The sequence below is a fragment of the Nonomuraea recticatena genome, assembly GCF_039533245.1.
Lineage (GTDB): Bacteria > Actinomycetota > Actinomycetes > Streptosporangiales > Streptosporangiaceae > Nonomuraea > Nonomuraea roseola.
Genome location: NZ_BAAATE010000043.1, coordinates 1 through 57204, shown reverse-complemented (window position 1 = coordinate 57204; position 57204 = coordinate 1). Strand labels below are relative to the sequence as shown.

General features: G+C 72.2%; 46 protein-coding genes and 2 pseudogenes (1 of these 48 only partly in view). 22 read left to right on the top strand and 26 right to left on the bottom strand.

The window, feature by feature from the left end:
- Nucleotides 1–59, top strand: partial view of a hypothetical protein gene (locus tag ABFX50_RS44845; protein WP_346155842.1) — the 3' end only. The gene continues 568 nt to the left of window position 1, outside the view; the window shows 59 of its 627 coding nt (coding positions 569–627); its start codon lies off the left edge, out of view; the stop codon is at nt 57–59.
- Nucleotides 60–404: 345 nt separating this feature from the next.
- On the opposite strand, the gene ABFX50_RS44840 is transcribed toward ABFX50_RS44845, so the two are convergent.
- On the bottom strand, nt 405–983 hold the full coding sequence (locus ABFX50_RS44840; RefSeq protein WP_346155839.1) for an RICIN domain-containing protein: 579 nt from the start codon (nt 981–983) through the stop codon (nt 405–407).
- 863 nt (nt 984–1846) lie between these two features.
- Between ABFX50_RS44840 and ABFX50_RS44835 the strand changes: the two genes are divergently transcribed.
- The 4 genes from ABFX50_RS44835 (at nt 1847) to ABFX50_RS44820 (ending at nt 5187) form a co-directional block, all read left to right on the top strand.
- Entirely contained in the window at nt 1847–2194 is a 348-nt protein-coding gene (locus tag ABFX50_RS44835; protein ID WP_346155837.1) for an ArsR/SmtB family transcription factor, read from the top strand.
- Complete coding sequence (locus tag ABFX50_RS44830; protein WP_346155834.1) at nt 2191–2826, top strand: SRPBCC family protein; 636 nt, start codon at nt 2191–2193, stop codon at nt 2824–2826. The genes ABFX50_RS44835 and ABFX50_RS44830 overlap by 4 nt, the downstream gene beginning before the upstream one ends.
- 19 nt (nt 2827–2845) lie before the next feature.
- Nucleotides 2846–4420 (top strand): RING finger protein, encoded by a 1575-nt coding sequence (locus tag ABFX50_RS44825; protein ID WP_346155831.1) that lies wholly within the window; start codon nt 2846–2848, stop codon nt 4418–4420.
- Nucleotides 4421–4914: 494 nt separating this feature from the next.
- Nucleotides 4915–5187: a hypothetical protein gene (locus tag ABFX50_RS44820; protein WP_346155829.1), complete on the top strand. Its 273-nt coding sequence runs from the start codon at nt 4915–4917 to the stop codon at nt 5185–5187.
- A gap of 7 nt (nt 5188–5194) precedes the next feature.
- On the opposite strand, the pseudogene ABFX50_RS44815 reads toward ABFX50_RS44820, so the two are convergent.
- Nucleotides 5195–5401, bottom strand: a pseudogene (locus ABFX50_RS44815) (transposase family protein); the annotation flags it as partial.
- Nucleotides 5402–5472: 71 nt separating this feature from the next.
- Nucleotides 5473–8682: an AfsR/SARP family transcriptional regulator gene (locus ABFX50_RS44810; RefSeq protein ID WP_346155827.1), complete on the bottom strand. Its 3210-nt coding sequence runs from the start codon at nt 8680–8682 to the stop codon at nt 5473–5475.
- Between the two features lie 51 nt (nt 8683–8733).
- Here ABFX50_RS44810 and ABFX50_RS44805 point away from each other — a divergent pair, with 51 nt between their 5' ends.
- Nucleotides 8734–9510, top strand: coding sequence for an acyl-CoA thioesterase domain-containing protein (locus ABFX50_RS44805; RefSeq protein WP_346117489.1), 777 nt, complete (start codon nt 8734–8736; stop codon nt 9508–9510).
- On the opposite strand, the gene ABFX50_RS44800 is transcribed toward ABFX50_RS44805, so the two are convergent.
- The 4 genes from ABFX50_RS44800 to ABFX50_RS44785 form a co-directional block, all read right to left on the bottom strand.
- Nucleotides 9491–11428, bottom strand: a complete 1938-nt coding sequence (locus ABFX50_RS44800; protein ID WP_346155822.1) for a sialidase family protein — start codon at nt 11426–11428, stop codon at nt 9491–9493. The two genes, ABFX50_RS44805 and ABFX50_RS44800, sit on opposite strands and share 20 nt — an antisense overlap.
- 385 nt (nt 11429–11813) lie before the next feature.
- A complete protein-coding gene (gene gndA / locus ABFX50_RS44795) occupies nt 11814–13238 on the bottom strand; it encodes an NADP-dependent phosphogluconate dehydrogenase (RefSeq protein WP_346155819.1) in 1425 nt (474 codons plus the stop codon).
- Nucleotides 13239–13320: 82 nt separating this feature from the next.
- Nucleotides 13321–14010: an HAD family hydrolase gene (locus tag ABFX50_RS44790; protein WP_346155816.1), complete on the bottom strand. Its 690-nt coding sequence runs from the start codon at nt 14008–14010 to the stop codon at nt 13321–13323.
- 18 nt (nt 14011–14028) lie between these two features.
- Nucleotides 14029–14463, bottom strand: coding sequence for a hypothetical protein (locus tag ABFX50_RS44785; RefSeq protein ID WP_346155813.1), 435 nt, complete (start codon nt 14461–14463; stop codon nt 14029–14031).
- Nucleotides 14464–14562: 99 nt separating this feature from the next.
- Between ABFX50_RS44785 and ABFX50_RS44780 the strand changes: the two genes are divergently transcribed.
- Entirely contained in the window at nt 14563–15216 is a 654-nt protein-coding gene (locus tag ABFX50_RS44780) for an SDR family oxidoreductase (RefSeq protein ID WP_346155809.1), read from the top strand.
- A gap of 5 nt (nt 15217–15221) precedes the next feature.
- Nucleotides 15222–16253 carry an aldo/keto reductase gene (locus tag ABFX50_RS44775; protein ID WP_346155806.1) on the top strand — a complete coding sequence of 344 codons (1032 nt, stop codon included), beginning with the start codon at nt 15222–15224 and terminating at the stop codon, nt 16251–16253.
- On the opposite strand, the gene ABFX50_RS44770 is transcribed toward ABFX50_RS44775, so the two are convergent.
- The gene (locus ABFX50_RS44770; RefSeq protein WP_346155803.1) at nt 16250–18727 is read right to left on the bottom strand and encodes an ATP-dependent Clp protease ATP-binding subunit; all 2478 of its coding nucleotides are present in this window, start codon (nt 18725–18727) and stop codon (nt 16250–16252) included. The two genes, ABFX50_RS44775 and ABFX50_RS44770, sit on opposite strands and share 4 nt — an antisense overlap.
- An 83-nt stretch (nt 18728–18810) precedes the next feature.
- On the opposite strand from ABFX50_RS44770, the gene ABFX50_RS44765 reads away from it, so the two are divergent.
- The gene (locus ABFX50_RS44765) at nt 18811–19746 is read left to right on the top strand and encodes a serine hydrolase (protein ID WP_346155800.1); all 936 of its coding nucleotides are present in this window, start codon (nt 18811–18813) and stop codon (nt 19744–19746) included.
- Here ABFX50_RS44765 and ABFX50_RS44760 read toward each other — a convergent pair.
- Nucleotides 19725–20072 (bottom strand): MmcQ/YjbR family DNA-binding protein, encoded by a 348-nt coding sequence (locus tag ABFX50_RS44760; RefSeq protein WP_346155797.1) that lies wholly within the window; start codon nt 20070–20072, stop codon nt 19725–19727. The two genes, ABFX50_RS44765 and ABFX50_RS44760, sit on opposite strands and share 22 nt — an antisense overlap.
- A gap of 81 nt (nt 20073–20153) precedes the next feature.
- On the opposite strand from ABFX50_RS44760, the gene ABFX50_RS44755 reads away from it, so the two are divergent.
- Nucleotides 20154–21188, top strand: a complete 1035-nt coding sequence (locus ABFX50_RS44755; RefSeq protein ID WP_346155795.1) for an NAD-dependent epimerase/dehydratase family protein — start codon at nt 20154–20156, stop codon at nt 21186–21188.
- Between the two features lie 100 nt (nt 21189–21288).
- On the opposite strand, the gene ABFX50_RS44750 is transcribed toward ABFX50_RS44755, so the two are convergent.
- The 5 genes from ABFX50_RS44750 to ABFX50_RS44730 are packed head-to-tail and all read right to left on the bottom strand — an operon-like array spanning nt 21289 to nt 29140.
- A complete protein-coding gene (locus tag ABFX50_RS44750) occupies nt 21289–22467 on the bottom strand; it encodes a zinc-dependent alcohol dehydrogenase (RefSeq protein WP_346155791.1) in 1179 nt (392 codons plus the stop codon).
- A gap of 56 nt (nt 22468–22523) precedes the next feature.
- Nucleotides 22524–23606, bottom strand: a complete 1083-nt coding sequence (locus ABFX50_RS44745) for a cation diffusion facilitator family transporter (RefSeq protein ID WP_346155788.1) — start codon at nt 23604–23606, stop codon at nt 22524–22526.
- Nucleotides 23607–23627: 21 nt separating this feature from the next.
- Nucleotides 23628–24062 (bottom strand): DUF6789 family protein, encoded by a 435-nt coding sequence (locus ABFX50_RS44740; RefSeq protein WP_346155785.1) that lies wholly within the window; start codon nt 24060–24062, stop codon nt 23628–23630.
- A 24-nt stretch (nt 24063–24086) separates the two neighbouring features.
- Nucleotides 24087–25340, bottom strand: coding sequence for a M1 family metallopeptidase (locus ABFX50_RS44735; RefSeq protein WP_346155783.1), 1254 nt, complete (start codon nt 25338–25340; stop codon nt 24087–24089).
- Complete coding sequence (locus ABFX50_RS44730) at nt 25331–29140, bottom strand: Pls/PosA family non-ribosomal peptide synthetase (RefSeq protein WP_346155781.1); 3810 nt, start codon at nt 29138–29140, stop codon at nt 25331–25333. The genes ABFX50_RS44735 and ABFX50_RS44730 overlap by 10 nt, the downstream gene beginning before the upstream one ends.
- Nucleotides 29141–29298: 158 nt before the next feature.
- On the opposite strand from ABFX50_RS44730, the gene ABFX50_RS44725 reads away from it, so the two are divergent.
- Nucleotides 29299–30093: a class I SAM-dependent methyltransferase gene (locus ABFX50_RS44725; RefSeq protein ID WP_346155778.1), complete on the top strand. Its 795-nt coding sequence runs from the start codon at nt 29299–29301 to the stop codon at nt 30091–30093.
- 18 nt (nt 30094–30111) lie between these two features.
- Here ABFX50_RS44725 and ABFX50_RS44720 read toward each other — a convergent pair whose 3' ends face one another.
- The 3 genes from ABFX50_RS44720 to ABFX50_RS44710 form a co-directional block, all read right to left on the bottom strand.
- A complete protein-coding gene (locus ABFX50_RS44720) occupies nt 30112–30735 on the bottom strand; it encodes a hypothetical protein (RefSeq protein WP_346155777.1) in 624 nt (207 codons plus the stop codon).
- A 195-nt stretch (nt 30736–30930) separates the two neighbouring features.
- Nucleotides 30931–32229, bottom strand: coding sequence for an MFS transporter (locus ABFX50_RS44715; RefSeq protein ID WP_346155773.1), 1299 nt, complete (start codon nt 32227–32229; stop codon nt 30931–30933).
- A 91-nt stretch (nt 32230–32320) separates the two neighbouring features.
- Nucleotides 32321–32770: a hypothetical protein gene (locus ABFX50_RS44710; RefSeq protein WP_346117528.1), complete on the bottom strand. Its 450-nt coding sequence runs from the start codon at nt 32768–32770 to the stop codon at nt 32321–32323.
- A gap of 74 nt (nt 32771–32844) precedes the next feature.
- Here ABFX50_RS44710 and ABFX50_RS44705 point away from each other — a divergent pair, with 74 nt between their 5' ends.
- The gene (locus ABFX50_RS44705; protein WP_346155768.1) at nt 32845–34053 is read left to right on the top strand and encodes a lanthionine synthetase LanC family protein; all 1209 of its coding nucleotides are present in this window, start codon (nt 32845–32847) and stop codon (nt 34051–34053) included.
- Here ABFX50_RS44705 and ABFX50_RS44700 read toward each other — a convergent pair.
- A complete protein-coding gene (locus tag ABFX50_RS44700; protein ID WP_346155765.1) occupies nt 34039–35451 on the bottom strand; it encodes an AAA family ATPase in 1413 nt (470 codons plus the stop codon). The genes ABFX50_RS44705 and ABFX50_RS44700 overlap by 15 nt on opposite strands.
- A gap of 129 nt (nt 35452–35580) precedes the next feature.
- On the opposite strand from ABFX50_RS44700, the gene ABFX50_RS44695 reads away from it, so the two are divergent.
- Genes ABFX50_RS44695 through ABFX50_RS44685 form a run of 3 tightly spaced genes read left to right on the top strand, consistent with a single transcriptional unit; the run spans nt 35581 to nt 42677 of the window.
- Entirely contained in the window at nt 35581–37527 is a 1947-nt protein-coding gene (locus ABFX50_RS44695; protein WP_346155763.1) for a CHAT domain-containing protein, read from the top strand.
- Nucleotides 37524–42137 carry a hypothetical protein gene (locus ABFX50_RS44690; protein WP_346155762.1) on the top strand — a complete coding sequence of 1538 codons (4614 nt, stop codon included), beginning with the start codon at nt 37524–37526 and terminating at the stop codon, nt 42135–42137. Before ABFX50_RS44695 ends, ABFX50_RS44690 begins: the two co-directional genes overlap by 4 nt.
- Before the next feature lie 45 nt (nt 42138–42182).
- Complete coding sequence (locus tag ABFX50_RS44685; RefSeq protein ID WP_346155761.1) at nt 42183–42677, top strand: hypothetical protein; 495 nt, start codon at nt 42183–42185, stop codon at nt 42675–42677.
- On the opposite strand, the gene ABFX50_RS44680 is transcribed toward ABFX50_RS44685, so the two are convergent.
- From ABFX50_RS44680 to ABFX50_RS44670, 3 genes are read right to left on the bottom strand one after another with little or no spacing between them, the layout of a single operon-like run.
- A complete protein-coding gene (locus tag ABFX50_RS44680; RefSeq protein ID WP_346155758.1) occupies nt 42670–43410 on the bottom strand; it encodes a nucleotidyltransferase domain-containing protein in 741 nt (246 codons plus the stop codon). The genes ABFX50_RS44685 and ABFX50_RS44680 overlap by 8 nt on opposite strands.
- The gene (locus tag ABFX50_RS44675; protein ID WP_346155754.1) at nt 43407–44051 is read right to left on the bottom strand and encodes a nucleotidyltransferase domain-containing protein; all 645 of its coding nucleotides are present in this window, start codon (nt 44049–44051) and stop codon (nt 43407–43409) included. The genes ABFX50_RS44680 and ABFX50_RS44675 overlap by 4 nt, the downstream gene beginning before the upstream one ends.
- Complete coding sequence (locus tag ABFX50_RS44670) at nt 44048–46618, bottom strand: MXAN_6230/SCO0854 family RING domain-containing protein (protein WP_346155751.1); 2571 nt, start codon at nt 46616–46618, stop codon at nt 44048–44050. The genes ABFX50_RS44675 and ABFX50_RS44670 overlap by 4 nt, the downstream gene beginning before the upstream one ends.
- A gap of 140 nt (nt 46619–46758) precedes the next feature.
- Here ABFX50_RS44670 and ABFX50_RS44665 point away from each other — a divergent pair.
- From ABFX50_RS44665 to ABFX50_RS44650, 4 genes and pseudogenes are all read left to right on the top strand, one after another.
- Nucleotides 46759–46866, top strand: a pseudogene (locus ABFX50_RS44665) (VOC family protein); the annotation flags it as partial.
- Between the two features lie 39 nt (nt 46867–46905).
- Nucleotides 46906–48711 (top strand): propionyl-CoA synthetase, encoded by a 1806-nt coding sequence (locus ABFX50_RS44660; RefSeq protein ID WP_346155749.1) that lies wholly within the window; start codon nt 46906–46908, stop codon nt 48709–48711.
- 41 nt (nt 48712–48752) lie between these two features.
- Entirely contained in the window at nt 48753–49358 is a 606-nt protein-coding gene (locus ABFX50_RS44655) for a LysE family translocator (protein ID WP_183643860.1), read from the top strand.
- 9 nt (nt 49359–49367) lie between these two features.
- Complete coding sequence (locus tag ABFX50_RS44650) at nt 49368–49601, top strand: hypothetical protein (protein ID WP_183643857.1); 234 nt, start codon at nt 49368–49370, stop codon at nt 49599–49601.
- Here the strand turns inward: ABFX50_RS44650 and ABFX50_RS44645 are convergent.
- Together ABFX50_RS44645 and ABFX50_RS44640 are read right to left on the bottom strand one after the other, a co-directional pair.
- Nucleotides 49585–50007 (bottom strand): SRPBCC domain-containing protein, encoded by a 423-nt coding sequence (locus ABFX50_RS44645; RefSeq protein WP_346155746.1) that lies wholly within the window; start codon nt 50005–50007, stop codon nt 49585–49587. The genes ABFX50_RS44650 and ABFX50_RS44645 overlap by 17 nt on opposite strands.
- A 72-nt stretch (nt 50008–50079) precedes the next feature.
- Entirely contained in the window at nt 50080–50436 is a 357-nt protein-coding gene (locus ABFX50_RS44640) for an ArsR/SmtB family transcription factor (RefSeq protein ID WP_346155741.1), read from the bottom strand.
- A gap of 40 nt (nt 50437–50476) precedes the next feature.
- On the opposite strand from ABFX50_RS44640, the gene ABFX50_RS44635 reads away from it, so the two are divergent.
- Entirely contained in the window at nt 50477–50809 is a 333-nt protein-coding gene (locus ABFX50_RS44635) for a VOC family protein (protein WP_346155739.1), read from the top strand.
- A gap of 23 nt (nt 50810–50832) precedes the next feature.
- On the opposite strand, the gene ABFX50_RS44630 is transcribed toward ABFX50_RS44635, so the two are convergent.
- The 3 genes from ABFX50_RS44630 to ABFX50_RS44620 all read right to left on the bottom strand — a co-directional run bounded on the left by ABFX50_RS44630 (nt 50833) and on the right by ABFX50_RS44620 (nt 54288).
- Entirely contained in the window at nt 50833–52038 is a 1206-nt protein-coding gene (locus tag ABFX50_RS44630) for an MFS transporter (protein ID WP_346155737.1), read from the bottom strand.
- 2 nt (nt 52039–52040) lie between these two features.
- A complete protein-coding gene (gene blaOXA / locus ABFX50_RS44625; protein WP_346155733.1) occupies nt 52041–52931 on the bottom strand; it encodes a class D beta-lactamase in 891 nt (296 codons plus the stop codon).
- A 211-nt stretch (nt 52932–53142) separates the two neighbouring features.
- Nucleotides 53143–54288: an MFS transporter gene (locus ABFX50_RS44620; protein ID WP_346155731.1), complete on the bottom strand. Its 1146-nt coding sequence runs from the start codon at nt 54286–54288 to the stop codon at nt 53143–53145.
- A gap of 246 nt (nt 54289–54534) precedes the next feature.
- Between ABFX50_RS44620 and ABFX50_RS44615 the strand changes: the two genes are divergently transcribed.
- Nucleotides 54535–55005, top strand: coding sequence for a pyridoxamine 5'-phosphate oxidase family protein (locus tag ABFX50_RS44615; protein WP_346155729.1), 471 nt, complete (start codon nt 54535–54537; stop codon nt 55003–55005).
- 457 nt (nt 55006–55462) lie between these two features.
- Entirely contained in the window at nt 55463–57109 is a 1647-nt protein-coding gene (locus ABFX50_RS44610; protein ID WP_346155726.1) for a DUF4158 domain-containing protein, read from the top strand.
- Nucleotides 57110–57204 lie beyond the last annotated feature (95 nt).

Genomic DNA, 57204 nt, shown 5'->3' with positions numbered 1-57204 from the left:
GGGAGTCCAGGATCGACAAGCGGGACGACAGCCCCGGCACCAGCGAGAAGGACGGCTGACGCCCGCCGGTCGGCGGACCCCGCGACGGGCCGCCGACCGGCGCCGGCGCCCCCCGCCCGCCCCCGCCGCGCTCGACATCGAGACGCGGCGGACGTAAGTCCCTGGACGGTGTTCGTGCAGATGAGTCTCGCGTCCCGCAACGTGGACGTTTCTGGACGCCAGGCGTCCGGATGCATAGAGCCGCAGGTCAGATAGGTAGGCGGCCCGAATTTGCCGTATTCCGATGGCGCACCGACAAGGGACGGAGCCTTCCGGGACGGGGGCGGGCTCGCCTGGCACGCGGCGGGCATGGCGGCCGCGCGGTCGCGGCGACGGCCGCGCGGCAGTGTGCTGGAGGTCGGTGGTTACACGGCGTCCAGAGCCCAGTAGGTTGCCCTGACGCCGGGGTTGGTCAGGAAGATCCACTGGTCGACGTTGACGTCGGTCCAGGGCCGGAAGGCCTCGCCGGAGGAGTGGTTGACGAACTGCACCTCATTGCGGTTGTAGGGGGAGCGCTCTACCCGCCAGTACTGGGAGGAGTCGCTGGTGTTACAGGCGACCTGGATGACGAGGGTGCGATTGAGCCCGCCCAAGGGGCCGGGCTTGATGCACCGGTTGGTGTGGATGTTTTTGATCTGGTGGTATGCCCAGCCGTCGGCGTGGCGGCGTTGCTGGAACTTCCAGCCGTTGCCCGCGTCGGAGACCGCCGAGTAGATGGGCAGGCCCTCGGTGGAGTTGAGGCCCCAGCCCTCAGGCACCAGGTGGCCGCCAGTGACGATGTTGTCGATCTTGTAGGTGCGGCTCTCATCGACCCAGCCCCACATCGCGGGATGGGGGTCGGCCTTGAGCATGGTCGTGGCCTGCGCGGAAGAGGCGAGGCCGAGGGACAGGCCTGCCGCGGCGATGAGACAGGTCAGACGACGGAGCAGGGATACGGGGGGCATGACAGCCTTTCCAGGAAGGAGCGACCGTGAGGAGATCGCGGACGGGGGATGTGTGGTGTGCCGGTGTTGTGGGCGGGAACTGGCCGCCGAACGCGAGCCGGGCGCCGGGCCCGGGTCAGCGCCAGCCGCCGCCGTTGCCGTCGTGCGGTGGGCAGGGGGTTGGGGGCCGGGCGCAGACGGCGATCTCATCGGTGGCGATTGCAGCGGCGGCGATGGCAGGCGCATGCCGCAGGGGGAGATGCATGATCCTCCAACCCTTCAGTTCTCACCTTGTGTGATTGAAGTCATGCTCTAAGTAATCAGAGCTGGTGGCGCTAGGGGACTACCGTCACAGTGAGAGCCCTATGCATCATCCGCCGTCGCGCCGTCACCCACCGGAGCTGCGGTCATATCCCGCCGCGATGCCCCGAAGTCGGCCGTTGCCAGCACCGCCATGACCCTTGTGCGCACGGGTGAGCCGGAGTCGTGCCCGGGTGGCGCCGACGACGCCGGCCTGTTCCACGGAGACCGAGGTGGCCGACGCAATCGAGCTCAAGCTCACCGCCGTAGACGTCAAGACCGCGACCGCGTGAAGGGGCTGACCCCGTTCGGTAGCGGCGAGACCGCTCGAACCCTGGACGTTCCGGACTCCGGTCATCTCCGACTGCGTGATCAATCTGTCCAGCGACAAGGCCGCCGTGGTGGCCTCGTCGATCGGGTTCTTCCTGCCTTCTCGCCGTCGTCCCGAGTGCGCCGAGCTGCTGCTGACCCAAGGCGAGGTCTGCGGTGCCGGGCATCCAGGTGATGCGTTACATGCCTTGACGGGACCCGCTGCGCGTTGCCATAGTCAACCCACTCGTTGATAAAGCGATGGGTTGATAAAGATGGCGGTTGACAAGAAGGACGACGGCTCGCTCGACCGGGCGTTCACCGCGCTGGGCGACCCGGTGCGTCGGGCCATGGTCGCGCGGCTCTCGCGCGGCGAGGCGACGGTCAACGAGCTCGCCGAGCTGTTCCCGATCACCAAGCAGGCGGTGTCACGGCACATCCAGGTGCTGGAGGCGGCCGGGCTGATCACCAGAAGCCGGGACGGCCAGCGGCGGCCGTGCCACCTCGACCCCGCGGCGCTCGAGGCGCTGACGAGCTGGATCGACACCTACAGATTGGCGGTCGAGGCGCAGTACCGGCGCCTCGACGACATCCTCGACACGTTGAAGGAGCAGCAGAGATGAACCCGACGACGATCAACGCCCAGCCCGGCACCCCCTACATCGACGTCGTGCGGGAGTTCGACGCCCCGCCGCAGCTGGTGTTCCGCGCCCACACCGACCCGGAGCTGCTGGTGGGCTGGCTCGGCCCGCGCGGTATGGAGATGGAGGTGCTCGAGCACGACGCGCGGCCCGGCGGCAGCTACCGCTACGTACACCGCAGCAGAGAGGGCGAGTTCCGGTTCCGCGGCGTGTTCCACACGGTCGTGCCGGACAAGCTGATCGTGCAGACCTTCGAGTACGAGGGCACGCCGGAGCGGGTCAGCCTGGACACGATGCGCTTCGAGGACATCGACGGCCGGACCCGGCTGCGCATGCACAGCGTGTTCGCCTCAGTGGAGCAGCGCGATGAGATGGTCGCGACCGGTATGGAGAACGGCGTACGCGACTCGATGGAACGGCTGGCCGAGGTGTTGCGCCCGGGGCGGGTGGTTGTGGACATCACGATGTCGCTCGACGGGTACGTGACCGCGCCCGGCGTGGACCTCGGCACGGCCTCGGCGTCGGCGGCGACGCGCTGCACGCGTGGGCGTTCAGCCAGACGCCGCGCGAGGAGGCGATCCTGGCCACGACGTTCAAGCGGACCGGCGCGGTGATGCTGGACGGCCCACCGCCGTGGAGATCATCGATGTCTACTGCCAGCACGTGGGCTTCGGTGACGGGCCGCAGCTCTCCAGTACGGCGGAGACGGCCGTCGTGTGCTACCCCATGGAGTGCGAACCGCCGGAGATAGTGGAGTACCTGGCCGCAGCGGGGCACGACAGGACGGTCGTGCGGATCTTCGCCGGATGGACCGCCTGGCTGCCGGAGTGCACGCAGCTGTACCGCGTCGGCTCCGTCCCGGCGCTCAGGCGCATCGAGGAGCTGTGCACCCGGGTCCTCGGCGAGCCGGGGCGGCCCGGGTCCCTGTGGCAGGCCTTCCACGACCTTCCCGGCGAGAACGTCCTGCCCGCTGGAACAGAGGCGGATGTCCAGGGTGAGGCGTGGCCGATCGCCCTGGACATCCCCCGCGCGATCGCGCTGACCTTCGTCGGGCAGCTGGTAATTGCGCTGGTGGCGCTGGTCGAGGCGACCGGGGCCGAGGCCGATGTCGTACGCCTGCGTGAGGTGACCGAAGCGTGGGAGGCCGTCGGCGAGTTCGCGAAGGAGTCCGACACCGCGATCCTCGCGCAGGCGTGGCTGAGCCTCGACGACCCCGGACGCGCGCTGCCGTACGTACGCCACTCCTACGCCGTCGACCCCGACAATCCGTCGGCGCGGGCGGCGATGCGCATGTTCTACGTCATCAGCGGCGACGACGAGCTGGCTGCGCAGGTCGCGTTGCAGACCGACACCGAGGACGTGGGCATGAGCCTCCGCTGGCTCGTCCTGGCTGCGGTGGACCTCGTCGAAGCGGACGACTCCGATCTCCTCGACCAGATCCTGGATCTGCTCTCCCAGGCGGGCATGGACATGGGCGACCTGCTCCGATGCGTGGTCGAGGGACGGCGCGGGCCGGTCCGTCCCGACGCGGCGTGGGCGAGGCTGCGCGAGCACTTGGCCACCGTGGACAGCACGACCACCGTGCGGAAGCTCAGGTACCTGATCGAGGCCGCTTACCAGCGCGGTGAGACCGACTACGCGATGCGGCGAGCCCACGTCATCCGCGCGAAACAGGTGATCCGCAGGCCGGTGCACCATCGGGATCGGGCCGCGGTCGAAGCCGTCACCCTCGGCAGGGACCCGGCGGAGCGCGGTCTGACGGCGCGGCTGAACAACCGGGCGCAGTTGTGGTCAGCCGACGGGCGGCCCGACGATCCGCTGCTCGGGCTTTGCCTCGTCGCGGCCGAGCGCTGGGCGGGCTCCGCTCCCGCCGGCATCTCGGCGGAGGCGCTGGAGCTGATCGAGTGCAGCCGCGCACTGGCCGGCCGTGCCGCCGCCGTGCTGCTGCGCGGCACCCGGCACTGTGCCGTGTGCCGTGACTCCTTCATGGTCGAGAGGCTGTCGGTCTGCGGCGCGTGCCATCGGCTGTTCTGCGAGGACTGCGCCCGCCATCCCACGTTCCGGCTGCGCTGCCGCTGTGGCGGCGACCTCGCCCACCCTTCCCTCCGCAAGAGGGAATGGACGCAGGTCCTCACCAGCTCACCCGACCGGCCGGGAATCGCCGCCGCGTTCTCCGGTGGCGCAGCACGCCTCCGTAACGATTTCTGAACCCGCGGTCCGGCTGGTACCAGCCCGGCGGGTCGGGCGCCGCAGCGGCGGGGCTGGCGAGCTGGGTGTACACGGCCGCCAGCGCCGTCATCAACGGCGCGCAGACCTCACCGGCGCCGGCACCCTCGGGGTCGAGGAGCGAGAGGACAGCCATTGAGCGGTGAGATGGATCATGGTGCAGATAGTCGCCACGGCCTGCGGAAACACTCAAGGTCGCGCTATTCCGCCAGACTCTCCCACCATGTTCGGGCCGAAGCGGACTCAACGCCGTTGGTGGTGCACACTCGTCTGACCTGCTCGAACAGCCTGTACCGCTCCCATCGTTCCTCGACTCCGGAGATGGCCGATGAGGGCAAGTCCCCGCCCGATCACCGAGGTCGGCAGGTGGCTGGTCCCCGTCCCGCGCGGCTGGACCTCTCGCAGTGATGCGCACGCTGAGACGTACGTGGTGGCGGCGAACCGGCCGACCGAGTGCGGGCGGGTGGGATCACGGCATGCTCACCGAAATCGGGGAAGCCGACGAAGCGCTGCTGGCCGGCCGGTACACGACCGACGAGCTGGCGAACCTATACGAGCTGGCGTCCCGCGGTCCGAGCAAGCCCCGCCGAACCCCGCCCCGGGCCGGGGCCGGCCGAGCGAGTGGAGCCTGTCGTCGTCGCGAGTCGGAGGCCGAGCAGGTCGAGCTGGTGGAGCGGCTGACCGAAGAAGGCCACTCTGTCCGAGCCCTCGAAAGGGGGCCGCCCGTGCGCGCGGCGGGCTCCGACTGAGCCCTTTTCATCCTCGGGCGAGTTCGTAGTTCTGCAGGACAGCGATCGCTTTGCATTGGTGGCCGGCCTTGGGCGGGCAGCAGCGTAGCTTGCGGAGGATGCGCCAGCTTTTAAGCTGGGCGTTGGCCCGCTCGCCGGGACCGCGCAAGTGGGCGTGGGCGCGGTTGGCTTGTTTCTGCGAGGCGGGCTTGTTCTTGCCCTTGTACGGCGTGACTCTTCGCCAGGCCGCCCCGGTGACGGCCTTTTACCGGTCTCGCGCCGCGGGCGTGACAGGCGAAGAGGGAATCAGAAGGGCAGCAGGTCGGTGACCTGGTCGCGAGGTGTCGAGCAGCCACGCTGGTAGGACCGCTCGAACGCCGCGTCACCCAGCACCCGCCTGGCCTCGCCCGCCGTACGGACCACATCGGGCCCGTCGGTCAGAGCGGCGCCGCGCAGCGACACCGCCGCCCCCAGCAGGAAGGCCGCGCGAGCGGCAGGCCCTTCGCGAAGCACCAGCTCGGCCATGGCTTGCACCGCGCCGGAGGCGCCCGGCAGATCGAGGACGTCGACCAGGAGGTCGTAGGCCTCGCGCAGCCGCGCTCCGTCGCCCTCCACCCTGCCGAGCCCGATCAGGACGCGACCCCGCGTCTCGTGCGCCCCGAGCCAGTGCGCCTCGCAGCCCGCCAGGGCAGCCATGTAGAGCTCGGTCGCCCGCGCGGGGTCGCCGCCCAGCCGCGCCAGCTCGGCCAGGCCGTAGGTCGCGATCGCCTCCGCCTCCGAGCCCGGCAGGCGGCGCGCCATGGAGGCGGCCCGCTCCAGCTCCACCTCGGCGGCGGCGAGGTCGCCCGCGCGGGCCAGCTCGGCTCCGCGGCGCGACATCAGCAGCGCGGTGTCCTCGGTGGCGCCGAAGGGCGCGATCACCTCCAGCGCCTCCTCCGCCATCGCTATCGCCTCCTTGTGCTCGCCGCGCCATCCCGACAGCTCCGACAGCTGGAGCATCGCCTGACCCACGCCCCACCTGTCGCCGGCCATGCGGAAGGTGTCGAGCGCCAGCCGCAGCTCGCGCTCGCCTGCCTCGACCTCGCCGGCGCCCAGCCGCAGGTAGCCGAGCAGCAGCCTGGCGAAGGCCCTCGACCAGGGATCGGAGGCGGTGGTGGCGGCCAGCAGCGCGGGCAGCAGCAGGGTGTAGTCGCCTGAGGCGATCGCCGGATAGGGCCTGACCATGGCGATCAGCGGGTGGCGCGGCGGATCGGTCATACCGCGCGCGAGGCGCTCGGCGTTGTCCAGACGCTCCCGCGCCTCCTCCAGCGGCCGCCCCGTCGTCACCATCTGCAGCGCGCACATGATGTGGTGCTCCGCCAGGCCCTCGGGAGGTTCGGGCCCCACCAGGTCGAGTACCTCGGCCGACAGCCGCGCCCCCTCGTGGCGCAGGCCGCGCAGCCACCAGTACATCCACAGGTCGGCGGTCAGGCGCAGCGCCATCTCGGCCCGCCCCGTGTCGATGGCCCAGCGCAGCGCCGCGCGCAGGTTGTCGTGCTCGGCCGCCAGCTCGGCCAGCCGGCGCAGCTGGTCGGGTCCGCGAAGCTGGGACTCGGCGGAGGCGGCCATGCGGGCGTAGTGCTCGGCGTGCGCCTGCCTGACACGCTGCTCCTCACCCGACTCGGCCAGCCGTTCGGCGCAGAAGGCCCTGACGGTCTCGAGCATGCCGAAGCGCCCGCCGTCGGCCTGCACGATCGACTTGTCGACCAGCGCGGAGAGCAGGTCGAGGTCGCCGCCGCAGACCCGCTCGGCCGCCTCGGCCGTCGTGCCGGAGACGAACACCGACAGCCTGGCGGCCAGGATGCGCTCCGCGGGGTCGAGCAGGTCCCAGCTCCACGCGACGACCGCGCGCAGCGTGCGATGGCGGGGCAGCGCCGTACGGCTGCCGCCGGTCAGCAACCTGAAGCGGTCGTCGAGCCTGGCGGCGACCTCGGCGGGGGTGAGCGCCCGCAGCCTGGCGGCGGCCAGCTCGATCGCCAGCGGCAGCCCGTCGAGCGCCCTGCAGATGCGCAGGACGGGCTCGAGGTTGTCGCCGGTGACGGTGAAACCGTGTCGGACGGCCGCCGCCCTGTCGGCCAGCAGCCGCACCGCGGGGTGCTCGCGCGCCTGCTCGAGGTCGAGACCGTGCGGCGGCTGGGGGAGCGGGGCGATGGGCAGGACCTGCTCGCCGTCGATGTTCAGCGGCTCGCGGCTGGTGGCCAGCACGCGCACGCGCGGGCACTCGGCGAGGATCCGGTCGACGAGCAGCGCGGCCGCCTCGACGAGGTGCTCGCAGTTGTCGAGGACGATCGTGACGCGATGGTCGCCGAGCGCCGTCACCAGCGCGTCGACAGGCGGCACTCCACGCGGGAGGGAGATCGACGCCGAAGGGTCCTGGCGCGCGGCCGACAGCGGGCCCGGTGGTTCGGAGTGGCCGTACGGCAGGCCGAGCGCGGTGAGCACCGCCAGCGCGACGTCGCTGCCTGGGCCGAGCGGGGCCAGCTCGACGAAGCAGACCTCCCCGAGGCCGTGGGCCGCCTCGGCCGCCTCGACGGCCAGCCTCGTCTTGCCCGCGCCGCCGGGCCCCGCGAGCGTCAGCAGGCGGCCTCGGCCGAGCAGCCGGCCGACCAGGCGAAGCTCGTGGTCGCGCCCGACGAAGCTGGTCAGCCGCGGTCTGGGCGCCCGGGGCCGCAGCGCCGACACCGCGCCGAGGGCCTCAGCGGAGACGGACGCCGCCGGCAGGCGCCCCACGGTGAGCGGGTCGGCTGAGGCGGCGGGCGAGGCCACGGCGGAGGGTGGTTCGTCGCGCAGCAGGCTCAGGTGGAGGGCGGCCAGCTCGGGCGAGGGGTCGGCGCCCAGCTCCTCGGCCAGCGTCTTGCGCGCCTCCTCGAACACCTCCAACGCCTCCGCCCTGCGCCCCGACCTGGCCAGGGCGAGCATGAGCTGACCTCGCAGCCGCTCCCTCAGCGGCTGCCGCCGCACCAGCTCGCCCAGCTCGGAGACCAGCTCGGCGAGTGGGGCGCAGCCCGTGAGCAGGTCGGCCTCGACCCGGTCCTCCACGGCCGAGAGGCGCAGCTCCTCCAGCGTGGCGGCCTCCGCCTCGGCGAAGGGCAGCGTCAGGACGTCGGCCAGCGCGGGACCGCGCCACAGGCCGAGCGCCTCACGCAGCAGCCGCGCCCGCTCACCCGGTGACGACACCCTGCGCGCCGCGGCCACCGCGTGCGTGAACAGGTGGGCGTCGACCTCGAGCGGATCGACCACCAGCCGGTAACCGGCGGGCCCGAGCTCCAGCGGCACCCCCACCAGCCCCCGCAACCGCGACACCTGCGACTGCAGCGCGTTGACCGTGCCCGAGGGCCCGTAAAGCGCCTCGACCAGCCGGTCGACGGAGACGACCCGGCCCGCCTCCAGCGCCAGCAGCACGAGCAGGCCGCTGAGCCCCGCGCCTCTCACAGGGACGCCGGAGACCTCTGTCGGGCCGAGCACGCCGAATCTCATACCTCGATTGTCGCCACCTCTGGCCCCGCCGACGTTTTAGAATCACATTCTGTGGATAATCTCGGGGCGTTCTTCGCCCTCACCAAAGGCGAGTACGTCCCCGCGCCGCACGCGCACAGCCCCTGGGCCGTCGACATGCTGCACGGCCGCCTGCTCGGCGGCCTGGCCGCCAGGGCCATCGAGGCCGAGCACGGCGAGGAGGGGCTGCACTTCGCGAGGCTGACCGTCGACCTGTTCCGCAACAGCCCGCTGCTCCCGCTGACGGTGGAGACCGTCAGGGTCAGGGACGGCCGCAGGATCAGGGTCGCCGACGCCGTCCTCTCGACCGAGCAGGGCCAGGTCGCCAGGGCCAGCGCCGTCCTGCTGCGCAACGGCGAGCAGCCCCCCGGGGCGCTGACCCACACCAGGGCGTGGGAGGAGCCGCTGCCGCAGGGCCCGCCGCCGCCAGGAGGGCCGCCGCTGCCGTTCGAGCTCTGGCAGCTCACCGGCTGGGGCGAGCGGCCGGGCCCGCACAGGGCGTGGGTCAGGGAGGTCCGCCCGCTGGTGGAGGGCGAGGAGGTCTCGCCGTTCACGCTGGCCGCGCTGGCCGCCGACTTCGCCAGCCCGCTCAGCAACGTCGGCACTGAGGGCCTGCACTACATCAACGCCGACTACACCCTCACCCTCAGCCGCCTGCCGCGCAGTCCCGAACTCGGGCTGGAGACCATCGGCCACCTCGGCAACGAAGGGGTGGCGCTCGGGCAGTGCGTCATGCACGACGCGCAGGGACCGATCGGGTACGTGACGGTGACGGCGGTGGCCAACCCTCCTAGCCGAGCGTTGCGGTGACCAGGGTCCAGTCGAGGAGGGCGGCGGCGGTGTTGCCGCCTGCCGTCGCGCTCACCCAGTGGGTGGCCTGCGGGCGCTCGCGGCTGTCCTGAACCACCCACCTCGCGCCGGTGTCGGCGCCGTCGGCGAACAGCCTGGCCACCCCCGCGCTGTCGACGCTGACCCGCCAGAGCCCCGCGCGGCCCCTGTGCACGCGTTCCCATCGGGAGGAGCCCTTGGGCATCGCCCAGACCTCTCCCTTCTGGACGGTCATCATGAGCCTGCGGGCGCCGTTGGCGACCTTGGTGCCGAGGCTGACGCCGAGGCCGGTGACCGGGTCGAGGGCGCTGTCGTCGACGACCCTGCCGCTGAACTCCACCGTGAAGTCGCACGACTCGGTGATCTCCAGCGGGACGGTGGCCGAGCCGCGCAGGTCGAGCCTGCCGTCGGTGACGCGGCTGCCCGACAGCGTCCAGCCCGCCCACGGCAGCCCTGCGAGGTTGTCGGTGACTTCGGCCGTGGCCCGTCCCGTCAGGGTCACCTCGCCGAGGCCAGGCCCGGGCGGGAGGCGCCAGCGCAGGCCGGTGTCGGTGAGGTCGCGCCACAGAGCGGCCTCGCCGCGCCGGTCGGCCACCACCCGCCAGCGCGTCCCTCCTGGCTCCAGGACGGCGCGCCCGTCCAGCGACACGCCGCCCGCTCCCACCGCGAGGGTCATCCGGCCGGCGATGGTGAGCTCGAAGTCGTCGCCCTCCACAGTGGCCACGAAACCGGCGGGCGGGGTCTGGGGCGCCGAGCCGGGGCCGGACAGCCGGACACCGGTGAAGGCGCGGGTCAGGTCGAGCCTGGCGACCCTGATCGCGATCTGGTTGTGCTCCCACACGACGAAGAACCGGCCCGGCGCGTACTCCTGCGCGCTGGCGTAGACGTCCCAGCCCCGCGCCGCGCCCCTGGTCAGCCTGGTCCCGTCGGCGAACAGCCGTCCTGGCCCCCACGGGCAGCCCTGCGGCTTGACCTTGTAGTGCAGCACCTCCCGGTACTGCTCGGGCCTCTCACCCCTGAAAGGGCCCGCCAAGGTGTTGTAGATCGTGAGATACCGCCCCTCGGCATCCGTGGTGAAGAACCCCTTGACGTAATAATTCGGGAGCTGGGGGTCCAGGGACATCGGTTCCCAGGTGAGTCCCCCGTCCGCGCTCCTCGACACCGCCGCGTGCGCCGCGTGGGCGCGGTACCTCGCGTCCCTGGCCTCCGGCGACGAGCCGCCCCGCAGGTCGAGCGCCCTGGCCACCATCACCAGGCCACCCTCCTGAGCGGGCGCCACCTGAGGCTCCTCCACCCCGATTCCCCGCGGGGGCTCGGCCAGCCGGCCCGAGCGCCACGTCCGCAGGTCCGTCGATCGCAGCACCCCTGCCTTGGTGCCGCTCCCCGTCTGCCGCCAGTACGGCAGCAGCCACACACCCTCGTGCCTGATCGGCTTGCCGGCCACGACGACACCCCTGCCGTTGTCCGGCACCTCGACCGTGAGGGGAAAGTCCTCCCATGTCACACCCGCGTCGGCGCTGCACCTGGCGACCATCCTGACAGGAAAGCCGTCGACGTTGCCCGCGCTGTCGCGATCCTCGCTGATCGTGATACGTCCCAGCAGGGCGTAAAGCACACCGGAGTCGTTGAGGAAGATCACGTAGTGGTAGCGGTGCGTGTCCGTCGCCGCCGCCAGCGTCCCCGTGGTCCAGGTGCGCCCGCCGTCGGCCGAGCGGGCGAAGCCGATCGATCCCTGGTCGGCCGGTGTGGCGTCCATGGGGTCGGCCACCCCCGACCTCCAGCCGACCACCAGCGTGTCCTGATCGAGCACCGCGATGTCCGGAACCCTGTTGCCCTCGTGCGCCAGCTCTCCGTCCGCACGTCTGTCCGCCGTGGCGAAGACCGTCACCGGCTCGCTCACGCACGGCCCCACCACATCCGCTTCGGGCCACTTCACCCACCCATCTTCCGTCGCAGCCGTGCCCGCGGGTGAGCGTGCTCACCCGACGTTCACCTGCCCGCCGCTGTACGGCAAGCCTCCGACAGCCCACCGTAGTCACCGGTGACCCTCTGTCCATGCACGCCACTCCAGCAGGACTTCGGTCCGGCCGTCACATCAGGCCCGTACCCCGTCACGGGCCTCTTGACGTCAGATGGGGCGGCGCGGTTGTCCTTTCGGCCGAGACGGTGAGAAACCAGGACCTAGCAGGTCAGCTGTCCACGGTTAGACGCATGGGAAGACGCGGGAGCGCCGGGGATTGGGTAAAATCCCCGGCGCTCCAGAAAAATCTACAATGTAAAGGCGCTCACGCGGTGTGCTCGGCCCTGTCGCCCGACCAGTCGACGTGGAAGGCGCCCTCCTTGTCCACCCGCTGGTAGGTGTGCGCCCCGAAGTAGTCGCGCAGCCCCTGCACCAGCGCCGCCGGCAGCCTGTCCCTGCGCAGCCCGTCGTAGTAGGCCAGCGCCGAGGAGAAGCCGGGGGTCGGCACCCCGATCTTCACCGCCGTGGTCACCACCCGCCGCCACGCCTCCTGCGCGGCCGCGAGCGCCCCCGCGAAGCCCTCGTCGGCCAGCAGCGTGGCCAGCGTGGGGTCGGCGTCGTAGGCGGCGCGGATCCTGTCGAGGAAACGCGCCCTGATGATGCAGCCGCCCCGCCAGATCGTGGCCATCGCGCCGAGGTCGACGTCCCAGCCGTACTCCTTGGAGGCGGCGGCGATCTGGTCGAAGCCCTGGGCGTAGGCCACGATCTTGGAGGCGTACAGCGCCTGCCGCACGTCCTCGACCAGCTCCTTGCCCGCGACGCCCGACAGCGAGGGGCCTTCGAGCCCGCGAGCGGCCTCGCGCTGGGCGGGATGGCCTGACAGGGCGCGGGCGAAGACCGCCTCGGCGATGCCGGTGACGGGGACGCCCAGTTCGAGCGCGCTCTGGACGGTCCAGCGGCCGGTGCCCTTCTGCTCGGCACGGTCGACCACGACGTCCACGAACGGGCGGCCCGTCTCGGCGTCGACCTGGTCGAGCACCTCGGCGGTGATCTCGATCAGGTACGACTCCAGGTCGCCCTGGTTCCACTCCCTGAAGATTTGGGCCAGCTCGGCCGGCGTGGCGCCGAGGGCCTGGCGCAGCAGGTCGTAGGACTCGGCGATGAGCTGCATGTCGGAGTACTCGATGCCGTTGTGCACCATCTTGACGAAGTGGCCCGCGCCGTCAGGCCCGACGTAGGTCGCGCAGGGGACACCGTCGACCTGGGCCGCGATGCTTTCCAGCATGGGGCCGAGCGCCTCGTAGGACTCACGGGAGCCGCCCGGCATGATGCTCGGGCCGAGCAGCGCGCCCTCCTCGCCGCCCGAGATGCCGGTGCCGACGAAGTGGATGCCGCGCTCGCGCAGCGCCGCCTCCCTGCGCCTGGTGTCCTCGAAGTGGGCGTTGCCGCCGTCGACGATCATGTCGCCCGGCTCCATCAGGTCGGCCAACTGGTCGATGACCGCGTCGGTGCCCGCGCCGGCCTTCACCATGATGATCGCTCGGCGTGGCCGTTTGAGCGAGGCGACGAAGTCGGCCACGTCCTCCGACGGCAGGAAGGTGCCCTCGCCGCCGAACTCCTTGACCAGCGCCTCCGTACGGCTGTGCGAGCGGTTGTGCACCGCGACCGCGTAGCCGTTGCGGGCGAAGTTGCGGGCAAGGTTGCGGCCCATCGTGGCCAGCCCCGTCACGCCGATGTCTGCCAGATCCATGTCAGCTCCTGTTTCGCACAAAAGCGCGAGGTGTTCGCGGGAAGATACGCGTCCCTCACCAGATCGGTTCGGCGCCCCGCGGTTATTCCCCCAGACGCACGCCGAGCTCGTCGAGCCTGTTGAGCATGTCGGCCGGATCGGCGTAGACGCGGAAGGCGCCCGAGCGTTCGAGTTCGTCCCTGCCGTACCCGCCGGACTGCAGGCCGATGCCGAGCGCGCCCGCCCTTCTGGCGGCCAGCAGGTCCCAGACGCTGTCGCCGACGACCATGGCGTGGCGGGGGTCGACGTCGAGCAGGGCGGCTCCGGCCAGGAACAGGTCGGGGTCCGGCTTGGCGCGCCGTACCAGGTCGCGGGTGACCATCGGGGTGTCGTCAGGGAGCTTCAGCATGCCCAGCGCCCTGCGGGCGGTCTTGGCGTATCCGCTGGTGGCGATGGCCCAGGGGACCTGGCGCCGGGTCAGCTCGCGCAGCAGCTCGATGGCGCCCGGCAGCGGCCGCACCGTGTCGATCTGCTCCAGGTAGGCGGCGGCGTGCGCCTGCTGCAGGTCGTCGATCTGCTGCTGGGTGAGGCTGAGGCCGGTCTCCCTGAGCAGGGCGGTGACGAACAGGCCGCCGCTCATGCCGATCCTGCGGTGGATCCGCCACACCGACAGGTCGACCCCCATGCCGGACAGGGCGCTGCGCCAGGCGATGACGTGCTGGTAGACGCTGTCGATCAGGGTGCCGTCGAGGTCGAACAGGAAGGCGGGCCCCGGTGGTGCGGTGTAGTCCATTGCTCCATTGTGGTCAGGTCAGCTCGGGCGGCCGACGGCGGGCGGGCCCGCGTGGTCCTTGTGGCCGCGCGTGTACTCGTCCCTGCGCCACAGCATCGCGGCCAGCATGGCGGGCAGCATCAGGACGTGCCCGGCGATCATCACGACCTCTCCCGACAGCGCGCCGAGCCAGTGGGGCGGAAGGAGCAGCAGGAACGGCACGAACATCGCCGCGCCCATCTCGGCGACAGGGGCCCAGGAGTGGCCCCGGTAGCGCATCCAGATCGTCATGGCGACGGTCATGTCGGCGGCCATGACCATGACCGCGACGTCGGTCCTGGCGAACAGGGCCGTGAGGCCGAGCCAGGAGGTGAGCGCGTCCCACACGGGGCCGAGCAGCACCATGCCGAGGATCATCGCGACGAGCATCTCGCCGAAGTGCCAGGCGAAGCGGAGTGTGGCTGTCTTTGTCATGGCTTCAGCGTGCGGGAGGTCGCTCGCGGCTCCCAGATGCGCACTGTCATGAGGTGACCGGGTGAAACGCATGCCTTCCCCGTGTGAAACGCTGGAGCCATGCGTGTGCTGATCGCTGGTGGACACGGGAAGATCGCGCTTTTGCTGGAGCGCAGGCTGGCCGAGCGGGGGGACCAGGCCGTGGGGCTGGTCCGCAACCCCGATCATCGGGCCGACGTGGAGTCGGCGGGCGGCCAGGCCGTCGTCTGCGACCTGGAGAGCGCCTCGGCCGAGCAGGTGGCCGAGCTCCTCGACGGTGCCGACGCGGTCGTCTTCGCGGCGGGAGCGGGTCGGGGCAGCGGGGCGGCCCGCAAGGACACCGTCGACAGGGGGGCCTCTGTGCTGCTGGCCGAGGCCGCCGAGCGCGCGGGCGTGCGCAGGTTCGTGCAGATCTCCTCGATGGGCGCGGGCGCGCCGCCGCGTCCCGGCACCGACGAGGTGTGGGCGGCCTACATCGCGGCCAAGACCGCGGCGGAGGACGACCTGCGCGGCCGCGACCTCGACTGGACGATCCTGCGGCCCGGCGGTCTGACCGACGAGCCGGGCGCCGCCGGTGTCCTGCTCGCGCCGCCGCCGGTGCCCAGGGGCAAGGTGGCGCGCGACGACGTGGCCGCGGTGGTGGTGGCGCTGCTCGACGAGCCCCGCACCGCCAGCATGACGCTGGAGCTGGTGGAGGGCGACGTGCCCCTCGACAGGGCTGTTCAGGCACTCTGAAAGATGTGACTGAATACCGCGCACTCGGAAGAACCGGTCTCAAGGTCAGCCCGCTCTGCCTCGGCGCCATGATGTTCGGCGGATGGGGCGAGCATTCCGTGGAGGAGTCCACCAGGATCATCGAGCGCGCCCTCGACTCGGGCGTCAACTTCATCGACACCGCCGACGTCTACTCCCAGGGGGAGTCGGAGGAGATCGTCGGCCGGGCCCTGGCCAAGTCGGGCAGGCGCGAGGAGGTGGTGCTGGCCACCAAGGTGCACGGCGTGATGGGGGAGGGGCCCAACCAGCGCGGCAACTCCAGGCGCTGGATCTTCCAGGCCGTCGAGGACAGCCTGCGCCGCCTGGGCACCGACTGGATCGACCTCTACCAGATCCACAGGCCCGACCCCGGCACCGACATCGAGGAGACGCTCGGCGCGCTGACCGACCTCGTACGGCAGGGCAAGGTCCGCTACGTCGGCAGCTCCACCTTCCCCGCCCACCAGCTGGTCGAGGCGCACTGGGCGGCCGAGCGGCGCGGCCTCGAGCGGTTCGTGTGCGAGCAGCCGCCGTACTCCCTGCTGGTGCGCGGCATCGAGGCCGACGTGCTGCCCGTGGTCCAGAAGTACGGCATGGGCGCCATCGTGTGGAGCCCGCTGGCGGGCGGCTGGCTGTCGGGACGCTACCGCCAGGGCGCCGAGACGCCGCAGTCGCGCAGGGCCGCGCGCATCCCCGAGCGCTACGACCTGTCGCTGCCGGCCAACCAGCGCAAGCTGGAGGTCGTGGAACAGCTCGCGGTGCTGGCGGAGGAGGCGGGGCTGACGTTGATCCACCTGGCCCTGGCCTTCACCCTGCGGCATCCAGGGGTGACCTCGGCCATCATCGGACCGAGGACCATGGAGCACCTGGAGGGTCAGCTCGGCGCCGACGAGGTGAGGCTGAGCGACGACGTGCTCGACAGGATCGACGAGATCGTCCCGCCCGGCGTCACGCTGAACGCGGGCGACAGCGGCTGGCGGCCGCCCGCGCTGACCGACGCGAGCCTGCGCCGTCGCTAGGCCACCTGGGCGGCGGCGACCTTCACCTCGAGGCCGCCGCCGCTCACGTCCACCTCCACGGTGTCGCCCTCCTTCACCTGGCCGCCCAGCAGCAGCGACGACAGCCGGTTGTCCAGCTCCCGCTGCACGGTACGACGCAGCGGCCGCGCCCCGAACTCGGGCTGGTAGCCGTGCTCAACCAGCCAGTCCTTGGCCTGGTCGCTGACGCTCAGCTCGATGCCCTGGCCGCGCAGCCGCTGCCTGGTCTTCTCCAGCAGCAGGTCCACGATCTGGCGCAGCTGCTCGCCGGCCAGGCGCGTGAAGATGATCGTCTCGTCGATGCGGTTGAGCAGCTCGGGCTTGAGCGTCGACTTCAGCAGGTTTATGAGCTGCTCCTCGACGTCGTCGCCGCCATGCAGGATGAGCTGGGCGCCGAGGTTGCTCGTCATGATCACGATGGCGTTGGTGAAGTCGACCGTGCGGCCCTGCCCGTCGGTGAGGCGGCCGTCGTCGAGCATCTGCAGCAGCAGGTTCATGACGTCGGGGTGCGCCTTCTCGATCTCGTCGAGCAGCACCACGGTGTGCGGTCGGCGGCGGACGGCCTCGGTCAGCTGCCCCGCCTCCTCGTAGCCGACGTATCCGGGCGGCGCGCCCACCAGCCTGGCCGTGGTGTGCCGCTCGCCGAACTCGCTCATGTCGATGCGGACCATGTGGTCCTCGCCGCCGAACAGCGCTCCGGCCAGAGCCCTGGCCAGCTCGGTCTTGCCCACGCCCGTCGGGCCGAGGAAGAGGAAGCTGCCGATCGGCCTGTTGGGGTCCGACAGGCCCGCCCTCGCCCGCCGTACGGCCTCGGCGACCGCGGTGACCGCCTCGTCCTGGCCGATGACGCGCTCGTGCAGGTGCTGCTCCAGGCGCAGCAGCCGGTCGCGCTCCTGCTCGGTGAGTTGCGAGACGGGGATACCGGTGCGCCGCGAGACCACCTCGGCGATGTCGGCCATGGTCACCTCCGGCACGGTGTCGTGGCCGTGACGGGCGTTCTCGAGCTCGGGCCTGAGCCTGTCGATCTCCGAGGTCAGCTCCTTCGCCCTGTCGAACTCGTCGCCCGCGACCGCCTGGTCCTTCTCCCTGCGCAGCGACGCCAGCCGCTCCTCCAGCTCGCGCACGTCGGCGGCGGGCGTGCGGGCACGCAGCCGCACCCTGGCGGCGGCCTGGTCCATCAGGTCGATGGCCTTGTCGGGCAGGAAGCGGTCGGCGATGTAGCGGGCCGACAGGCTCGCGGCCGCGTCGAGGGCGTCGTCGGTGATGCGGACCTGGTGGTGGGCCTCGTAGGCGTCACGCAGCCCCGCGAGGATGCCGACGGTGTCCTCGACGCTCGGCTCGGGCACCAGCACGGGCTGGAAGCGGCGTTCCAGGGCGGCGTCCTTCTCGATGTGCTTGCGGTACTCGTCGATGGTGGTGGCCGCGACGACGTGCAGCTCGCCCCTGGACAGGGCAGGCTTGAGAATGTTGGCCGCGTCCATGCCGCCCTCGGCCGAGCCCGCGCCGACCAGGGTGTGCACCTCGTCGATGAACACCACGATCTCGTCGGAGTGCCGGCGCACCTCGTCGATGACCTTCTTGATCCGTTCCTCGAACTCGCCCCTGTACTTCGAGCCCGCCACCATGCCGGTCAGATCGAGCGCGACCACCCTGCGGTCCTTGAGCGTGTCGGGCACGCTGCCGTTGACGATGCGCTGGGCGATGCCCTCGACGATGGCGGTCTTGCCGACGCCTGGCTCGCCGATGAGGACCGGGTTGTTCTTGGTGCGGCGCGAGAGGACCTCGATGGCCTGCTCGATCTCCTCCTCCCTGCCGACGACGGGGTCGAGGCCGCCCTTCCTCGCCTCCTCCGTCAGGTCTCTGCCGTACTCGTCGAGCGCGGGGGTCTCGCCCTTCGGCGTGAGGCCGCGCTCGGGCTCGGCGAGGGTGGCGGTCTGCAGCTCGCCGGCGGAGACGCCCTGCTCGGCCAGCAGGCGGGCGGCGGTGGAGTCGGGGTTGGCGGCGAGGGCGAGCAGCAGGTGTTCGGGGCCGATGTAGGAGGCGCCGAGAGCGCGCGAGACGCGCTGGGCGTCGAGCACCGCGCGCTTGGCGGCGGGGGAGAAGGTGGTGGGCGCCTCGCCCGGCGCCCCGCCATGGGACACGCTTTCCGCGCGCTCGCGCAGCTTGCCGGGGTCGGCGCCGGACGACAGCAGCAGAGCCCGGCCCGGCTCCTCCTCGGTGGCCGCGGCCAGCAGGTCCAGGACGTCGACGTCGGGGGCGCCCCTGTCGGCGGCGATCTGGACGGCTCTCGCCAGCAGCTGCCTGGCAGGCTCGCTCAGCAGCCTGCCCACGTCGACGCGCTGCACGCTGGGCCGGGTGGGAGGCCAGGACTCCATGCCGCCGAACACCCGGCCGCTGAGCTGCTCGAACCCTCTGAATGGGTCGCCGAAGAAGGACCCGAATGGCGTATCCGACATAAGGAGCCCGTTGCCGGACATTTCCCCACACAAGCCCAGCCTGCGGCAAAGCTGTTGTGGTCCGCCTCTGATAAACATGGCGGATGCGAATCAAGCCATGGCTGGCCGTGGCCGCCGCCGTCCCCCTCCTGGCGGGCACGCCCGCGCTGGCCGCCGCTCCGCCCAAGGTGCCGCCGGGGACGACGGCCGGCTACGTGGTCTTCGACAGGGTGGCGGGGAAGATCGTCGCGCACCGGCTCGCGCACAGGGCGTTCAGGTCCGCCTCGGTGATCAAGATTCTCATCGCGATCGACTTCCTCGAGCGGACCGCCAAGCCGTCCGCCCGCGACCTCGCGCAACTCAAGATCATGCTGCGCTCCAGCGACGACGACGCGGCCTCGGCCTTCTGGGACCGCGGCGGCAAGGGCGCCATCGTGACCCGTACGGCCAGGCGGCTCGGCCTGGCCGACACCGCCCCGCCGCCCGCCGACAAGCCCGGCTTCTGGGGCTACACCTCGCTGAGCGCCTACGACGTGGCCAGGACCTACCGCTACCTGATGGACAGGGCGGCGCCGAGGGTGCGCGACCTGATCGTCGGGCACCTGAGGCAGGCGACCCCCTGCGGCAGCGACGGCTTCGACCAGACCTTCGGCATCCCGGACGGCGTGCCCCGCCCCTGGGCGGTCAAGCAGGGCTGGTCCGGTTTCGGGACCGTGCCGCCGGTGAAGTGCTCGGGGCGCCCCGCGGGCGGCGCCCTCGCGGCCCCGGCCACTCCCGCGCTCTCCTCGACCGCTCCCGTGGCCGCCGCCCCCATGGCCCTCGCCGCCCCGGCCCCCGCGCGCCCTGCGGCGCGGTCGGGCTCGCGATCAGGGGTTCCCGACCTGGGCAGGCCCGTCCTGCACACGACCGGGCTGGTCGGCAAGGACGACAGGCTGATCCTGGTGCTGCTCACCGCGCATCCGGCGGGCGGCGGCTGGAGCGACTCGGTGAAGCGCACCACCGCGCTGGCGCGCGAGCTCTACCTGAGCGTCTCCAGATAGGCGGCGTAGACCTTCTTCGGCACCGCCATCCGCCACGCCTCGGTCACCAGCTCGCGCATCTCGGGCTCGTCGAGCGCGGCCATGCGCGCCTGCACCCAGTGGAAGCGCAGGTCGCTCTCGGACGGCATGAGGAACTTGTCGGGCTCGGCCGCCACGAGCGCGGCCCGCTCCTCCTTGGGGAAGCCGAACCCCATGATCGTCTCGTCTCTGGAGAAGGCGACGTAGACGATGGAGCCCACGCGGAACTTCACGCGATCGCGGATCAGGTGCTCGGAGGAGCGGGGAAACTTCGACGTCAGGCGGCGTACGTCCTCGACCGTGACCATGCCGCCAATCTAGTGGTCGGCCAGGCCTCCAGGTTCGCCCATGTCCGGTTTGATCGGTATTCGTCCGGGCAGTCGCGCTTCATGAGAGTCATCGTGGTCGGCGCGTCAGGAAACGTCGGAACCAGCGTGCTGGAGTCGCTCGAATCCGAACACCGCGTCACCTCCGTCGTCGGCGTCGCCCGCCGCAGGCCCCGATGGAGTCCGGGGCCCAAGACCAGCTGGCACACCGCCGACGTCGCCGAGGACGATCTGACAGGGGTGTTCGAGGGCGCCGACGCCGTGATCCACCTGGCCTGGCTGTTCCAGCCGACGAGGGACCCGCTGGTCACCTGGCGCGCCAACGTGCTCGGCAGCATGGCCGTCTTCCGCTCCGTCGCCCAGGCACGGGTCCCCGCACTGATCCACGCCTCGTCCGTGGGCGCCTACTCCCCGGGCCTCAAGGACCACGCGGTCGACGAGAGTTGGCCCACGCACGGCTGGCCACGCGCGGCCTACAGCAGGGAGAAGGCCTACGTCGAACGCGTCCTCGACCTGTTCGAGCGCGATCACCCGGCCATCAGGGTGGTCAGGATGCGTCCCGCGTTCATCTTCAAGCGGGAGGCGGCCAGCGAGCAGCGGCGGCTGTTCGGCGGGCCGTTCCTGCCCGGCAGGCTGGTACACCGCATGCCGCTCATCCCCGACATCCCGGGACTGCGCGTGCAGGCGCTGCACACCTCCGACGCCGCCCAGGCCTACCGGCTGGCCGTCGTCTCCGAGGTGTCGGGCGCCTTCAACCTGGCCGCCGAGCCGGTCCTCGGCGCGGCCGAGCTGGCCGACCTGTTCGGCGCGCGCCTGGTTCCCCTCTCGCCGTGGCTGGCCAGGACCGCCGTCGCGGCCGGCTGGCACGCGCGCCTCATCCCGGCCTCACCCGGCCTGCTCGAGATGGCGCTCAGCCTGCCCGTCCTCGACACCACCAGAGCCCGCACCGAGCTGGGCTGGCAGCCCCAGTACGGCGCCGCGCAGGCGATGCGCGAGATGATCGAGGGGATGTCGGGAGGAGCGGGCATGGACACCCCGCCCCTGGCGCCCGGCCACCTGAAGGAGGAGTTCACCACGGGGGTCGGCGCCAGACCCTGACCCGCCGGCGACCAGGTGACGAGAGTCGATTCGCAGCAGACCACGCAGGAGCGTGAGCCCCGGAAGCCATGGCCGGGGCTCACGCGTGACAGGCGGCGGCTCAGGGCTTGAGCAGCACCTTGATGGCGCCGTCCCGCTTCTTCTGGAAGATCTCGTAGCCGTGCGGCGCCTCGGCGAGCGGGAGGCGGTGCGTGGCCAGGTCCATGACGCCCAGGGGGTCGCTGTCGTCCAGCACGAGCGGCATCAGGTGCGGGATCCAGCGCCGGACGTGGGCCTGCCCCATGCGGAGCGTGATGCCCTTGTCGAACATCTTCAGCATGGGCATCGGGTCGGCCATCCCGCCGTAGACGCCGACGACGGAGATGGTGCCGCAGCGCCGTACGGTGTCGATGGCCTGGTTGAGCGCGGCCAGCCTGTCCACGCCCGCGGTGCGCATCAGCGGCGCGGCCACCATGTCGGGCAGCAGCCCGGTGACCGCGTGGCCGAACTTGGCGACCGGCGAGCCGTGCGCCTCCATGCCGACCGCGTCGATGACCGAGTCGGTGCCCCTGCCGCCGGTGAGGTCGCGGATCTTGTCGGGCACGTCGAGGTCGCGGGCGTCCAGCACCTCGACGCCGTGCCGCCTGGCCATCTCCAGGCGCTCGGGCACGCCGTCCACGCCGATGACGCGGTGGCCGCGGTGCTTGGCGATGCGGGCGCTCATCTGGCCGATCGGGCCGAGCCCGAAGACCGTGAGGCTGCCGCCCTCGGGCAGGTCGGCGTACTGCACGGCCTGCCAGGAGGTCGGCAGCACATCGGACAGGTAGAGGAAGCGCTCGTCGGGCGGGCCCTCCGGCACGGTGACAGGGCCGAACTGCGCCTGCGGCACCCTGAGGAACTCCGCCTGGCCGCCGGGCACCTGCCCGTACAGCTTGGTGTAGCCGAACAGGGCCGCTCCCGTGCCGTGCTCGCGCACCTGTGTGGTCTCGCACTGCGCGTAGAGCTCCATGCGGCACAGGTGGCAGTGCCCGCAGGAGATGTTGAACGGGATGACCACCCGCTCGCCGGGTCTGATCTGGGTGACCTCGGCGCCTACCTCCTCCACCACGCCCATCGTCTCGTGGCCGAGGATGTCGCCCTCGCCCATGAACGGGCCGAGCACCTCGTACAGGTGCAGGTCCGAGCCGCAGATGGCGGCCGTGGTGACCTTGATGATCGCGTCGGTCGGTTCCTTGATCGAAGGATCGGGGACGTCCTCGACCCGGACGTCACGCTTGCCGTGCCAGGTGAGTGCTTTCATGGCAACCGCCTACCCGTGAGACACCGCCGAAACGGCCGCGCCCGTGACGGCCGCTCCTACCGGTGCTCGACCAGGACGGCGTGCTGGTCGGCGCCGGTGGGGCCGTCGGGATCGGCGTGCACCGTGGCGGCGCGCAGGCCCCGCAGGTCGTGGATGAGCCGGTGCTCGGCCTCCACCGCGACGGCGTGCGCCTGCACCAGCGTCAGTTCGTGGCTCACCACGATGTCCACCTCGGCGCGCAACGCGTGACCGATCCAGCGCAGCCGCACCGAGCCTGCCCGCCGCACGCCCGGCACCGACGCCAGCACGGCCTCGGCCCTCTCGACCAGCGCGGGATCGACCGCGTCCATCAGCCGGTGGTAGATCTCGCGCGTCGCGTCGCGCAGCACGAACAGGATGGCGACCGTGATCAGCAGGCCGACGACAGGGTCGGCGAGGGGGAGGCCGAGCGCCGCGCCGCCCGCGCCGAGGAGCACGGCGAGCGAGGTGAAGCCGTCGGTGCGCGCGTGCAGGCCGTCGGCCACCAGGGCGGCCGAGCCGATCTCACGCCCGACCCTGATGCGGTAGCGGGCGACCCACTCGTTGCCGAGGAAGCCGATCGCGCCCGCGGCGGCCACCCAGCCCAGCGCCCGCACCTCCTGCGGGTCCAGGAGGCGCCTGACGGCCTCGTAGCCGGCCAGCCCCGCCGAGGCGGCGATCAGCAGCACGATGACGATCCCCGCGAGGTCCTCGGCCCTGCCGTAGCCGTAGGTGAAGCGGCGCGTGGCGGCGCGCTTGCCCAGCGTGAACGCGATGGCCAGCGGGATCGCCGTCAGCGCGTCGGCGAAGTTGTGCAGGGTGTCGCCCAGCAGCGCCACCGAGCCCGAACGGGCCACGATGACGGCCTGGACGGTCGCGGTGACCATGAGGACGGCGAAGGAGACGCCCAGCACCCGCATGCCTCTGTCGCTGGACTCCAGGGCCTGGTCGGACCTGTCGGCGCTGTCGTGGCTGTGCGCGGTGAACGCGTGACCCACCAGGGACAGCAGCCGCCTGACCCCACCACCGGAACGCCCATGCCCGTGTCCATGCCCGTGTCCACGGTCGTGCCCGTGCCCATGGGCGGGTGTGTGGCCGTCGGCGGGCGTGTGATCGGACATGCCTTCACCTCTTCGGCCGTCTCAGGCGTTCTTGCGCAGCGACCCTGCCAGCACCGAGCCGAACACCACGTGCCCCGCCGCCATCACCAGCGGACGCCCCGGCTGGTCACGGTGGACGGGCGGCATGGCCGCCACCGCGGGGACCCAGCCCTCATAGCTGGCCAGCCAGATCGCCAGGCCGTACGCGGCCCCGACCGGCCAGGACGCGCCGCGCCCCCTGGTGACCAGCGCCAGCAGCGCGCCCGCGCCCGCGCCGAACGCGTAGTGCATCAGCACGGCCAGCGGTTTCTCCCCCTGCTTCGGCGTGCGGGGATGGCCGGGGAGCAGCGCCCTGACGATGCGCTTGGGCGGCTGGTCGCGCATCAGACCCAGCCTGTCCCCCGCGAGCATGACCCCGCTCATCGCCGTCGTCGCCTTCGCGCCCGCGAGCGCTCCCCTGAAGATGTGGTCCATCATGGGGGTGCGACTGCCCCGAGGAGGTCAGGGAAAACGGGGCAGCGCCCTGCCGTACAGCCAGGAGGACAGCATCGGCTCCAGCTCCGAGGGCGCGTGCGCGAGGAAGGCGGCGGTGCTGACGCTGCCGTGCCTGTGTGCGGCCGTCCACGCCCTGACCATCGAGAAGAACGCCGCGTCGCCCATCGTCGTGCGCAGATGGTGCAGCGTGAGCGCCCCCCTCTTGTAGACGCGGTCGTCGAAGAGCAGGGCAGGGCCGGGGTCGGCGAGCGTGAAGTCCTGCGGCATGGCCGACAGCCGCTGGTGCCAGCGTGCGGCCAGCTCGGCCGCGCTCTCCCCGCCCGAGGCCTCCGACCAGATCCACTCGGCGTAGGCGGCGAAGCCCTCGTGCAGCCAGATGTTGTTCCACCTGGCCAACGTCAGGCTGTTGCCGAACCACTGGTGCGCGAGCTCGTGCGCGACCAGCCGTTCGAAGCCGCGCCGCCCGTCGACGTGGTTGCGCCCGAAGATCGACAGGCCCTGCGCCTCGACCGGGATCTCCAGGTCGTCGTCGGTGACGACCGCGGTGTACCCGGCGAAGGGGTAGGGGCCGAAGCGCTCGGTGAACAGCGCCATCATCTGACTCTGCCGTCCGAAGTCGTGGCGCGCCTTACCGGCCAGCCTGGCCGGGCAGGCCAGCCCCTCGCTCGTCTGGTAGCGGCCGATCTGCACGCTCGCCAGGTAGGTCGCCATCGGCTCCGTGGGCGAGAAGACCCACGTCGTCGCCCCCGCCGAGCGCCTCCTGGCCACCGGAGCCCCGTTGGTGAGCACCTGGTAGGCCGAGGCCGTCGACACCGTGAACGAGTAGGTCGCCTTGTCGTCGGGACGGTCGTTGCAGGGGAACCAGGAGGGCGCGCCGGTCGGCTGGCTGGCCACCATCGCCCCGTCGGTCAGCTCCTCCCAGCCCACGCCGCCGAACGGGCTGGCGACCGGGTGCGGCCGCCCGGCATAGGCGATCTCGATCGAGAGCGGCGCGTCGGCCGGCCTGGGCCTGTCGAGCAGCACCCTGAGCCTGCCCGCGCGGTGGGTGTGCCTGACGCCCACGCCGTCGACCTTGGCCGAGTTGACCCTGAACGGGCCGAGATCGAGCTCCAGGTCGACCAGCGGCTCCACGGTGCGCGCCGACAGCGTGGCCGTGCCGCTCAGCCAGTTGGTGGACAGGCGGTAGCGAAGGTCGAGGTCGTAGTGGGCGACGCCGTAGCGCGGATCCCCGTGGCCGGGGAAGTAGGGGCTCAGCGCCATGGGGAGATCGGGTTGCCGAACCACCGGGTGCCCTCCGGGACGTCCTCGCCTCGCATCACCAGTGACGCGGGCCCGACCGTGGTGTGCGCGCCGATCCTGGCGGCGGGCAGGACGACCCCGTGCGGGCCGAGCGTCGCGCCCGCGCCGAGGTCGACTGTGTCGATGCTCATGACCCGATCATGGAACAGATGCGTCTGCAACACACAACCGCGGTTGACGCAGGCGCCGTCGCCGAGGCTCACCAGATCCGCCTCGGGCAGCCAGTAGGTGTGGCAGGAGACCCCATGCCCGATGCTTGCCCCGAGTGAGCGCAGCCACACGTTCAGCGGGGCGCTGCCCAGCCACGGCTCGGCGAACCAGGGCGCGGCCAGCACCTCGACGAAGTTGTCGGCCAGCTCATTACGCCATACGAACGAGCTCCACAGCGGCCTGTCGCCGCGCGCGATCCTGCCCAGGAGCGCCCACTTGGCCAGGCTGGCGGTCGCGGCGGCGAGCGCGCCCGCGGCCAGCAGCACCGGGCCTCCGGCCAGGGCGGCGACGGCGACGCCGTACGCCTGGGCCAGCTGGGCGATGGCGCCCGCGCTCAGCACCGCGAGCGCGACCGTGCAGGTCGCGGGCAGCAGGCGGAGGCTCTCGACCAGCGCGCGGGCGGCCTTCAGCCGCCACGGCGGATCGTAGGTGCGGCTGCGGTCGCCCGTCTCGTTGGTACGGCGCAGCTCGACCGGCGGCATGCCCAGGTACGACGAGCCGGACTTGGCCTTCTTCGGCGTCGCCGACAGCACGCCGACCAGGCCGTCCTTCGGCACCTTGCGCCCTGCCGCGGTCATCCCCGAGTTGCCGAGGAAGGCGCGCTTGCCGATGCGCGCCTCTGCGATGCGCATCCAGCCGCCGTCGAGCTCGTACGGCGCCACCATCGTGTCGTCGGCCAGGAACGCGCCGTCGCCGACGGAGGTCATGCTGGGCAGCGCGAGCACCGTGGACAGCTCGACGTCGCGGCCCACCCGCATGCCCAGCGCCCGCAGCCACGCGGGGGTGAGGATGCTCGCGTACAACGGGAAGAGCCACACCCGCGCCGAGGCCATCAGCCTGCCCGTCGCCCACGCCTGCCAGGCGGGACGGCTGTGCACCGGGTACTGGCCCGGATGCAGGCAGATCGACAGTAGCCGCACGCTGACGAGAGTCACCAGCGCGAACACCGCCATGCCCGCGACCGTGGCGACCGGCAGCGCCCACCAGGAGCCCATGGCCAGCAGCACCGCGAGCCCCGTCGCCGCGGCCGCCACGGGCAGCAGGCTGAGACCCACGGCTGACAGGGCGTACACGCCCACCCAGAGGCGCGAGCGGGCAGCGCGCTCCTCCGTCCTGCGCGCCTTGCCGAGCCTGGCCGCGGGAGCTCCGGCCCACCGCGTACCGGCGGGGATCGCCCCCTCGACCGCCGAGCCCGGAGCGACCTGCGCGTTCTTACCGATCTTGGTGCCGGGCAGCAGCGTCGAGCGCGAGCCGACGGTCGCGCCGGCGCCGATCCTGATCTCACCGACGCGCACGAGATCGCCGTCGTACCACACGCCGCTGAGGTCGACCTCGGGCTCGACCGAGGCGCCCCTGCCGAGCCTGAGCAGGCCGGTGATCGGGGGAGGGGAGTGCAGGTCGGCGTCCTCGCCCACCTGCGCGCCGAGCAGCCTGGCATACCAGGACATCCACGGCGCGCTGCCCAGGTCGGGCAGGCCCAGCCTGGCCGCGAACTGCTCGGCGAACCACAGCTTCAGATGGACGGCGCCGCCGCGTGGGTAGGCGCCCGGCCGCAGGCCGCCGAGCAGCAGCCGCGCGCACCCGGCCGACAGGGCGAGCCGTCCAGGAGGGGAGAGCAGGAGCAGCGCGCCCGCCGCGATCCACCACCAGCTCGTCACCGGCGTCCAGAGCAGGTTCGCCAGCGCCGCGACCACGACCGTCAGCCGCAGCCCCGACACGGTCATCAACGGCACCATCAGCGCGACCTGCGCGATCGAGGCGCTCTTCGGCATGGGCCTGACCCGCCGGGCCTCGCCCGTGGCGGCGCGCGGGCTCGACCGCTCCAGCAGCGCGGTCAGCCCGCCCAGCGTCGAATGCTCGTACAGGTCGGCGACCGTCACCTCCGGGTAGCGTGCCCGCAGGGCCGACACCAGCCGCGCGGCCGAGAGGCTGCCGCCGCCCTCGGTGAAGAAGTCGCTGTCGGGCCCTTCGGGAGCGACGCCGAGCACCGCGGCCCACTGCTCGGCGGGCCACCCGCCCGCCCCGGGCTGCGAGCCTGGCAGCGGCCAGGGGAGCGCGTCCCTGTCGATCTTGCCGGAGGTGCGGGTGGGCAGCTCCTCCACGACGGCCAGGCGCGGCACCAGCGCGGCCGGCAGCGAGTCGTGCAGCAGCTCCCTCGCCTCGGCGAGGTCGAAGTCGTCGCCCGTCACGAGGTAGCCGACCAGCAGCTGACCCCTGACGGCGGCCGCCGCTCCCGCCACGCCGGGCAGCGCGCTGAGCGCCGCGTCGACCTCGCCCAGCTCGATCCGCCGCCCGCCGAGCTTGATCTGCTCGTCGGCGCGACCGGCGAAGACGAGTCCTTCGGGCTCGGCGCGGACCAGGTCACCGCTGCGGTAGGCGCGCTCCCAGCCGAGGCTGGGCAGGGGGGCGTACTTCTCGGCGTCCTTGGCCGGGTCGAGGTAGCGGGCCAGGCCGACCCCGCCGATGATCAGCTCGCCGGTGCCGCCCATCTCGACGGGCTCGCCCTGGGCGTCCACGACGGCCAGGTCCCAGCCGTCCAGCGGCAGGCCGATCCGCACGGGCCCCTCACCGGTCATCAGGGCGGCGCTGGCCACGACCGTCGCCTCGGTGGGGCCGTAGGTGTTCCAGACCTCTCTGCCTTCGACGGCCAGGCGGGCGGCCAGCTCGGGAGGGCAGGCCTCGCCTCCGAAGATCAGCAGCCGGACGTCGTCGAGCGTCTCCGCGGGCCAGAGCGCGGCCAGGGTGGGCACCGTCGAGACGGCCGTGATGCCGTGGGCGACCAGCCAGGGGCCGAGGTCCATGCCGGTGCGCACCAGCGATCGGGGGGCGGCGACCAGGCAGGCGCCGTGCCGCCACGCCAGCCACATCTCCTCGCAGGAGGCGTCGAAGGCGACCGAGAGCCCGGCCAGCACGCGGTCACCTGGGCCGAGGGGACGGCCGGACAGGAACAGGCCCCCCTCGGCGTCGACGAAGGCGGCGGCGCTGCGATGGGTGACGGCCACGCCCTTGGGCCTGCCGGTCGAACCCGAGGTGAAGATGATCCAGGCGTCGTCCGCAGGGGAGGGCGGGCCTGCGAGAGCTTCGGCCGGCCGTTCGCCGGACACGATGAGCCGGTCGGCGGGCGTCGTCGAGTCGGCCGGCGTGCCGTTGTCGGCCAGGGTGATCTTGTCGGTCACCACCGCCTTGACACCCGCCTCGGCGAAGACCAGTTCGGCCCGCTCCTCGGGGTCGTCGGCGTCGACGGGCACGTAGGCGGCGCCCGCTGTCAGGACGGCCAGGATCGTGACGTAGAGCTCGGTGGTGCCCGAGGGCACCCGCACGCCGACCCTGTCGCCGCGCCGTACCCCCGCCTCCACCAGCTCGGCGGCGACCCTCGCCACCTCGGCGGACAGCTCTGCGTAGGTGAAGGACGCCGCGCCGTCGTCGAGGGCGGGCGCGCCCGGATGGCGGGCCACCGTGGCCTGGAAGATGTCGAGCAGGGTACGCGGGGGCGCCGCCGCCGGCCCTGAGGTGTAGACGGCGCGGATGGCGAGCTCCTGCGGATCGGCCACGGACGGACGCAAGGCGCGGCTCCAGGGGTGAGGGGACAGCGACGCCAACGTGGCATTGTCCTCCGGTATTCCCCGCATTCATAGGACATGCGCGCACACTGTCTCCTCATATGAGACAGATCTTCTTGAAATGTGAGAATCAGCTAGGGTTCGTGGCTATGAACGCTGTTTACACCCATGGTCATCACGAGTCCGTTCTGCGCTCCCATCGGTGGCGCACCGCCGAGAACTCGGCCGCCTACCTGCTGCCCCACCTGCTCCCGCACATGAAGGTCCTGGACGTCGGCGCGGGGCCCGGCACCATCAGCGCCGACCTGGCCGCGCGGGTGGGCCACCTGACCGTCACCGAGGTCAGCGAGCAGGCGCTGGAGCTGTCGAGGGCGGAGCTGGCCAGGCGCGGCGTGACCAACGCCACCTTCGCCGTCGCCGACGTCCACGCGCTGGACCACCCCGACGACACCTTCTGCGTGGTCCACGCCCACCAGGTCCTGCAGCACGTCGGCGACCCGGTGCGGGCGCTGCGCGAGATGCGCAGGGTGACCAGGCCGGGCGGCGTGGTCGCCGTCCGCGACAGCGACTACCGGGCCTTCGCCTGGTATCCCCTGGTGCCCGCGCTGGATGAGTGGATGGAGCTGTACCAGAAAGTGGCCCGCGCCAACGGCGGCGAGCCAGAGGCCGGGCGCCGCCTGCTGTCGTGGGCCCGCGAGGCGGGGTTCACCGACGTCACCGCCACCTCCTCCACCTGGTGTTTTGCCACCGAGGCGGACAGAGCGTGGTGGGGCGGCATGTGGGCCGAGCGGATCCTGAGCTCCGACATGGCCGCACAGGCGCTGGCCTCGGGCGCGGCCACGGAGGCCGGCCTGCGGCGGATCTCGGACGGCTGGCGCGAGTGGGCCGCCTCGGGCGACGGCTGGATGTCCGTCCTGCACGGCGAGATCCTCTGCCGTGTCTGACGCCCTGCCGGTGTCGAGCTATCTCTGTGTCGAGACGGTGAGCAGGCCGAACCCCAGGCCCAGGCCGAGCACCGTGAGCACGCCCTCGGGCCAGTAGATGTGGCTGCCCAGCCACAGGACGGAAGCGGCGATCAGGACCGTTCCGCCGAGCGCCACGCGCCGCCCGCCGTGACGCGAGGCCAGGGCCGCGGTCGTCGCGACCGAGGCCAGCAGGAAGCCCGCCGAGCCGATCAGCCCCAGCGTCCCGCCGACGACGTCGACGGCGGGGCCGATCCTGGCCAGGGAGGCTAGATCGTCGGCGTTGGCCACCATCGTGCCGTAGGCGACCCCGGCGATCGCGTCGAGGCTGGTGTAGAAGATCGCGTAGATGTAGGAGCCGACCCGCACGGTCGTCACCCACGCTCCTCGCAGCCCGCGCACAAGCAGCAGGAGTGTCCCCGTTAGCAGGGGGAACACCGGCAGGAGCAGCAGGTGCAGGGTGACCCACCTTTCGGCGGTCTCCTGTGTCAGGTGGTGGGGGTGCAGCAGACCGGCGACGGCGAGCACCACGGGGACGAACGTCAAGGCCGCGGTGCGCAGAACGATCTGACGGGTGGGAGCCGCTTCCCCGTGGACGGGGCCGGCGTGCGGGCGGGTGGTCATGCGCTGCTCCTGGAAGGGACGGAAGATACGAAGGATCTTCGCGCTCGTCCAGCGGCGGGCGCTTCGGCCGAACAGACGACCGGCGCCAGCGACTTTCGTAGGAGGAGGCCTACGACCAGGGTCGGCCCCCGGTGTCCTTCCGTCGCACGGCGCCGGGGTCTCGGCGGCCAGGTCGCACACGGTCCGCGGTCCTGATCAGACGGCGCCCCCTTCAGGCTCATGGCACGGAACCGGGTGGAGATCCTGTGACTCGGATGGCGGGGTGCGGTACTCGCGCAGGGGGCGGTTGGCCAGCGCGACGGCGGCGACGGTGAGCGCGGCCGTCACGCCGCCCGCCGCCAGCGCCACGGGCGCCGACGTGAGAGAGGCGAGCAGTCCGCCCCTGAAGTTGCCCACCTCGGGCCCCGCGACACCGATGACGTGCTCGACGGAGGACACCCGCCCCCTGTACTGGTCCGGCGCCTCCAGTTGGACCAGCGCGCCCCTGGTCACCACCGCCACGGTGTCGGCGGCACCGGCGAGCACCAAACAGCCCAGAGCCGTCCAGAGGGGGCCCGCCAGGCCGAAGCCCGCCAGGGCCAGACCCCAGATCGTGGCCGCGAGGAGCTGGACGAGGCCGGCGCGACGCAGCCGCGTGACGGTTCCCGAGAGCAGGCCCGCGCCGATGCCGCCGACCGCGATGGCGGACAGGAACAGCCCGAGCGTCTGGGGGTCACCGCCGAAGCGGACCTCGTTGATCAGCGGGAAGATCGCGATCGGCATGGCCAGAACGGTCGCGGCCACGTCGGTGGCGAAGGAGCCCCACAGCGTGGGACGCCGCAGGATGACCCGCCATCCCCCGCGAGCAGGACGCCTCCGCTTCGCCGTCTCCTGGCGGGCGCCGGTGCGCTGCGGCGGCAGTGCGGGCAGCCCGGCCGTGGTGACCAGCGAGGCCAGGCAGGCGACGGCCTGGAGCGCGTACGCGGCGGGCGGTCCCCACTGCGCGAGCACGACGCCTGCGAGGGCGGGACCGGCCAGCATGGAGGCCTGGAAGGCGACGTTCTGCAGGGCGAGCCCGGCGGCGACCTGGCCGGCGGGCAGCAGCAGGACGGGCAGGGTGCGCCGCGAGGGGGCGCCGAGGGCCGCGCAGCCGGACTGCGCGGCGACGAGGGTGAGCAGCAGCAGGACCGAGGTGTTGCCGGCGACCGCCTGCGCCGTCAGGCCGACGGCCGTCACGACCTGGCCCGCGGTGGTGAGGCGGACGAGCGTCCTGCGGTCGGCGGCGTCGGCAAGCCAACCGCCGACCAGCCCGAGCAGCAGCAGGGGCGCGGCGGTCGCGAGGCCGATGGCGCCGGTCCAGAGCGGGCTGTGCGTGAGTTGCCAGACCTGGAACAGGACGGCGACGGCGGCGATCTGCTGACCGAGCGAGGCGAGGGAGGATCCGGCCCACAGGTCGCGGAAGGGCCGGCTGGAGCGGAGGGGGCGAAGATCGATCAGCCTGTCCCTGAATGGCATGGGCCAAATATAACAGCGCTAATACATTTCTGGGGCAGGCGCATGGAAGCGCACGGCGTCATCGCTGCCGGGCGCGGAGGAAAGCGGGGCGTCAGGCGCCGAGGGTGCGGACCCGTTCCCATGCGGGGTCGCGGTGCAGGACGACCTCGGTGCCCTCCAGCAGTTCGTCGGGCGCGGAGACCATCACGATCTCGTCGGCCGCCTGCATGTCCAGCAGCAGGTCGCGCACACGAGGCCCGACGGGCAGTCGTCCCACGGGCAGGTTGAGCGCGGCCCGCACCGCGTCGGCGATCTCCGACAGCCGGAACGGGCCCCTGGTCTGCTTCACGAGGTCGCGCACCACGGGCAGGGTGATCAGCTGTGCGGCCTCGTCGTGGGCCAGCTGCCAGATCAGCTGCTCACGGCGGCGGCCGGTGCCCGCGCACGCGCGGCAGGGCCGGTTGTAGCCGGGCACGATCTCCTCCTCGGCGGTGCCGAGGCAGGCGGTGCACTGGTCTCGCTCCATCGCGCGCAGTTCTTCGGAAACACTGTGATCTGTCATCACCGCACACCCTACTAAAACATGCTTAACCTACAGTGTTTGCGGGTTTTTGGCGGTGGTGCGAGACTGGCGTCATGAGCCCGATCGAGGCCGCGGTGCAAGCAGCCGGGTGGATCCGCGCGTGCGGGATCGACGACGACAGAGGCCGCCACTGGCGGGCAGGAGAGCGGCCCGCGCTGCCTCACAGGCCCGCCTCGCTCTACTCGGGCGCGGCCGGCATCGTGCTGTTCTTCCTAGAGCTCGCCGCCGCCACCGGCGACGACTCCTACCTCGAGGACGCCGAGCGGGGCGCCCGCCACCTGTCGGCCGTCTGGGCCGAACAGAGCGACCCGACCTTCCACGACGGCTTGGCCGGCGTGGTGTTCGCGCTGGCCGAGGCGGGCTGGGCCATCGACGACTCCTTCACCCGCGCGGCGGCCGCCGCCGCCGACCTGCTGGCCGCAGCGGGCCCCACCTGGACGGGCGATCCCAGCCAGCGCGGCGACGGCGGCATCATCCTCACGCTGCTGCACGCCTCGGCCATGCTCGGCGAGCCCGCCTACGAGCGGGTCGCCGTCGAGGCGGGCCTGCGCATCGCCGCCCTGCCCGTCCCCGGCCATCGCTTCGGCGCCGAGCCACCCGCCGACCTGCCCGTCGACGCCGTCACCCCCGGCTTCCTCTCGGGTACGGCCGGCACCGCGTTCCTGCTGGCCCGCCTGCACGCCGTGACGGGCGACCCGCGCTTCCTCGAGGCGGCCAACAGCGGGGCGGGCTTCGTCAGGGCGGTCAGCGAGGTCACCGGCGCGTGCGCGCTGGTGCCCCACCACGTGCCCCAGGGCCGTCACCTGCACTACCTGGGCTTCTGCTCGGGCTCGGCCGGGGTGGCCAGGATGTTCCACGAGCTGGGCGACTCCGACTGGGTCGACAGGCTGGTCCACGGCATCCTCACCAGCGGCGTGCCGCACCGGCGCACGCCAGGCTTCTGGGACGTCATGTGCCAGTGCTGCGGCGCGGCGGGCCTGCTGGAGCTGTTCGTCGGGCTGTGGGAGCGCGACGACTGCAGGGCCTTCGCCAGGGTGCTGGGCGAGCACCTGGTGAACGCCTCGAGCCAGGGGCGCTGGTGGCAGGCCTACCGCAGGCTGCGACCCCACGAGATCACCGCCGACACCGGCTACATGGTCGGCGCCGCGGGCATCGGCGCGGCGCTGCTGCACCTGGACGCGGCCGAGCGCGGCGACTCCCGCAGGCTCGTCCTGCTGCCGGACAACCCCTTCCCGCTGGCGGTGCGCTCAGCACAGGCGTGAGGGCGTCCGCTCCTGCCGCTCCGCGCCCGCGCCGAGCAGCGCCCTCGTCAGCGCCTGCGCGTCGCCTGACATCGCCTGGAAGGCGGTGTCGAAGTGCTCGTCGGTCAGCGCGTGGTCGCCTGCCCTGATCGCCAGCAGGATCACCCGCCGCAGCAGCTCCTTGACGAAGGCGCCCGTGACGCCCTCGGTCGCCGCCACCACCTTGGCCACGTCCGCCTCGATCGGCCTGTTGCGGGCGTAGAGGCGGATCAGGCGGTCCCTGTCGGGCGCGGAAGGCGGGGCCACCTCCACGGCCAGGTCCACCCGGCCGGGCCGCTGCACCAGGGCCCGCTCCAGCGCGTCGACCCTGTTGGTGGTGAGCACGAACGACACGTCCGCCTCACCCGTGATGCCGTCCATGGCCTCCAGCAGCGAGAACAGCAGCGGCGAGGTCTCGAACTGGCTGCGGTCCTCGGCGATGAGGTCGACGTCCTCGATCACCACGATCGACGGCTGCAGCTTGCGGGCCAGCGCGATCGCGTGGTCGAGGTGGCGCATGCCTGGACCCGTCATCAGGATCGCGGTGTGCTCGCGTAACCTGCCCACCAGGTAGCGCACCGTGTGGGTCTTGCCGGTGCCCGGCGGGCCGTACAGCAGCAGGCCCCTGCGCAGATGCTGTCCGGCCTCGACGAGCTGCTCGCGCGCCTCGGCGATGCCGACGATGTGGTCCTCGACCGCCGCGAGGCGGCCCTCGGGAAGCACCACCTCCTCGGCGGTGAGCTCGGGCCTGGGCAGGAAGCTGACCAGTTCATTGTCCCTGTGCTCACTGAAACCGAAGCTGAGCACCCGCCCCCTGAACGGGTCGTGCAGGCGCTTGAGCCGTTCGACCTCGTCACGCACGGCCGTGGCGGCGGCCATGGAGGGCGACAGCAGGGTCAGCATCGCGTGGCCGTCGTACTCGTCGACGTTGCTGACCACCATGACGACGGGCGCTCCGTCGGGCGCCACCGTCTCGACCAGGCCGAGCTGCATCACCTCCATGCTCTCGGCGGGCCCGATCGGCGTGGTGCCGTAGTCGGGCCTGCCGAGCAGACGGCTGCCGTCGCGCATGGCGTACAGCAGCATGTTGACGACGCTCTCCCAGCGGCGCTCGCCGCCCACCACGCCGAACCACCGCGCCTCGGGGGAGTGGGCGGCCAGGTAGCGGTCCGCCCCCGTCTGCAGCCCCGCGTGCTCCCACAGCCGGTACTTCTCCTCGACCACCACCACCTCGCCGAGCGGGCAGCCGAGATGGCCCGTCACCCTGGCCACCAGCGGCGAGGAGGCGCTGTCCTCGGCGATCTTCGTCGAGACGGCGTCGTAGACCTTGGCCAGGCTCACGGCCAGCGCGTGGGCGGTGGCGTGGTCGATGTTCGTCACCCGATCACTGTGCCAAACCGCGCGCCCGTCGGGAATGAGTAGCCTCTACTCAGGAATGCGACACCGATCCCGGCAACGATCTGATGACTCCGCTACCGTCGCGAGGGGCCGGAGGGCAACGATGGGAGCGTGAGCCTGCCCCGCGTCCGCGTCGTCGTCGAAGGCCGGTGGGTGCGGGTGCTCCACCAGGAGTGCGTGGTCGCCGGGCCGTACGAGCTTGGGCCGATCGAGGCGCGGGAGGACAGCGCCTGCGCCGCCGACGTGGCGGCCTACGGCAGAGCCCTGTTCGACGCGCTGCTGGCCCCCGCCTGGCCCGCCGTGACGGCGCTGGCCGAGGTCCGCGCGGCGGCAGGGGCGGAGCTGGCGCTGGTGTGGCCGGCGGACAGCGACCTGCACCGCTGGCTCTGGGAGGCCATGCACGACGGCGAGCACCACCTGGCCGCCAGACCCGACCTGCTGCTGGCCATCACCAGGCTGGTGCCAGGAGGAGCCCGCGCGCCCGAGAGCCAGGGACGGGCGCCGCGCGTGCTGTTCGCCGCGGGCGCCGCCCTCACCGACGAGGTGATCAGGCCCGGCGCCATGTTCATGGGCCTGTTGCGCGCCCTCGACGCCGACGGCGTGGCCGTCACGCGCGTCGCCCAGGTCTCTGCGGAGGATCTCGCCGAGGTCTGCGCCGGTTTCAGGCCCGACATCGTCCACCTGGTGGCGCACGGCTCGGTCGACGAGGACGGCGCGTCGGTGCTGATGCTGCGCGGCTCGTGGGTGGGGGCCGCCGATCTGGCCGCCGCGCTCACCGCCGGAGGCCCGGTGAAGGCGGTCGTGCTCGGCGCCTGCCACAGCGGCGCCGGCTTCGCCGCCGAACTGGTCGCGGCGGGCGTCCCGCTGGTGTCGGCCATGGCCGGTGAGATCAGCGAGCGGGCCTGCAGGCTGTTCGCCCGCAGGCTGGCGGGCGCGCTCTCGGGCGGCGAACTCGTGGTGGAGGCCTCGGCCAAGGGCCGTAGGGCAGCGCTGATCGGCACCTCCCGCGACCACCTCGACTGGGCCAGGCCCGCGCTGTTCATGGCCGAGGGGCTCGACGTCACCAGGCCGCTGGTCGACCCCTCGGCCGGAAGGCGGCTGGTGCGCTGGGCCGATGAGCTGAGGCTGCGCCACAGGCCGCTGCACATCGGCCGCGAACGCATCCTCGACCAGGTCGACAGGCTCTTCACCGACGGTCTCGGCCTCCTGGTCGCCTGCCGCGACGGCACCATCCGCAGGACGGGCGGCACCAGGCTGCTGCGCGAGGCGGGCTTCAGGCTGCTGCGCGACGGCCACGTCCCGCTGTTCGTCGGCCCCTTCAGCGGCACGCCCCCGCGGAGCTTCCGCGAACTGCTGCGCGAGCTGTACTTCCTCGCTGCGGAGGCCGCCGAGACCCTGGGCGCGCCCCCGCCCCGCGTGTACGGCAGGCAGCCCGGCGGCTTCGACGAGGCCTTCGAGTGGATCGACGCCCTCGGCGACCCCGACCCTCGCGCCGCCCGCCGCGTGCTGGCCGCCGACCTGGCCGCGCTCGGCGCCCGCGTGGCAGGGCTCGGCGAGCCGTTCGGCCCGCACACCCGCGTCGTGGTGCTCATGGACGGCCTGCACGCCTTCGGCGACGCGCTCGCCGCGCTGCTGACCATGGTCCGCGCGACCGGTCTCGGCACCGCCGAGCGGCCGGTCCCCGTCGTGGCCACCGCCTCCCTCACCGAGGACCACGGCCGCCTGCTGAAGTCCTTCAGCGAGAGGGAGGCGGGCGCGCCCGGCTTCGCCTTCCCCGAACTGGCCGCGCTCGGCGAGGAGGAGGCGGTGCTCGGCTTCCAGTGGGTGCTGCTGCACCCGTGGCGGCGCGACAGGGAGCCCGAGTACCAGCGGGTGTACGTGACGCCCAGGAACGTGCCGCCCGGCAAGATCCGCGAAGGGCTGCGGCTGCTGAAGGGCGACCCGACGGTCGTGGAGGACAAGCTCTACCTCGCCGCCCAGCTGATGACCCTGCACGAGCTGTTCGTCACCGACGACGACGAGGCCGCCTACGCCGACTACCTGGAGCGGTTCGGATGAGCTCGCTGGAGCAGGAGCTGGAACGGCGCGGCGCCGAGCTCCTCGAACGCCGCCTGTCCGGCTTCGAGCCGCGCCTGCTGGCCGGGCTCGCGCTGCTGCCCGAGTGGACGGAGGACTTGGCCAGGGCCGTCTCCCTCACCGGTGAGCCACTGGCCGAGCTGCTCGAACGGCTGGAGAGCCTCGGCCTGATCGAAAGGCGGCGGGTGCTGGGCGCCAGAGGACGCCGCCAGGAGGCGTTCTGGGTGCGCTCGGGCCTGCGCTCCGACCTGGCCGGACAGGTGCGCGGCGTGCTGCCTGAGGAGTGCGCCAGGCTGGAGGCCGCGATCGGGGCGATCTCGCCGCTGTCCCCCTCGGCGCAGGCGTGGCTGCGGGCCGTACGGCTGCGCGAGGAACCCACGGGGCTGGAGCTGGTGGCGACCGTCGACCGCCTCATCCAGGACGGTGCCCTGGCCGCGGCCTCCCGCCTGGTCACCGCCGCCGAGGTGCTCGGACGGACGCTCGGAGGGCCGCTCGCCGACGCCGCCCGCCGCGCCGCCTGGCGGGTCGACAGGCTGGCCCGCGCCACCGACGACCTCGAGCACCTGCGCCACTACCTGCACCGTCAGGAGGCCGAGCAGGCGCTCACCGAGCTGATCCTCGGCGACGGGGAGCAGTGGGCGCTGCACCTGCTGGGCGGCGGCGGCACCGGCAAGACGATGCTCGTGCGCTACCTGGCCTCAGGCCGCTTCGCCGCCGACCGGCAGGTGCCGCCCTTCCCTGTCGCCAGGGCCGACTTCGACCACCTCGACCCCCGCTACCCCGAGCAGCGGCCAGGCCTGCTGCTGCACGCCCTGGCCGACGAGCTGCTCGGCTACGGCACGCACCGCCGAACCGCGAACGCCTTCCGCCATTTCGAGGACGCCTCGCTGGCCCTCGACGAGGAGCTGGGCAGGACCATCCCCGACCGCTCGCGCGTCGAGGCGCTCCTGCGCGCCCTCGCGACGGCCTTCGCCCTGTTCGTCGCCTCACTGCCCGAGCCCGTCGTGCTGGTGCTCGACACCTGCGAGGAACTGGCCAAGCTCTATCCGCCGGGCTCGCCCGCGCCGGGCATCGAGCACACCTTCATGCTGCTCGAACTGCTCAGGGCCGAGCTGCCGCAGCTGAAGGTCGTGCTGGCAGGCCGCCGCTGGCTGGTGCCCCCTCCCGAGCCGCTCGCGGCGGGCCCGCTGCTGAGCGAGCGCCCCTACGTGCGGGTGCTGCGCCTCGGCGGGTTCGCCCAGCAGGAGGCCGACAGCTACCTGTCCCGGCGGGCGCCGGGGCTCCGCGCCGACCTGCGCGCCGCCGTGCTCGACAGAGCCAGGCAGCGGGGCGACGGCCGCTACAACCCCTTCGAGCTGGCCGCCTACGCCCACTGGGCCGCCGTCGAACCCGACCTCGACGCGCGCGAGCTGCTGGAGGCCCCCGGCGACCCCTACGTGGAGCGCCGCATCGTCGGGCGGGTCCTCTCCTCGGACCTGCGCGTCGCGCTGGCGGTGGCGGCCGAGCTGGGCCGCTTCGACCTGAACCTGCTCTCGCCCGCCCTGCGCCGCCACGGCATCGACCCCGGTCCCGCCTTCGACGCGCTGGCCATGTACGACTGGGTGAACGTCGTCGCGCTCGGGGCCGACGGCAGGGCCGGGGTGATCGAGGTGGACGAGCACCTGCGTGACAGGCTGCGCGCGGTCCTGCCGCCCGCGGGCCCCGCGCTGCTGGGCCGCGACGCCGCCGCGGTCGTCGACGCCACCCCGCTGCCGGAGCTGCCGGTGGAGAGCGTCGAGGCCGCCGTCCGGCTCCTGTCGCCCGCGGAGGCCGGCGAGCTGTGGGAGCGGCTGGAACGGCGCGTCGTCGAAGGCGGGCACTGGGGCTGGGCCGCCCAGGTGTGCGCGCGGGTGGCCGCGGTGGAGCAGGGCCGCGAGGGAGAGACGATCATCGCGGCGATCTTGGCCACCCAGGCGGCCGCCGACTCCAGAGCGGGCAGGCCGGGGCCGAGGGTGTGGTCGATGGTGGAGCTGCACGCCGCCCGCCACCCCTCGCCGCGCCATCGTGAGGAACTACGCACGCGGGCCCTTCTCGGCATGACGGCCACCGGCCGGGACCTGGCGGAGGCGTCCGAAGCGGCCGAGGAGCCCGAGGAGTGGGAGGCCGAGGAGGAGGACTGGCTCGACGTGCCGCCCGTCATCGAGCCGCCCGTCACCGTGCCGCCCGTCACCGAGCCGCCCGACCGCGACGGACTCCTCGTCGGATCGACGGTCGCCGCGCTGGAAGCCGCGCCCGCAAGGGCCGCGTGGGCGGACGACACCCTCGCCACGCTGTGGGAGTCGCGCCACGATCCCGGCGCGGTCAACGCGGCGGCCGCCGCGCTGGCCGTCACGCAGGCGCGGGCGGCCGAGGCGGCGCAGGAGGCCGCCCGCCTGGCCGAGCTGGCCGTCGCCTTCGCCGCGCTTCCTCCAGGGCCGCCGCTGCTCGACTGGGACCCTCCCGCCAACCTGCTCTTCCACTGCAGGAAGGCGAGGCTCGAGGTGGCCGTCAGGTGGGCGGAGCCGCTCGAGGCCGTCCCGTGGGAGCTCTGGCGCGCCGAGGCCCTCGCCGCGCCGGACGGCGACGAGGTCGCGGCGCTGACCGTCGCCTTCGAGCTCGGCCACCGCAGGCTCGCCCGCCAGACGCTCGAGGAGCTCGACCCCGGCACCCCCGGCCTCCTGGCCGTGGAGCTGGCCTGGGCGTGGGCGGTGGCGGGCGATCCCGAGCGCGGCAGGCGGCTGCTTGACGGGTGCGTGGAGCACGCGGTCCACGAGGGCGACGCCGACCTGGTGGAGCGGGCCAGACTCGCGCTGCTCGGCCTGGCGCTGCGCTGCCGTACGACGGCGTGGGTGCCCGAGCTGGAGGCCATCGCCACCACCGGAGCCCCGGCCGAACGGAGCGCCGCCCGCTCCCTGGCGGCGCTGATGGAGGGCGGCCAGGCCGACCCGCCCGAGCACCTGGCCTCCGGCGCCCCCGGCCGGAGGGGAAGGGCGCTGCTGGCCGAGGCCCAGCACCTCGTCAAGGGCGACCCATGGCGGGCGGTGGCCCTGCTGGTCGAGGCCGAGCGACTGCTCAGGCAGGCGCAGGACGACGACGGCGCCACCCAGGCGCTGGTCCTGCGGGTGCTGACCGAGACGTTCTCCGGCGCGCGGACCCGCCCCACGGCCACGCGGAGCCAGGGGACGCTCTTCCTCGTCGTGCCCGAGTCCGTCGAGGGCTCGCAGTGGCCCCAGCTGGCGAGGGCCGCCGAGGGGGTGCGGCGAGGGGAGACCCGAGGTCCCGTGCTCGACAGGGCCAGGCGCATGCTGTTCGGCCCCGAGCCCGCGGTCGCCCCTGCGCGGCCCGCGGGAGACAGGCGCACGGCCTGGCGGGTGGCCGCGGGGGCGCTGTACGCGGGCTCGGCCGTGGCGCTCACCCTCGGCGTCATGCTCTGGGTCGCACCGGCCGAGGGGGTGGGAGTGGTCTCCTCCCTGCTCCTCGCGAGCGTGGTAGGAGTGGCCGCCGTGGGCCTGGTGATCAGCGGCAGGGCCAACGAGAACGTCGTCGCCCTGCTGCTCGGCGCGTGGGCGGCGGGCGGCGCCCTGGCCATCGCGGGGGCGACCCTGCCGTACGGGTGGCCCCGAGCGGCGGCCGTCGCCGTCTCGCTGGTGCCCGCCGCGCTGACCGGCGGCGGGTACGCGTACCTGTGGTCGATCGTCATGCGCCACCCGCCGGTCTACCGGTTCAGCGTGGACGCGGAGGGAAGCACGGTCAGCGAACTCGGCTCGCTCACCTGGCTCGACGGCGGCCTCGTCGGGCGAGGCGGACGCTACGTGCGCGCGCCCTCCACCCTCAGGCGCGCCGTCACCCACGAGGACGGCTCCATCACGCTGGAGATGAGGCAGCCGCCCGGCACCGGCCCCGTCCCCATGGCGATGCGGCTGTCGCCGGAGGTGCGCGACCAGCACTGGGAGCGCCGCCTGGCCGAGGCCGTGCCCGCCGTCGTGCGCGACAGGCTGGTCGTCTTCCGCGAAGGCTACGGAGAGAAGGTGGCACGGCGGGTCTGGGTGGCCGCGCGCAGGGACGCCTACCTCGGCCCCCCGCACCTGGCCCAGGGCAGGAAGGCGCCGAGCGCGCGCGGAGGGATGCTCGGCTACCGTCTGCTCCACCTGGTCGGCCAGGTCGTCGACACCGCGGCGGGCCCACGCCTTCGCACCGCCGACGACGGCGCCACCGCCGTCACCAGGCGCGTCAGGGCGGGCGAGCGCCTGATCGGCCCTGAACTGGAGGACGCGATCGGCCTCGTCGTGCTGCAACCCGAGCCCGACGAGCGGCCCAGGGGCCTGGGGGAGAGCAGGGCCGCCTTCCTCTCCGTGGCCGCCAGGGCGTTCGCCCGCAACGCGCAGGCCGTGCTCGTGCTGCCCACCCTGACCGACGCCCTCGCCGCCGAGGTGACCTCGACGATCCGGGCCGGCTACCCCAGCGGGCTGCGGCAGCCGTACCCGACGGAGATGCTCGAGCTGGCGCTGAAGGTGAAGCGGATCCTCGGACCCGAACTGGCCGACGAGATGGTGCTGCTGCTCAAGACCCGCTGACCCGATACGATCTTCGTGGCCACCCCCGAGGACCACGGAGACCCGATGACCCGTACCACTGTCATGAAGACCGCCGCGAGCCTGGCCGCGGGGCTGCTGCTCGTGAGCGCCTCTCCGGCCGTCGCGCAGGCCAAGGAGGCGCTCGGGCCCTTCGGGTACGGCGGCGTCAAACTCGGGATGAGCGCCAAGACGGCCAGGGCGACCGGCAAGATCGTGCCCAAGACGAACGACGGCGGCTGCTCCGGCTGGGACCTGAAGGCGCACCCCACCGGCGAGAACGCCGTGGGCATGTTCATCTCCAAGAAGCGCGGCGTGGCGGTGATCTTCGCGGCCAAGGGGATGAAGACCCCGCAGGGCATCGGGCTCGGCTCCACCACCAAGCAGCTGAAGCGGGCCTACCCCCGGCTCAGGACCAGCGCCAGCGGCTATCCCTACGTCAGCGTCGAGGGCAACCCGAAGGCGTACTACTCCTTCCTGGTCTCGCGCGGCAAGGTCTACGAGATGGCGCTCGGGCTCAACACCCAGGACTGCGTCAACTGAGCCTGGTGCGCACCACCAGGTCGTGCACGTCCGCGCCGACGGTCGCCGCCTCGGGCAGGCCGGAGTCGGCCATGGCCTGCTCCAGCTCGGCCGTCAGCCGCGCGACGTCCTTCTCGGCCGAGCAGGAGGCGGCAAGGGCGGGCGCGGGGGCGTGCTCGGCCTCCTTCTTGGCCTCCACCAGCTCGGGCAGGTACGCGGGTCCGTAGCCGAACAGCCTGGTCAGGTCGGCCTCCAGCAGGCCCGTGCGCATCAGGTGGATGCCGGTGGCCAGCACCCTGAAGGTGTAGAGCAGCGGCTTGAGCTCGCCGGTCCTGCCGTACAGCCGCCACTGCGTGCGCGCGAAGCCGAGGTAGTGGTGACCGTGGTTGCGCGTCACCAGACCGGGGGCCAGCGCGACCAGCTCCTCGTGCACCGGCGAGGAGGTCACCACCAGCGGCGAGAGCAGCTGCTCCAGCACGTAGCCGTTGCGCCGCAGCAGCAGCCCGCAGAACTTCAGCAGGTCGTGCGTCACCAGGTCGACCTCGACGCCCGACCGCACCCACGACCTGTCGATCGTCGCCTCGCCGACCCGCAGCCCGACGACCTCCTCGACCGGCAGCACGTGCACGCCGCGCAGGTCCACGTCGGAGTCGGCCGAGGGGAAGCCGTACAGGTGCGCGCCGCTGACCGTCGCGAAGACCAGCGGGTACGGCTGCTCGCCGGGAATCTGCTCCAGCCACGGGGGAAGCGTCACAGGTTCGCCCTTCGCACGTCGATGAGGAACTCCTCCACCGCGCCCCGGTCGGGCGCGGCGGGCAGCACGCTGTGCGGGAGCGCCCGCTCGAAGGCGGCCATCAGCTCGGCCCGCCACTCCTGCAGCTCCTCCCACGACACCAGCCCCTGCCGTACGGCCAGCAGCCGCTCGCGCCGCTCGCTGACGTCGACCAGCGGGGAGCCGTGCTCGACCAGATGGACGCCGCTGAGCAGCAGCCTGATCATGTGCATGGCCTGCTTCCACTTGGGCGCGGCCGGGTCGAGGCGGCGGAACTGCGCGTCGGCGTAGCGGGCGAAGGTCCTGTGCGCCAGCTGCGACACGAACGCCCCGCGCAGGCCCAGCAGGCGCGCGCCCGTCGGCGTGACGTGCTCGACCAGCGGCGACCACAGGGTCTCCAGCACCGTCGGGTTGGCGTCGAGGGCCAGCGAGCAGAAGCGCTCGACCTCCCACGAGAACTGCTCGGGCAGCGGCCCGTCCCGGTGGGTGGGCGGCTTGTCCAGCCGCCAGAACGCCTCGGTGGGCACGACGAACACGCCGCGCCTGTCGGTGTCGGAGCCGGGGGTGTCGAGGCCGTAGGCCCGCGAACCGACGATCACCGACAGGATCAGGTCGTCCTTCACCCGCTCGCCCCCAGCCCGCTGATCAGGTCGGCGGCGTCCATCCTGCGCACGTCGCCCAGCCGGCCAGGGTACAGCGCGTAGACCTGGGCGGAGGAGGGCAGGTCCACCTCGCCGGAGACCAGCGCGGCGAAGTCCACCCGCTCGTACCCACCGGCGTGCTCGCCGCCCTCGGCGCGGGCGACCAACCGGTCGGCGAAGTCCCGCACCGGCTCGTCCCGCCCCCGGTCCAGACGCTCCACGCGCTCGCCCCTGCGCACCAGCACCGAGCGGGAGCGGGCGGCGGCGTGCCAGCAGGCGACCTCCCACAGCGTCACCCTCGCGCCGGAGCCGAACGCGCTCTGCACCGCCGCGCCCATCCTGGCCAGCTGGTTGGAGGTGCTCGCCACACTGTGGAAGCCGCCGAAGGCCGAGACGTTCAGGTCGGCCCAGCGGGTCGTGCCCTCCCACAGGTCGGCCACCAGCGGGACCAGAATTTTGGCGGCACCGCTCAGATCGAAGCGCTGCCGTACGGCACGCGGATCGAACAGCTCGGCGGGCGAGCGCATGAACCCGGCGAATCCACGCGTGAGCTGGTCGAAGGGGACGTCGTTGTAGCTGTAGACGATGGGCACGACGTAACGGCCGCCCAGCGCCGCCACCTTGGCCACGTCGAGGTCGACGAACTCCGAGGAGCCGAGCGGCTCGGGCGCGGAGGTCAGGTCGCCCGAATGGACGAGCGCGTCCGCGCCCAGCCGCAGGCAGGTGTAGTCGCACAACCCGACGAAGCGCCAGTCGGTGTCGAAGAGCGCCACCGACAGGTCGAGATCGACGACCGTGCCCTCGGGCTCGGCCCAGTGCAGGAACAACCTGATCAGCTGCTCGCGGGGCAGCGGCTGGAGGCTGCCGCGGGCCAGCCGTACCAGAGCGGTGGAGTCGGCCCGCTCGGACGTCGGCGCGACCAGGTCGGCCAGGCCCTCGTCGAGCAGCGGGCAGGCCAGCGGCGGCAGCTTCCCCGCGCGGCGCAGCAGCTCGCCCGTGATCAGCTCCGCCGCGCCGAGCACGGCGGCGTCGGGCAGCGCGGGACGCTCGTCGCTCCTGCTGTGGAGGCGGGCGGTGCCGCCCCTGGGCAGGAACAGCCGCAGGCCGCCCGGCGGCGTGCGCAGCTGGCCGAGCGCCGACATCAGCACGCCGGGGGCGATGCCGGGCAGCGCCTGAGCCAGCGCCCCGCCCACCAGGTCGGGGGCCATGCGCACCAGCTGGCTGAGACGGCGGCCCAGTTCGCCGGGGCGCGTGGCCAGCAGGGCGAGCGCGCGCTCGGCGTCCTTGGCCGCCAGCGCCGCCTCGACGTGGGTGGCGAACGTCGTCACCCGCAGCCGCCCCTCCCTGACGCTCAGCAGGCCGGGATGGCGGGCGGCGGTCTCCAGCAGCGCGGCGCCGAACGCGGTCGAAGGGTCGAGCCTGGTGCCGCGCAGCGCGGCGAAGGCCAGCGCGGCGTGGGGGTGGCGGGTGTGCTCCTCGTGCGGGTGCAGCACCTCGGCCATGCGCTTCCACTGCTCGCCGTGGCGGCGCAGATCCTCGATCAGGTACGGCAGCGCGAACCCGTCGAGCAGGCCGAGCAGCGTCCTGCGCAGCCGCCTGGGCAGCGACCGGCGGCGCTCGGGCCGTACGCGCAGCCCGGGATCGGCGCCCATGAGCACGTACATCAGCCTGAGCACGTCGCTCGCCGTGCCGAGGTGCCGGGTCAGCAGCTCGTCGGCGGCGCCCGCCTCGGGACGGGCGACCCGCCCATGCGAAGGCGAAGGGCCTGGCGCGGTGAGCGCGGCCGCCAGCGCGACCGCCCTGGTCTCCTTGACAGGGATCGTCTCCGGCAGCCACCCGGCCGACAGCGGCCAGTAGGCGTCCAGCAGCGTCAGCAGGTCGTCGCGGTCCTCCTGGGGCATCGGCGTCTGCCTGGCCAGCATCGCCCCGGCCAGCTCGCGGGAGGCGTCGCCCGCGTCGTGGCACGCGTGCAGCACCGCGGTGGCGTAGGTGTTGATGTTGATCACCGCGCCGCGCTCGCGCCTGGCCGACGGGATCAGGAAGGGGTCGGCGGGGTCGATCCTGCGGTGGCAGATCGGGCAGGCGCTGAAGTCGGAGCCGTCCCAGCAGGAGCGGCACACCAGGTGCGCGCACGGCGCGACCGGGTGCACGGTGCCGACCTTCCCGCACAGCACACACGGCCTGCGCGGTTCCTGGAGCAGCAGGGTGAAGATCCTGCGCACGAAGAAGTCCTCGGTGTCGCGCGGCACGCTCTCGGGGAACTTCCTGAACATCGGCACGTGGTGGACGTGGCCGCCCAGCGTGGAGGCGACGCGGCGGAGCACGCCCCTGCCCGTCGCGGCCAGCTCCGCCACCGGCAGCGCGGCCAGTGACCGGCGCAGCTCGGCCGACAGCAGGAAGCCGAACTGCAGCAGCTCGGCCTCCAGCGCCACGACCCCGGCCTGCGCGCCCAGCCGCTGCTCGCGGCGCGGCCCTTCTGAGTCACCCGCCATGAGGTCGAGCGCCACCAGGTTCCTCCTGCGCAGCAGCACGTCAGCGGGTCCGATCACGGGAGCACCTCCTCGCCGGGCATGAAGAAAGGGTGGAGAGCGGACGCGCTGGTTGCCTTGGAAAGAAGGGAGAAGGAAGCACGTCCAGGAGCCACCCTTGATCGTGCACATTACCGGGCAGCTCCGCTAATGTCGCCCGATATATGGCCAGGCTGACGGCGCTCGGCGCCCGCGTCGTCGAGTACGTCGAGGACTGGATCGTGATGGCCGACCCCGAGGGCAACGAGTTCTGCCTGCAGGGCCCCTGACGCTTGCGCGCGGCGGCCCCCCTTGATCTGATCGGAGGTGTGAGCGAGCTCTTCTGGGACGCGGCGGCCCGCGGCATCACCTGGGACGTCGAACCCCGCACCGTCTACGGCGAGGGACGCTGGTTCCCCGACGGACGGCTCAACACCTGCTTCAACGCCCTCGACAGGCACGTCCTCGACGGCAGGGGCGAGCAGGCGGCGCTCATCTACGACAGCCCCGTCACCGGCGTCAAACGCACCTACACCTACGCGGGGCTGCGCGACGAGGTCGCCAAGGCCGCGGGGATGCTGCGCGACCTCGGGGTGGGCAAGGGCGACACCGTGGTCATCTACATGCCGATGGTGCCCGAGACGGTCATCGCGATGCTGGCCTGCGCCAGGCTCGGCGCCGTCCACTCCGTCGTCTTCGGCGGGTTCGCCGCGGCCGAGCTGGCCGTGCGCATCGACCACGCCATGCCCAAGGTCGTGCTCAGCGCCTCGTGCGGCATCGAGGTCAGCAGGGTCGTGCCGTACAAGCCGCTGCTCGACGCCGCGCTGGCGCAGGCCTCCCACCGGCCCGACGCCGTGGTCGTCCTGCAGCGACCCGAGCTGACGGCCGAGCTCGGCGAGGGCCGGCACGACTGGGCCGGCTTCGACAGCGAGCCCGCAGGCTGCGTCAGCGTGGCCGCGACCGACCCGCTCTACATCCTCTACACCTCGGGCACCACCGGCGCCCCCAAGGGCGTGGTCCGCGACAACGGCGGCCACGCCGTCGCGCTGCACTGGAGCATGAGCCACGTCTACGGCGCGGCGCCAGGAGAGGTCTTCTGGGCCGCCTCCGACGTCGGCTGGGTGGTCGGCCACTCCTACATCGTCTACGGGCCGCTGCTGGCCGGATGCACCAGCGTGCTCTACGAGGGCAAGCCGGTCGGCACCCCCGACCCCGGCGCGTTCTGGCGGGTGGTGGCCGAGCACGACGTGCGGACGCTGTTCACCGCGCCGACCGCGATCCGCGCCATCAGGAAGGAGGACCCCACCGGGTCCTACCTGCGCAAGCACGACCTTCGCCACCTGTTCCTCGCGGGGGAGCGGCTCGACCCCGACACCTACCACTGGGCCAGCGACCTGCTCGGCGTGCCGGTCATCGACCACTGGTGGCAGACGGAGACGGGCTGGCCGATCGCCGCCAACTGCGTCGGCATCGAGACGCTGCCGATCAAACCGGGCTCGCCCACCAAGCCGGTCCCCGGCTACGACGTGCGGATCCTGGACCCCGAGGGCCAGGAGTGCCCGCCGGGCGTCGAGGGCGCGGTGGTGATCAAGCTGCCGCTGCCGCCCGGCTGCCTGCCCACCCTCTACCGCGACGACGAGCGCTTCCACGCCGCCTACCTCTCGCGCTTCCCCGGCTACTACCTCACAGGCGACGGCGGCTACTTCGACGAGGACGGCTACCTGTTCGTCATGGGCCGCACCGACGACGTCATCAACGTGGCGGGACACCGGCTGTCCACCGGCGCCATGGAGGAGGTCGTGGCCACCCACCCCGACGTGGCCGAGTGCGCGGTGATCGGCGTGGCCGACTCGCTGAAGGGTCAGCTGCCTGTCGGCTTCGTGGTGCTGAAGGCCGGAGCCGAGCGCGCGGCGGACGAGATCGAGGCCGAGCTGGTCGCGCTGGTCCGCGAGAGGATCGGCCCGGTGGCGGCCTTCAAGAGGGCGGTGGTGGTGGGCCGGCTGCCCAAGACCCGCTCGGGCAAGATCCTGCGCGGCACGATGCGCGCCATCGCCGAGGGCGAGGAGTACCGCACCCCTTCCACCATCGAGGACCCCGCCGCGCTCGAGGAGATCGCGGGAGCGATCGAGCGGTAATCCCCTTGCCCCGCCCTCGTGGTCGTGGCCAGGATCGGTTCATGTATCTGATCGCATTCATCGGCGCCTGCGTCCTTGTGGCCATGGTCCCCGGCGTCAGCACCGCCGTCATCCTGCGCCAGACCGTCAGAGCGGGACGGGGCTCAGGCCTGGCGGCCATGCTGGGCAACGAGGCGGGCATCCTGCTGTGGGCGCTGGCCGCCGCCTTCGGCCTGTCGGCGCTCGTGCTGGCCTCCGAGCTCGCCTACGACATCATGCGCGTGGTCGGCGCCCTCGTCCTGTTGTACATGGGCGTGCAGTCACTGCGCCGCAAGGACCACGCCGAGATCGAGGTCAAGCCGGTCGACGGCGTGCGCAGGTCCTTCCTGGCCGGATTCGGGACCTGCCTTGCCAACCCGAAGGCGGCGGTGTTCGCGATGTCGTTCCTGCCGCAGTTCGTGCCGCAGGGCCAGAACGTGCCGCTGACGCTGGTCACGCTGGCCGTGGTGTGGGTGCTGGTCGACACCGTCTGGTACGCCGGGGTCATCTGGGCCGTCGCCAAGGCCAGGGCGGTGCTGGGGCGGCCCGCCGTACGGCGCAGGCTGGAACAGATCTCGGGCGTCGTGCTCATCGCTCTGGGCGTGCGGCTGGTGGTGGAGTCCAGATAGCGTGAACCCATGACGAACGACCTGGCCACGCTGGCGCGGCAGACGGAGGACGACGACCCCCTGACGGCGCTGCGGGCGACGGCCGCCCTGCGCCGCGAGATCGAGCGCATGGAGGCGGTCCAGGTCCGCCGCGCGAGGGTCGCGGGGCTGGCCTGGTCGGTCATCGCCGACGCGATCGGCGTCAGCAAGCAGGCCGTGCACAAGAAGTACGGCGGGCGCGGGCTGCTCAGCCGAGGAATCTAGCGAACCAGCCCAGCGCCACCTGCCACGAGTAGCCCAGCCTGATCCGGCCGGCCACGGGAGGCGGCAGCGTGTCGAGGCCGCGGTGCTCGAGCGAGACCTCGGTGCCGCCCTCCACGGCGGTGAAGGCGACCTCCACCTCCATCGCGCCGCCGGCGTGGAGCAGGTCGGCCCAGACCAGCCGCCTGCTCGGCTCCCACACCAGCACCCTGCCGGTGTCGACGTGCCCGCCGTCGGACCACCGCTCGCGCAGGAAACCGTCGTCGAAGCCGATGCCCACCGCCCGCCGCTGGTCGACCCAGCTGTGCGGGCCGCGCACGTACCAGCTGTCGATCTCGTCGGTGAAGACGCGGAACGCGGTCGCGGGATCGACGGCGACGACGACGCTCGCCCTGACGGAGTCGCTCACCGCGGCCACTCCACCCGGTCCTCGCCGCTCACCGCGGCCACCGTGCTCGTCGCCGGTCACCCTGGTCGCCGCTCACCGTGGCCGCTCCCCGTGCTCGGTGTCGCTCGTCGTGGTCGCCTCGACGTGGTGCTTGAAGGAGCCGAGCTGTTCGCTCCAGAAGGCCTGCACCTGGTCGAGCCACGCCTGTAGCGCGACGAACGGCTCCTGGCGCAGCGTGTAGAGGCGCAGCCTGGCGTCGGCCTCGCCCGCCTCGGCCACCACCAGCCCTCCTGCCCGCAGCACCCGCAGGTGCCTGCTCAGCGCGGGCGGGCTCATCCGCACCGCCTGCGCCAGCTCGCCCGCAGGGAGCGGGCCTCTTCTCAGCAGCTCGATGACCTCGCGCCTGGTCGGGTCGGCCAGTGCGGCCAGCGTCTTGTCCAGATCGTTCACAGTACTGTTAACTATTAACGTATCCAGATACCATGTCAACATGGCTGTGAATCTGGGTTACTACACGATCTCCGTGCGCGACCTCGACAGGGCGGCGACCTTCTACGCCGGGCTGTTCGGCTGGGAGCTCTCCAGGGAACACGACACCTACCTGCACGCGGGCAACACCGCCGTGCCCATGGGCCTGACCAGGGGAGAGCCCTCGGCGCTACCCAACCTCTACTACCAGGTCGACGACCTCGAGGCGGCGGTGGAGCTGGTGGGCAAGCTCGGCGGGCGCGCGGGCGAGATCCTGGAGAGCAGGACGGGCAGGTTCGCGCTCGTCCACGACGACCAGGAAACCTCCTTCAGCCTCTGGCAACCCGCCGCCTAGCCAGACCCCACAGCCGCTGCTCCCTAGGGTCGTTCCTGTTTGACCCCGTCGGCCGCATGGGCCGCGTCCCGGGCATCGATCGCCTGTCCGGGGCGTGAGCGGGCGCAGGCCGCCGCGGCGCAGGCGGTCAACGCCAGGACGACCAGCGCCGCCGTCGCCCCGCCCGGCCCCCGGTCGAACGACCAGCCCACGGCGATGCCGCCGGCGAACGCGAACAGACCCGAGAGGAACGTCTGCACGCCCAGGTAGGCCCCGAAACGCGCCGACGGGGCGAGCCGGGCGATCGTTTGGAACACCGCCGGTTGCAGCAGGCCGTCGGCGAGCCCGTGCAGCGCGGCCACCAGTACCAGGCCCGTCAGCCCGCCGCCCGCGCCGGCGGCGAGCAGCAGATGGCCACCGGCGGCGAACAGCAGCCCCGCGCGCAGCACGCCGGGCCGGTCGGCACGGCCCGGCACCGCGCACCACGGCTGGACCGCAGCCGACACCATGGCGAGCACGCAGGCGAACACGGTCACCGCCCCCGCGTCCACGCCGCCGAGCGGCACCACCACCGACGCCTGGTCCGTCACCAGCATCGCGGGCGTCGACACGACCGCGAACCCCAGGAAGACCCGGTCCCGCAGCGCCGTCCGCACCCCGGAGACGACCCCGTCCACGACCCGGACGGGCGGGGCGTGCCACAGCAGTGCGAACAGGAAGGCCGCGCCGATCCACAGCGCGGCCGCGGTGAGCGCCACCAGCCAGTAGCCGACGTTCAGCAGCGCCAGCCCGAGCCCGGGGCCGAGCACCGCCGCGATCTGCAATGTCATCATGTACGCCGCGTATCCGCGCGCCCTCCGCTGTTCGGCGAGCCCGGCCAGCAGCGACTGCGCCGCCGGATGGAACAGCGCCCCGCCCGCGCCCAGCAACACCGCCGCGACGACCAGCCAGGGCAGGGAGGACACGGTGCCCAGCAGCGCGAACCCGGCCGCGCGCAGCAGGCACGCCAGTATGCCTATCCGCACCGGGCCGAGCACGTCCACCAGCGCGCCGACCGGCAGGGAGAGCGTGTGCTGCACCAGATTGCGCAGCGCCAGCACCAGGCCGATCAGCCCGGCGGCCAGCCCCAGGTCGACTCTGAGGTGGATGACGACGTGCGCCATCGCCGCGAAGTAGCCCAGCGAGATGGCCGCCTGAATGGCGACGACCACGACGACCGTGCGACGGTCGCCGTGGTCGGAGAAAGGCATGCTCACGCCGTGGGCAGGACGTTCAGCCGGTGCAGCAGTTCACGCGCGAGGGTGGCGCGCTTGGCAGCGTCGCCGTCCTTGGCGATGTCCATGTTCAGCGCGAACGTGTACACGCGTCCGCCGCGTTCGACCCACCCGGTCCACCAGCCCGTGCCGGGACCGGGGGTGTTCTGCCAGCCCGACTTGGCGTACAGCGCGTACCCGTTCTTCTCCTCCTGCTTGATCAGCTCGTGGACGGTGCGCTGATGCTCGCGCTCGGCGGGCAGGCGCAGGGCGGCCAGCCGCTCCATGAACCTGGTCTGTTCCACCGCCGAGATCTTCAACGGGCCGTCCAGCCAGAACCGGTCCACCACCGTCCCGGTCTGCCGGTTGCCGTAGTTCAGCCGGTGCAGCCACTGCCGTTCGCGCTGGAGGCCGATGCGGCGGGCGATCACCTGGAACGCCGCCGCGTTGGAGACGCGAACGGCCTCCCGCACGCTCATGTCCTTCTCCCACTCGGGGAACGGCTGCGGCGTGCCGTCCCAGGGGATCACCTCGTCGGGGCTCTTGATTACGCCGGTCTGCAGAGCGACCAGCGCGTGCGGGACCTTGAAACTGGAGGCGGGGACCATCGGCTTCTCGGCGCGCCGGCGGTCCACCACGGTCACCTTCCTGGACGACACGTCCAGCAACGCGAACGTGCCCTGCACCTTCGCCGCGTCGAACACCGCGCGCAGATCATCGCGTACAACGGTACCCGGCCTGACCTCATGGGCCGTCGCGACCATGGCGCCGCCGCGCGGGGCGCTCTCGTGGGCGGTGGCACCGTACGCTGGGATGCCGCAGACAGTGAGCGAGGCGAGCACGGCGGCGCCGAGCCCGTGGCGTAGGACCTGCGGAATCATCTTCTTCATGCGCAGAGACCATCACAGGACATCGTTACTGTCCAATATTGATATTGATGGAAGACCAATATTCAAATCCATATCAACGCAGTTCAGGCCGCGTGGTGGGGGCCGCAGGCGCTGAGGGTCGCGTCGACGAGTGAGTCGGCGTTCAGCGGACCACTGCGGTGCCGCCACCGCTGGAAGAGGGGGCGACGTCTCGCCTCCGCTTCCGCCTGATCTACTTTGTAAAGGCGGTGGGCCGGAGCGACACCGCTGAGAGCGACATGAACAGGCATAGCAGGACGGGGATGCCCAGAGCCAGCGGCAGCCCGACAACCTCGGCCGCGCCGCCGATGATCACGGGACCGAGCATGAGCCCGGCGTATCCCAGCGTCGCCACCTGTGCGATGGCCTCGCCGGCCCGTGCGGGGTCGTGGTTGCCCGCCGCGGAGAACACCTGCGGCACCAGGGTGGACAGTCCGAACCCGAACAGCCCGAATCCGGCCATCGCCGCGACGGGATGCGCGGCCAGCAGCGCCCCGCCCAGCCCGATCGCGGCCAGCAGTCCCGACCAGCGCACCAGCCTGACAGGGCCGAACCGCATCGCCAGCCGGTCTCCCGCGAACCTGCCCACGGTCATCGTGGTGGAGAAGACGGCGAAGCCGATCGCCGCGAGCCCTGTCCCAGTGCCCAGATCCTCGTGCAGGTAGACCGCGCTCCAGTCGCCTGCCGCGCCTTCGCCCACCAGCCCGGCGAAGGCCATGGCGCCCATGAACAGCACCTTGCCGTGCCACCTGACCCGCCTGCGTGGGCCGTCCTCGTGGTGGGAGGGGGCCGAGGGCAGCAGCGCTCTGCGGGCCAGGACGGCTAGCACGGCCAGCGGGACCGTCACGGCGGCGAAGGTGAGGCCGGGGGAGACCCCCAGCCAGGCGAACAGCGCGCCGGCGCCCGCGCCGAGCAGGCCTCCCGCGCTGAACATGCCGTGGAAGGAGGACATGAGCGGCCTGCCGTACGCCCGCTCCACCTCGACCGCGTGGGTGTTCATGGCGACGTCGAGTGAGGCGTTGAGCAGTCCCCACAGGAACAGGGTGACGATCAGGACGGCGAGGTTCGGGGCGAAACCCGGCGGGATCATCGCCAGGGCACAGGTGACGCCGGCAGGGACCACGACCCTGGCGCTGCCGAGACGGTCGGTGATCCTGCCCGCGAACTGCATGCCGATGACCAGGCCCACGGCGACGGCGAGCAGACCGAGGCTGAGCTGTCCGTCGCTGAGGTGCAGAGACTGCTTGACGGTGGGGATGCGGGCCGCCCACACGCCGGAGACGATGCCGAGAAGGGCGAAGAAGAACGAGACGGCCACCCTGGCCCCGCGCGGGATCACCCGGAGATTGTGTCAGACCGGGACGTTCTCCAGTAAAGCGGACAGCCTGCCTCGGGCGCGCTCGGACCGCCGCGAGGTCGGGTGTCTTCGCTCCCCGCCACAGGCTGGAACGACTGTCAGGTCGGCCCGAGCACTGACCTGTCCGCACCCCGCCACAGGCTGGGACGATAGTCAGGTCGGCCTGAGCGCTGACCTGTGCGCGTGCCGCCGTCCGAACTGTCGGTGGCGTCGAGGATGATGTCCTGCATGAGTTCGTGGCAGGAGTTCGAGAAGCAGGCACCCGCGCTGGCGGCGACCGTTCGGGGGCTGCTCGACGGGCACAAGCACAAGACGATGGCCACCATCCGCAAGGACGGCTCCCCGCGCATCAGCGCCACGGAGGTCGACTTCAAGGACGGGGAGATGTGGCTGGGGTCGATGCCGGGGGCGATGAAGGCGTTCGACCTGCGGCGGGACCCCAGGATGGCGCTGCACGCCGCGCCGACGACGCCCGATGACGACGATCCTTCGCGCTGGCAGGGCGATGCGAAGATCGCAGGGCGGGCGCTCGAGGTCACCGACCCCGAGGTGCAGTCCAGGTTCGAGCTGCCGGGGGAGGGGCCGCACCTGTTCAGGGTCGACCTCACGGAGGCGGTCTGGACACGGGTGGAGGGCGACCAGCTGGTGATCGACATGTGGCACGAGGGGGAAGGCGTCCGCCAGGTCAGACGCAGGTGATCGTTCCTCCCTGCATGTACGGCCGGCGCGAAAGGGAGGGCGTGTGTCAGGTCAGACGCACGCCCTCCCTCCCTCCTCGCGGGTGTGCCGGCGGGAGGGGGCGAAGCACGCGACTCCGATGACCATGTCGCCGAATGCGCCACCCGGATGTGTGTGGAGCGCGGACTGGCGGTGGGTCCAGTCGACTGGAGCGGCGCGTCCGATCAGTCGGGTGAGTCGGCTTGCGGGGGTCGCAGGGGGCGGCCGTATCGGTCGGTGCCGTCGTCGTGCAGGTGCATGCCCAACTTGGTCATGATCCGTCCGGATGCCTCGTTGGCCAGCGCCCCGACGAGGGTGGCGGCGCCCAACTGGCCTTCGGGGAGGATCGGACCGGATTTTGGCGCTAGAGAGACGATCTTGAAGACGATTCGGTGACGAGGGCTGTTTGCCCTGGTTGAGCGCTCTAGCGTGCCTGCTCATGCCTGTGGATTTCATCTCAGATGAGCAAGTAGCCCGCTATCGCCGGTTCCGGCCCGAGGTGTCGGTAGCCGAACTCGAGCAGTTCTTCCGGCTGGATGCCAAGGCGCTGGAGGCGCTGGCGGGTAAGCGCCGCCCGGCGACCAAACTGGGCTGGGCGGTGCAGTGGGGCACCGTGCGGATGCTCGGCACCTTCCTGGCCGAAGACCCCCTGGATGTGCCGGGGGTGGTGCTGGCGTTCGTCGCCGAGCAGCTCGACATCGACCCGGCGTGCGCGACCGAGTACCTGACCAGGCCGAAGACCGCCTACGAACACGCCTGGGAAATCCGGGACCTGCTGGAGCTGTCGGAGTTCTCCAAACGCGAGCAGGAAGTCCGCGACTACCTGTCCGCCCGGGTGTGGTCGACGATCGAGGGACCGCGAGCGCTGTTCGACCGCGCCGTGGTGCACATGCTGCGCGAGGGCATTCTGCTGCCCACGGGGATCACGACGCTGACCCGGCTGATCAGCGAGGTGCGCCGGACCGAGCACGCCCGGTTGTATCGCACGCTGGCCGAACGCGCTGGCCCGGAGTTGCGGGCGCGGCTGGCCGATCTGCTGCGGGTGCCTGCTGATCGGCGGGTGTCGGAGCTGGAGCGGTTGCGTACCGCGCCGACGCGGGCCTCGGGCCGGGTGATGGTGGCAGAGTTGCATCGGGTGGCCGAGATCGGCGGGCTGGGTGCTGGGGCGGTGCGGGTGGAGCCGGTGCCGGCGGTGAAGCTGTCGGCGCTGGCCCGGTACGGTCTGGTCTCCAAGGCGCCGACGCTGCGGGATCTGGAAGGCGATCGGCAGGCGGCCACGCTGCTGGCCACCGTGCGGCATCTGGAGACCTCGTCGGTCGATGACGCTCTGGACGTGCTGGATCTGCTGATCACCTCAAATTTGCTGGCCCGGGCCGAGCGGGCGGGCAAGGCCGAGCAGCTGCGTACGTTCCCCAAGCTGCGTAAGGCGGCGCGCACGGTGGCCTCGGCGGTGGAGGTGCTGATGTCGGCGCCGGAGGCGACCGAGGATCGGCTGGTGTCGCTGGTGGAGGTATGGAAGGCGATTGAGGAGGTGGTGCCGCGCGAGAAGCTGGTCTCGGCGGTGGAGACGGTCGCGGCGTTCGTGCCCGTCACCGATGATGACGCGGCCGCGCAGTGGCGGGCCGAGCTGGTCAAGCGCTACCGCACCGTGCAGGGCTTCATCGAGCTGCTGCTGGAGGTGATCCGGTTCCGCGCGGTCGAGGCCGGCACCGCCGTGCTGGCGATGGTGCGCATGGCCGCGGCGATGGCCAAGGGGCGTCGCCGCTACGGCCCTGGCGACGTCGCCGAGCACGAGGCGCTGATCACCGGGTCGTGGCGGCCGCTGGTCTACCGCAACCCCGATGTTCCGGAGGGGCAGATCGACAAGGCCGCGTTCGTGCTGTGCGCGGTCATGCACCTGCACGGCGCGTTGCGCCGACGTGATGTGTTCGCCGAAGGGTCCGAGCGGTGGAGCGATCCTCGGGCCCGGCTGCTGGACGGGGATGCGTGGCAGCAGGCGCGGCCGCGCATCCTCACCTCGCTGGAGCTGGAGGTCGAACCGGCCGGGCATCTGGCCGAGCTCGCCGGCGCGCTGGAGGGCGCTTAGACCGTGACTCATTTGGAGATTGATCGTTAGACCGTTCGTGGATGCGTTCCTTCGACGGCTGGTGCCTGATGAGTTGTGGGAGTTGTTCCTGCGGG

Coding starts and splice junctions, on each gene's coding strand:
- ABFX50_RS44750 (WP_346155791.1), bottom strand. CDS start 22,467: ATGAAAGCACTCACCTGGCACGGCAAGCGTGACGTCCGGGTCGAGGAC.
- ABFX50_RS44735 (WP_346155783.1), bottom strand. CDS start 25,340: ATGGCGCTGAGCCCCTACTTCCCCGGCCACGGGGATCCGCGCTACGGC.
- ABFX50_RS44760 (WP_346155797.1), bottom strand. CDS start 20,072: ATGGTCACGGTCGAGGACGTACGCCGCCTGACGTCGAAGTTTCCCCGC.
- ABFX50_RS44610 (WP_346155726.1), top strand. CDS start 55,463: ATGCCTGTGGATTTCATCTCAGATGAGCAAGTAGCCCGCTATCGCCGG.
- ABFX50_RS44835 (WP_346155837.1), top strand. CDS start 1,847: ATGGCGGTTGACAAGAAGGACGACGGCTCGCTCGACCGGGCGTTCACC.
- ABFX50_RS44745 (WP_346155788.1), bottom strand. CDS start 23,606: ATGTCCGATCACACGCCCGCCGACGGCCACACACCCGCCCATGGGCAC.
- ABFX50_RS44720 (WP_346155777.1), bottom strand. CDS start 30,735: ATGACCACCCGCCCGCACGCCGGCCCCGTCCACGGGGAAGCGGCTCCC.
- ABFX50_RS44780 (WP_346155809.1), top strand. CDS start 14,563: ATGCGTGTGCTGATCGCTGGTGGACACGGGAAGATCGCGCTTTTGCTG.
- ABFX50_RS44790 (WP_346155816.1), bottom strand. CDS start 14,010: ATGGACTACACCGCACCACCGGGGCCCGCCTTCCTGTTCGACCTCGAC.
- ABFX50_RS44655 (WP_183643860.1), top strand. CDS start 48,753: ATGTATCTGATCGCATTCATCGGCGCCTGCGTCCTTGTGGCCATGGTC.
- ABFX50_RS44840 (WP_346155839.1), bottom strand. CDS start 983: ATGCCCCCCGTATCCCTGCTCCGTCGTCTGACCTGTCTCATCGCCGCG.
- ABFX50_RS44820 (WP_346155829.1), top strand. CDS start 4,915: ATGCTCACCGAAATCGGGGAAGCCGACGAAGCGCTGCTGGCCGGCCGG.
- blaOXA (WP_346155733.1), bottom strand. CDS start 52,931: ATGAAGAAGATGATTCCGCAGGTCCTACGCCACGGGCTCGGCGCCGCC.
- ABFX50_RS44650 (WP_183643857.1), top strand. CDS start 49,368: ATGACGAACGACCTGGCCACGCTGGCGCGGCAGACGGAGGACGACGAC.
- ABFX50_RS44715 (WP_346155773.1), bottom strand. CDS start 32,229: ATGCCATTCAGGGACAGGCTGATCGATCTTCGCCCCCTCCGCTCCAGC.
- ABFX50_RS44740 (WP_346155785.1), bottom strand. CDS start 24,062: ATGATGGACCACATCTTCAGGGGAGCGCTCGCGGGCGCGAAGGCGACG.
- ABFX50_RS44770 (WP_346155803.1), bottom strand. CDS start 18,727: ATGTCGGATACGCCATTCGGGTCCTTCTTCGGCGACCCATTCAGAGGG.
- ABFX50_RS44830 (WP_346155834.1), top strand. CDS start 2,191: ATGAACCCGACGACGATCAACGCCCAGCCCGGCACCCCCTACATCGAC.
- gndA (WP_346155819.1), bottom strand. CDS start 13,238: ATGGATCTGGCAGACATCGGCGTGACGGGGCTGGCCACGATGGGCCGC.
- ABFX50_RS44710 (WP_346117528.1), bottom strand. CDS start 32,770: ATGACAGATCACAGTGTTTCCGAAGAACTGCGCGCGATGGAGCGAGAC.
- ABFX50_RS44810 (WP_346155827.1), bottom strand. CDS start 8,682: ATGAGATTCGGCGTGCTCGGCCCGACAGAGGTCTCCGGCGTCCCTGTG.
- ABFX50_RS44725 (WP_346155778.1), top strand. CDS start 29,299: ATGAACGCTGTTTACACCCATGGTCATCACGAGTCCGTTCTGCGCTCC.
- ABFX50_RS44705 (WP_346155768.1), top strand. CDS start 32,845: ATGAGCCCGATCGAGGCCGCGGTGCAAGCAGCCGGGTGGATCCGCGCG.
- ABFX50_RS44785 (WP_346155813.1), bottom strand. CDS start 14,463: ATGACAAAGACAGCCACACTCCGCTTCGCCTGGCACTTCGGCGAGATG.
- ABFX50_RS44690 (WP_346155762.1), top strand. CDS start 37,524: ATGAGCTCGCTGGAGCAGGAGCTGGAACGGCGCGGCGCCGAGCTCCTC.
- ABFX50_RS44765 (WP_346155800.1), top strand. CDS start 18,811: ATGCGAATCAAGCCATGGCTGGCCGTGGCCGCCGCCGTCCCCCTCCTG.
- ABFX50_RS44615 (WP_346155729.1), top strand. CDS start 54,535: ATGAGTTCGTGGCAGGAGTTCGAGAAGCAGGCACCCGCGCTGGCGGCG.
- ABFX50_RS44685 (WP_346155761.1), top strand. CDS start 42,183: ATGACCCGTACCACTGTCATGAAGACCGCCGCGAGCCTGGCCGCGGGG.
- ABFX50_RS44755 (WP_346155795.1), top strand. CDS start 20,154: ATGAGAGTCATCGTGGTCGGCGCGTCAGGAAACGTCGGAACCAGCGTG.
- ABFX50_RS44630 (WP_346155737.1), bottom strand. CDS start 52,038: ATGCCTTTCTCCGACCACGGCGACCGTCGCACGGTCGTCGTGGTCGTC.
- ABFX50_RS44635 (WP_346155739.1), top strand. CDS start 50,477: ATGGCTGTGAATCTGGGTTACTACACGATCTCCGTGCGCGACCTCGAC.